The organism is Pontibacillus litoralis JSM 072002 (genome assembly GCF_000775615.1).
Classification (GTDB): domain Bacteria; phylum Bacillota; class Bacilli; order Bacillales; family BH030062; genus Pontibacillus; species Pontibacillus litoralis.
On sequence record NZ_AVPG01000026.1, the window covers coordinates 1 to 40,966 of the forward strand.

At 37.9% G+C, this 40,966-nt stretch carries 35 protein-coding genes, 2 pseudogenes and 1 riboswitch; of the genes and pseudogenes, 7 read left to right on the top strand and 30 right to left on the bottom strand.

Annotation, left to right across the window (positions count from 1 at the left end; all coding sequences use genetic code 11):
• Nucleotides 1–65: 65 nt before the first annotated feature.
• The 4 genes and pseudogenes from N784_RS17255 to N784_RS13530 all read right to left on the bottom strand — a co-directional run.
• A pseudogene (locus N784_RS17255) lies at nt 66–286 on the bottom strand (transposase); the annotation flags it as partial.
• Nucleotides 287–469: 183 nt separating this feature from the next.
• Nucleotides 470–646 (bottom strand): annotated as a pseudogene (locus N784_RS17260) (hypothetical protein); the annotation flags it as partial.
• Between the two features lie 92 nt (nt 647–738).
• Nucleotides 739–1,503, bottom strand: coding sequence for a TatD family hydrolase (locus N784_RS13525; RefSeq protein WP_232306025.1), 765 nt, complete (start codon nt 1,501–1,503; stop codon nt 739–741).
• A 62-nt stretch (nt 1,504–1,565) separates the two neighbouring features.
• Complete coding sequence (locus N784_RS13530; protein ID WP_036835732.1) at nt 1,566–1,889, bottom strand: DUF4870 domain-containing protein; 324 nt, start codon at nt 1,887–1,889, stop codon at nt 1,566–1,568.
• 210 nt (nt 1,890–2,099) lie between these two features.
• Between N784_RS13530 and N784_RS13535 the strand changes: the two genes are divergently transcribed.
• The gene (locus N784_RS13535) at nt 2,100–3,005 is read left to right on the top strand and encodes an EamA family transporter (RefSeq protein ID WP_036835733.1); all 906 of its coding nucleotides are present in this window, start codon (nt 2,100–2,102) and stop codon (nt 3,003–3,005) included.
• A gap of 77 nt (nt 3,006–3,082) precedes the next feature.
• Here the strand turns inward: N784_RS13535 and N784_RS13540 are convergent, their stop codons facing one another.
• Nucleotides 3,083–3,607, bottom strand: coding sequence for a GNAT family N-acetyltransferase (locus tag N784_RS13540; RefSeq protein ID WP_036835734.1), 525 nt, complete (start codon nt 3,605–3,607; stop codon nt 3,083–3,085).
• A gap of 181 nt (nt 3,608–3,788) precedes the next feature.
• On the opposite strand from N784_RS13540, the gene N784_RS13545 reads away from it, so the two are divergent.
• On the top strand, nt 3,789–4,556 hold the full coding sequence (locus N784_RS13545; RefSeq protein WP_036835735.1) for a MerR family transcriptional regulator: 768 nt from the start codon (nt 3,789–3,791) through the stop codon (nt 4,554–4,556).
• Between the two features lie 20 nt (nt 4,557–4,576).
• Here the strand turns inward: N784_RS13545 and N784_RS13550 are convergent, their stop codons facing one another.
• The 11 genes from N784_RS13550 to N784_RS13595 form a co-directional block, all read right to left on the bottom strand.
• Nucleotides 4,577–5,056 (bottom strand): DUF1641 domain-containing protein, encoded by a 480-nt coding sequence (locus N784_RS13550; protein ID WP_036835736.1) that lies wholly within the window; start codon nt 5,054–5,056, stop codon nt 4,577–4,579.
• 1 nt (nt 5,057) lies between these two features.
• Nucleotides 5,058–8,000, bottom strand: coding sequence for a formate dehydrogenase subunit alpha (gene fdhF / locus N784_RS13555; RefSeq protein ID WP_036835737.1), 2,943 nt, complete (start codon nt 7,998–8,000; stop codon nt 5,058–5,060).
• 14 nt (nt 8,001–8,014) lie between these two features.
• Complete coding sequence (fdhD, locus tag N784_RS13560; RefSeq protein ID WP_036835739.1) at nt 8,015–8,812, bottom strand: formate dehydrogenase accessory sulfurtransferase FdhD; 798 nt, start codon at nt 8,810–8,812, stop codon at nt 8,015–8,017.
• Between the two features lie 69 nt (nt 8,813–8,881).
• Entirely contained in the window at nt 8,882–9,826 is a 945-nt protein-coding gene (locus N784_RS13565; RefSeq protein ID WP_036835740.1) for an alpha/beta hydrolase, read from the bottom strand.
• Between the two features lie 110 nt (nt 9,827–9,936).
• The gene (locus N784_RS13570) at nt 9,937–10,926 is read right to left on the bottom strand and encodes a metal ABC transporter solute-binding protein, Zn/Mn family (protein ID WP_232306026.1); all 990 of its coding nucleotides are present in this window, start codon (nt 10,924–10,926) and stop codon (nt 9,937–9,939) included.
• Between the two features lie 127 nt (nt 10,927–11,053).
• Nucleotides 11,054–11,464 (bottom strand): Fur family transcriptional regulator, encoded by a 411-nt coding sequence (locus tag N784_RS13575; RefSeq protein ID WP_036835741.1) that lies wholly within the window; start codon nt 11,462–11,464, stop codon nt 11,054–11,056.
• A gap of 249 nt (nt 11,465–11,713) precedes the next feature.
• Nucleotides 11,714–11,866, bottom strand: coding sequence for a hypothetical protein (locus N784_RS16690; RefSeq protein ID WP_156965261.1), 153 nt, complete (start codon nt 11,864–11,866; stop codon nt 11,714–11,716).
• A gap of 315 nt (nt 11,867–12,181) precedes the next feature.
• Nucleotides 12,182–12,649 (bottom strand): hypothetical protein, encoded by a 468-nt coding sequence (locus N784_RS13580; protein WP_036835742.1) that lies wholly within the window; start codon nt 12,647–12,649, stop codon nt 12,182–12,184.
• 85 nt (nt 12,650–12,734) lie between these two features.
• Nucleotides 12,735–13,403, bottom strand: a complete 669-nt coding sequence (modB, locus tag N784_RS13585) for a molybdate ABC transporter permease subunit (RefSeq protein ID WP_036835743.1) — start codon at nt 13,401–13,403, stop codon at nt 12,735–12,737.
• Nucleotides 13,400–14,194, bottom strand: a complete 795-nt coding sequence (gene modA / locus N784_RS13590; RefSeq protein WP_198134433.1) for a molybdate ABC transporter substrate-binding protein — start codon at nt 14,192–14,194, stop codon at nt 13,400–13,402. The genes modB and modA overlap by 4 nt, the downstream gene beginning before the upstream one ends.
• 267 nt (nt 14,195–14,461) lie before the next feature.
• The gene (locus N784_RS13595; protein WP_036835746.1) at nt 14,462–14,680 is read right to left on the bottom strand and encodes a hypothetical protein; all 219 of its coding nucleotides are present in this window, start codon (nt 14,678–14,680) and stop codon (nt 14,462–14,464) included.
• Nucleotides 14,681–14,862: 182 nt separating this feature from the next.
• Between N784_RS13595 and N784_RS13600 the strand changes: the two genes are divergently transcribed.
• Complete coding sequence (locus N784_RS13600; RefSeq protein ID WP_036835747.1) at nt 14,863–15,963, top strand: GerAB/ArcD/ProY family transporter; 1,101 nt, start codon at nt 14,863–14,865, stop codon at nt 15,961–15,963.
• Between the two features lie 23 nt (nt 15,964–15,986).
• On the opposite strand, the gene N784_RS13605 is transcribed toward N784_RS13600, so the two are convergent.
• The 8 genes from N784_RS13605 to N784_RS13640 form a co-directional block, all read right to left on the bottom strand.
• Nucleotides 15,987–16,220 carry a hypothetical protein gene (locus N784_RS13605; RefSeq protein ID WP_036835749.1) on the bottom strand — a complete coding sequence of 78 codons (234 nt, stop codon included), beginning with the start codon at nt 16,218–16,220 and terminating at the stop codon, nt 15,987–15,989.
• 1 nt (nt 16,221) lies between these two features.
• Nucleotides 16,222–17,457, bottom strand: coding sequence for a Ger(x)C family spore germination protein (locus tag N784_RS13610; protein WP_036835750.1), 1,236 nt, complete (start codon nt 17,455–17,457; stop codon nt 16,222–16,224).
• On the bottom strand, nt 17,454–19,103 hold the full coding sequence (locus N784_RS13615) for a spore germination protein (RefSeq protein ID WP_036835765.1): 1,650 nt from the start codon (nt 19,101–19,103) through the stop codon (nt 17,454–17,456). The genes N784_RS13610 and N784_RS13615 overlap by 4 nt, the downstream gene beginning before the upstream one ends.
• A gap of 146 nt (nt 19,104–19,249) precedes the next feature.
• On the bottom strand, nt 19,250–20,011 hold the full coding sequence (locus N784_RS13620) for a sporulation protein (RefSeq protein ID WP_052127330.1): 762 nt from the start codon (nt 20,009–20,011) through the stop codon (nt 19,250–19,252).
• 531 nt (nt 20,012–20,542) lie between these two features.
• Entirely contained in the window at nt 20,543–21,280 is a 738-nt protein-coding gene (locus N784_RS13625; RefSeq protein ID WP_036835751.1) for a LytR/AlgR family response regulator transcription factor, read from the bottom strand.
• A gap of 75 nt (nt 21,281–21,355) precedes the next feature.
• Entirely contained in the window at nt 21,356–24,304 is a 2,949-nt protein-coding gene (locus tag N784_RS13630; RefSeq protein ID WP_036835752.1) for an ATP-binding protein, read from the bottom strand.
• 163 nt (nt 24,305–24,467) lie between these two features.
• Nucleotides 24,468–25,058 carry an energy-coupled thiamine transporter ThiT gene (gene thiT, locus N784_RS13635; RefSeq protein WP_036835753.1) on the bottom strand — a complete coding sequence of 197 codons (591 nt, stop codon included), beginning with the start codon at nt 25,056–25,058 and terminating at the stop codon, nt 24,468–24,470.
• 101 nt (nt 25,059–25,159) lie between these two features.
• Nucleotides 25,160–25,262, bottom strand: a riboswitch (TPP riboswitch).
• Between the two features lie 59 nt (nt 25,263–25,321).
• On the bottom strand, nt 25,322–26,254 hold the full coding sequence (locus tag N784_RS13640) for a ketopantoate reductase family protein (RefSeq protein WP_036835755.1): 933 nt from the start codon (nt 26,252–26,254) through the stop codon (nt 25,322–25,324).
• A 204-nt stretch (nt 26,255–26,458) separates the two neighbouring features.
• On the opposite strand from N784_RS13640, the gene N784_RS13645 reads away from it, so the two are divergent.
• Nucleotides 26,459–28,138: a methyl-accepting chemotaxis protein gene (locus tag N784_RS13645; RefSeq protein ID WP_036835756.1), complete on the top strand. Its 1,680-nt coding sequence runs from the start codon at nt 26,459–26,461 to the stop codon at nt 28,136–28,138.
• Between the two features lie 155 nt (nt 28,139–28,293).
• Here N784_RS13645 and nhaC read toward each other — a convergent pair whose 3' ends face one another.
• A complete protein-coding gene (nhaC, locus tag N784_RS13650; protein WP_036835757.1) occupies nt 28,294–29,721 on the bottom strand; it encodes a Na+/H+ antiporter NhaC in 1,428 nt (475 codons plus the stop codon).
• A gap of 216 nt (nt 29,722–29,937) precedes the next feature.
• On the opposite strand from nhaC, the gene N784_RS13655 reads away from it, so the two are divergent.
• Nucleotides 29,938–31,221 carry a Na+/H+ antiporter NhaC family protein gene (locus tag N784_RS13655; protein WP_036835767.1) on the top strand — a complete coding sequence of 428 codons (1,284 nt, stop codon included), beginning with the start codon at nt 29,938–29,940 and terminating at the stop codon, nt 31,219–31,221.
• Nucleotides 31,222–31,445: 224 nt separating this feature from the next.
• Here N784_RS13655 and N784_RS13660 read toward each other — a convergent pair whose 3' ends face one another.
• The 3 genes from N784_RS13660 to N784_RS13670 all read right to left on the bottom strand — a co-directional run bounded on the left by N784_RS13660 (nt 31,446) and on the right by N784_RS13670 (nt 34,725).
• On the bottom strand, nt 31,446–32,039 hold the full coding sequence (locus tag N784_RS13660) for a nitroreductase family protein (RefSeq protein ID WP_036835758.1): 594 nt from the start codon (nt 32,037–32,039) through the stop codon (nt 31,446–31,448).
• Nucleotides 32,040–32,195: 156 nt separating this feature from the next.
• Nucleotides 32,196–33,293, bottom strand: coding sequence for a M24 family metallopeptidase (locus tag N784_RS13665; RefSeq protein ID WP_084600265.1), 1,098 nt, complete (start codon nt 33,291–33,293; stop codon nt 32,196–32,198).
• 34 nt (nt 33,294–33,327) lie between these two features.
• Complete coding sequence (locus N784_RS13670) at nt 33,328–34,725, bottom strand: sodium:solute symporter family protein (protein WP_036835759.1); 1,398 nt, start codon at nt 34,723–34,725, stop codon at nt 33,328–33,330.
• A gap of 490 nt (nt 34,726–35,215) precedes the next feature.
• Here N784_RS13670 and N784_RS16395 point away from each other — a divergent pair, with 490 nt between their 5' ends.
• Entirely contained in the window at nt 35,216–35,734 is a 519-nt protein-coding gene (locus tag N784_RS16395; protein ID WP_084600266.1) for a 3D domain-containing protein, read from the top strand.
• A 182-nt stretch (nt 35,735–35,916) separates the two neighbouring features.
• Nucleotides 35,917–37,419 carry a histidine ammonia-lyase gene (hutH, locus tag N784_RS13680; RefSeq protein ID WP_036835760.1) on the top strand — a complete coding sequence of 501 codons (1,503 nt, stop codon included), beginning with the start codon at nt 35,917–35,919 and terminating at the stop codon, nt 37,417–37,419.
• A 52-nt stretch (nt 37,420–37,471) separates the two neighbouring features.
• Here the strand turns inward: hutH and N784_RS13685 are convergent, their stop codons facing one another.
• Together N784_RS13685 and N784_RS13690 are read right to left on the bottom strand one after the other, a co-directional pair.
• Nucleotides 37,472–38,977, bottom strand: coding sequence for an SLC13 family permease (locus tag N784_RS13685; protein ID WP_084600267.1), 1,506 nt, complete (start codon nt 38,975–38,977; stop codon nt 37,472–37,474).
• Between the two features lie 244 nt (nt 38,978–39,221).
• Nucleotides 39,222–40,727: a DUF11 domain-containing protein gene (locus N784_RS13690; RefSeq protein WP_036835761.1), complete on the bottom strand. Its 1,506-nt coding sequence runs from the start codon at nt 40,725–40,727 to the stop codon at nt 39,222–39,224.
• Nucleotides 40,728–40,966 lie beyond the last annotated feature (239 nt).

Here is a 40,966-nt window from a genome sequence, read left to right on the forward strand (position 1 = left end):
ACTTTTTTGTGTCCTAAATATTGACGTAGATTCATTATTCTAAATAACTTACACACCTTGGTTATTTGGAGTTGGTTAATTTTCCACTTACTTTTATGCTCTTTTATTCGTAAATATAATACTTTTAAAAAGAGTGTTCTCGTTAGGGAATGCTCTTTTTTTTAAAACTAGAATGTATACTTTCAACAGTATTTGTCGTGTACATGATCTTGCGTATGGCGTTTCCATAATCAAATAGTCTGAAGTTTCGTTTCTAAACATCAATTGTTTCGGGATAGGCAGACCATTAGTTGTGAAAGCTTTCAAACGGATTATATTACACTCTCAATATAGATCAAATTTGTTTTTTAAGAGTACCTATTTTTAATTATCTTAACTGCTAAAGAAATAATAAATGCTATAACGACAAAGCTAATTGAAGCCATTACAATATAAGTTGTGCCCATTTGATCACCTCATAATTATTCATTTATTTAATAGAATAAACTAGTTTATTCTTACTGTTAATTTTTGCTCTTAGCCAACCATTCCAACCACCAAAGTCCCAAATTGGTGTACCAAAATCAAAATAATATGTAGCTTGTTTTGAAGAATCTACTTTTAATTTAGTAGATTTAACACTAGCTCCGATAAAACTATACCATCCATTATATGCACTTTAAAAAGGGGGTTGCTATTCTTTGAATCATTTCATTTTGGGTCAATGCATTTCTACCAACATCTAATCCATCCGCTGTTCTATAGTTGATAAAAAACTTTCGTATTATGTTCGAGAATTCGGTCTGCTTCATCTACTTGCATCCCTTTTATTGCTGCAATTTGTTCAATAGACGCTTGCATCATCTTCGGGTGCGTTAATTGATTAGCAAACGGACCTTTAAATGGCCACGGACCATCTGTTTCTACCATCATAAGTTCAATTGGATAATAGTGAACAATAGCTTGGATTTCTTGTTCATAAACACAGTCAGGAGTAATAGATATCATGTAATGACGAGCAATCATCCGTTTCATTGTCTGAACATCTCCTTTGAACCAGTGAAAATGAGCTTTCTGAATATCGTATTGCTCTAATAAATCCATAATATAAACAGCATCTTCATATATACCATGCAAAACAATCGGTAAATCGTATCGCTTTGCTAATACTAAGAACCGTCGTAAAATCTCTTCGTATGGTTCAATATGTAACGATGGATTCTCTTTTTTCGTGTAATATGGTAATCCGACTTCTCCAATAGCTACAATTTGTTGATGATGTTTCTTTATCATCGATTCAATGCGTTGGATTTCTTCTGGATGGGGTATAGGTTGTTCAGGGTGCCAACCGAAAGCAGGTAGGATATCTTTATACGTTTGATGTAAATTCCATACGCTTTGGCAACTTGCTAAACAACTTGAAACAGCAATAAGCCCTTTTACATGATATGTCGGTAACGAATGAAGCATACTTTGTAACTCCTCCTCCCGATACCAATCCACATGAATGTGAGCATCAATCACACTTATCCTCCCCTTATAAAAAGAGTGCATGCGAGTTGCATACACTACAATTTTGAACATCTTTATTTTATAAAATGAATCACTGTCGGAATCTTATATTTTTCACCGTTGTAAGCTTTCACTGCTGCCATAATTGTAAAAATAATACCAACGATCCAAATGATAAATAAGAAAACAAACCCAATTAAGACAATGACTAATATGCTGCTGATGACACCATATATCGCGTACGAAAGAAAAAAATTGAAATACTCTTTTCCATGGTAATCAATAAATTCAGAATCATCTTTCTTCAAAATCCAAATAATTAATGGACCTATAATAGCAGTAAATAAACTAACGACATAAATAAGCATTGCTAACATTCGTTCATCACTAGATGGCACCTTTTACACCCCCTTCCTTTGTTTCATTGTACCATAACCCCCTTACGAGACGTTTCCCTTTTTAAAAAATAGCATAATATTAACGGAAAATATTCAATTGTTCAACTATTTATTTACTTATATGTTTTTATTCAAATAGGGTATGATTTATGTTCCTGACCATTTATGATAGACAAGGGATTACAGCTTAGAAGAGAGGGTAACATTTTTATGGTGAAACAAAATAGAAAAATAGGGTTAATTCTCGTAATTGCGGGAGCATTATTTTGGGGAATAGGGGGAACCGTTGCTCAGAAGCTATTTCAAATTAGTAACATATCGGTTGAATGGCTTGTTACGGTGCGGTTACTTTTATCAGGTATCATTTTATTATTCATTCATTTTATAACAAAAGGATATAAACAAATTATCACCATTTGGACACGAAAAGATAACGTGATGCGCTTGCTCATATTTACTATATTCGGCATGTTAGCTGTTCAATATACTTATTTAGCTGCCATTGATGCAGGCAATGCTGCAGTAGCAACCTTATTACAATATTTAGCACCTGTATTTATTATTATTTACTTGGTGCTACGAAAACAATCAGTCTTGACCCAAAGTGATATTGTCACGGTGCTGCTAGCATTAATTGGTTGTTTCTTCTTATTAACAAATGGATCACTATCTGAACTTTCTGTACCTATACCAGCAATTATATGGGGGATACTAGCCGGAATATCACTGGCTTTTTACACATTGTATGCAGTTCCATTATTAAAACAATTTAATACGTTAGTTGTCGTTGGTTGGGCTATGCTAATTGGCGGATTGTTATTTAGTTTCGTAAGTCCTCCTTGGCAAGTTGATTTATCAAGTTTCACTTTAGAAAGTTTCTATTATTTAATTTTTGCTATTGTATTTGGTTCATTGCTAGCTTATTGGTTTTATATAGAGAGCTTACAATATCTTGATCCAAAAGAGGCGAGTCTTCTTAGTAGTTTAGAACCGTTAGCAGCAGTTTTTACTACCGTTATTTGGCTTAAGGAACCTTTTGGCATTTATCAGTGGGTTGGAACCGCATGCATTATCATTATGATTTTACTTATTACCGTTGGAAAGAAATCACGCTAAGCAACTGCTGAATAGAAGCTAACTATAACGTCCTAACAAAAGATCGCCATCAGCAATTTTTGATGGCGATCTTCATTTTAGTTAGCTAAGGAACTATTTTTGTACATAAATAACCATTTTGATCCATTTTCAATTTCCTTTATTTTTTCAAAGCCACATTTTTCGTAACATCTCATCGCACGAAGGTTATCTACTTGCGGGGTTAATACGACTCCGTCTGGTTGCTTTTTTGTAATTAATTCTACGACAAATCGCCGTATCATCTGGGTACCAATTCCTTTGCCCCACAACATTGGATCGGCAATAAATTGGTCGAAAGCAATATACGTTTTATCAAGCGGTAATCCCCATATAGCAGCTTCTTCCTCTGATACAAAATGCTCTTCCATTAACCCAATTGGATCCGTATCCTTTTCCACTATGAAAGTTGTTGTTTGAATCAGTCCATTTAAACGCGCTGCATACGTTTCCAAAATTGTATCATATGTATAAGGTTTCGTTGGATCTCCGTAATAGTGTATTATTTCTTCTGATTGGAACCATTTCGTCATCAACAAAAAATCAGTTGGCGACAATGGGCGTATAGAAAGATCATGAACCATGTCACTCCTCCTTCTCTCACTGAACGTAATTTCCAGCTACTCATCTGATGATAAGACGCTTAACTAATTTTAACACAGTGGAATGACGAACTGGAATATTTTTATGAACAAATACTGAATAATTGTTGACTCTAACGTAACGTTATACTTTATGTTAGTAAATAGGAGGTGATAAAACGTCATGTACAAAGTAAAGGAATTAGCTGAGATAGCAGGGGTTAGTGTACGAACGCTGCATCATTACGACCAGATGGATGTAGTGAAGCCTGATTCGATTACGCCGACTGGGTATCGACTATATGGTGTCAACAGCTTGGAACGCTTGCAACATGTATTATTTTTTAGAGAAATGGGCTTTACATTAAAACAAATTAAGGAAATGGTAGAAGATCGACAGTTTGATCAATTAGAAGCGTTGTATATGCATCAACAAATGCTACAAAAAAAGCGCGAACGATTGGATAAAATGCTATCAACTGTTTCATTATCTATTCACTCCTTAGAAAATGGAAAAGAATTGGAGGTAAAAACTATGTTTGACGGATTTGATCGAAGTGAGATAGAACAATACCAACAAAAGTATGCAGAAGAAGTGCGACGAAAATACCCGAAAGAAGTCGTTGAAACGTCTGAACGAAGAACTTCCTCGTATGATAAAGAAGATTGGAAAAATATTGAGGGTGACATGGGTGCTATATATTCTGCCATTGCAAATCGGATGACACATGGAGTGCATGACGAACAAGTGCAGCATCAAGTGGAACATTGGCGACACTTTATAACAGAGCATTTTTATGATTGTACGTTAGAAATTTTTCGAGGACTTGCAGATTTGTATGTTACAGATGAACGTTTCACGAAAAATATTAATCAATATAAAGAAGGATTAGCACCCTTTTTAAGTAAAGCAATCATTGTATATTGTGAAAACGAAAAGGCAGACGAGTAAATAGTCTGCCTTTTCGTTTATTACTTCTCTGGTTGCTTTCCTAGCCCTTTCAACATATGAAGCATCATCGTTATGCCTCGATTAATCTCTGGGTCTTTCAACGCTTTCGCTAAATCCAATACAGAGGTTCGCTCTTCCGTTTCGCTACCTTGAATAGCCCCTTCCATCCCTTTATTGATGCGACCTGTTAATGTTGTTACTTTTTCCACATCCAGTTCACCTAATAAAAACAGGAACCCACTCAAGTTTTCAAGAACTTTGGCATAGCGTTCTTTGTTGGCTTCTTTCGTTATGTTCTCCAAGGCGTCATCTCTATGGCGAACAAGTGATACGAGTATATCTAATGCCCCTGCGTCGTCTAACACCTTCATGAGTTCTACTACTTTTTCTAATGACTCACTATTTTCTGCTAGTTTGTTCTCTAACCGTTCTTGCTTTTGCAGTTTCATTTCTTCCTTGGACATTGTCACGCGTTTAATCATTGTAATCGGTTTAGCCATCTTATTTCACCTTCTCCCCTGGAAAAACATAATCCTTCCGCTCCCATTTATCTTGGACACGTACCCCTATTTGCGGGTTTGGAACACCATGACGATGATTATTACGTGGTAATGGTGATTTTCCTTTTTTACGAAGGACTTCCATCCGCACAGCAGTTTCTTTATACGCTGGTGTATTAGTATCTTTATCTACATTACTGTTTGTTAGCAAGTTAATGCGGCCTTGATCATTATCATTCAGCGGTAAGTACAGTTCTTTTCCTTTCACTCGATCGGTAATATGCACTTCCACCGTCGCTTCTCCTGTATGTGAAATTAGCTTAACACGTGCTCCTTCTTCGAGGTCTCGCTCTTTGGCAAGTTCTGGAGAAACCTCAAGGAATACTTGCGGTGTCTTTCTCGTAATGCCTATTGATTTATACGTCATATTCCCTTCATGAAAATGTTCTAATATGCGGCCGTTGTTGACGTGTAAATCATACGTCTCATTCGTATCATACATTTTGTTATACGTTAAAGGATAGAACCTTGCCTTGCCATCATCAAAGCCAAAACCCTCTTCATAAAGTAAAGGCGTATCCGTCCCATCCGCTGCTACAGGCCATTGCAAACTATCATATCCTTGTAACCGTTCATACGACACACCTGCAAAAAGCGGAGATAATGAAGCCGCTTCCTCCATAATTTGTTCTGGTGATTCATATCCCCACGCAAATCCTAGTTTACTAGCTAAGAGGGTGATAATCTCCCAGTCTGCCTTTGTATGTGCTAAAGGCTCCATTGCTTGATAAAGACGTTGAATTCTTCTTTCGGTGTTAGTAAACGTTCCTTCTTTCTCTAAGCTGCTACACGCTGGTAATACAACATCGGCGTACTGCGCAGTTCTCGTCAAAAATAAATCTTGTACGACGAGTAAATCTAGTTTTTCAAAGGCTGCATTCACATGATTTAAATTTGCATCCACAACACCTGTATCTTCTCCGTATATAAACATACCTTTAATTGTTCCTTCATGGATAGCTTCAATCATTTCATGGTTATCTTTGCCGATTTCTTTCGGTAAAGATACGTTCCACTTTTGCTCATATCGATTCCTTACCGCTTCATCAGTCACAAGCTCATAGCCTGGAAAGAAGTTCGGTATGCTACCGAAATCACTACAACCTTGCACGTTATTGTGTCCTCTGAGAGGGTATGCTCCTGCTCCTGGCTTGCGGTAGTTACCAGTAGCTAACAGCAAATTAGAAATGGCGGTACTCGTATCACTTCCTAGCTGGTGCTGCGTAACCCCCATAGCCCAACAAATGGACACTGTTTTCGCATCGGCGATCATTTTTGCTATATCCTTTAACGACTGTTCGGGAATGCCTGATTCTTGCTCCGCATATGCAAGTGTAAATGTTGATAAGCTATCATAATAATTTTCAAAATGGTGAACCCATGCTGCAATAAATGCTTTATCATGCCAGCCTTGATCAATAATATATTTTGTCACAGCGGATAATACTACTATGTCTGTTCCTGGTTTTGGGCGATAAAAGGCATCTGCACGACGCGCCATCTCATGTTCACGAAGATCAAATACGAGTAGTTTTTGATTAAATAATTTTTGCGAACGTTTAATGCGAGAAGCAATGACAGGATGGGCTTCTGCTGTATTCGTTCCAATAAGTACAACGAGCTGCGCACTAGCAATATCTTCAATAGAACCAGCATCCCCACCAAGGCCAACAGTACGAAACAATCCTTGTGTAGCAGGTGTTTGACAATACCTAGAGCAATTATCCACGTTATTCGTTCCTATCACTTGTCTGGCAAACTTCTGCATGACGAACGATTCCTCATTCGTTCCCTTGGAAGATGCGATAAACGATAAAGCGTCAGGTCCATGCTGATCTTTAATCTGTTTCATAGAATCGGCAATTTTCTGCAAAGCGGTATCCCAATTCGCCTCTATAAATGCATCTCCTTCTCTAATGAGGGGCTTTGTTAGTCTTTCTCCGCTATTAACATAATCCCAGCCGAATTTCCCTTTCACACAGGTAGAAATTTGATTAGCAGGTGCTCCAGGCTGTGGTTCTATTTTTAATAGCTGACGGTCCTTCGTCCACACATCGAAAGAACAACCAACCCCACAATACGTACAAACGGTTTTTGTCTTCTTGATTCGATCTTCACGCATGGCTGCTTCGGTATCCGATACAGCAAATAACGGACCATAACCAGACTCTGCTTTCTTCGTTAGTTCAATCATGGAACGAAGAATACTAGGCTTTTGGTTTGTCATAAACCCAGCTTCTCCTTCTATCCCTTTTTCCATCATGGCATTACAAGGACATACAGTAGAACATTGACCACAATTAACACAAGAGGATTCGTCAATTGGAACATCGTTATCCCAAATCACGCGTGGCTGTTGACGACTCCAATCAATCGATAACGTTTCATTCACTTGCACATCTTGACACACTTCTACACAACGACCGCATAAAATGCATTGGTCAGGGTCATATCGATAAAAGGAACCAGAACGATCCACCTCATATTTCTTTGAAGAAAAAGGGATTCCCTGATGCTCGATTCCGAACATAGCTACTGCATTATGTACTTCACAAGAACCATTGTTATAGTCACACACGGTGCAATACAATTCGTGATTCGCCATAATACGGTCTAACGCCTCTTTTTGGGCAGAGCGAACAGGTTTGGACGTTGTTTCAATATGCATTCCTTTCGATACACGTGTGCTACAACTCCGCTTCATTTCGCCGTCTACCCGTACGATACACGTGTCACACGTTTCAATAGCACCTAAAGTTTCATGGTAACAAACGGAAGGTACTTTAGAATCTATTTCCGTCAAAAACTGAAGTACCGTTTGTCCCTCATTCCCATCCCACTCATAATCTACACCATCGACCTTCACTGTTGCTTGTTTTTCCATCCTAATTCCCTCCTCTAATCGAGTAGCACATATTGAGATTTGGTGTATACATTCATACGTTCATGACGAACAAAACCGATGACCGTAATATTTAAATCTTCCGCAAGCTTTAAAGCTAAATGGGTTGGTGCTGAAGGAGATATAATGAACCCTATCCCCATTTTAGATACTTTCAATAGCACTTCTGACGACACGCGACCACTAAAAACAATTTGCTTGTTCCGACTTGTTATTCTATCACGCATCATGTAACCGCTTACTTTATCAAGTGCATTGTGTCTGCCAATATCAACAGCTTGATACATCAACCCACTCCCATCTGCTAATGCCGCCTCATGAACTCCACCAGTCCGCTTATAATCATCGGAACATCGTTGAAACGCTTTCATTAGTCCGAATATTGCATCGACACTAATTGTTTCCTTGTTTATTATCGTTCTAGCTGTACGCATATCTTGTTGAAAATAAAATTCCCGACTCTTTCCACAACAAGAGCCTATGAATCGCTTCGTTCTGGTTTGTGCTTCAGGAGGTAATTGTTTCGTTAACTCGACATAAGCAAAACCTCTCTCATCATCTACTTGTAGGTTGACTATTTCTCCATACGTTCGAATAAATCCTTCTGAAGCTAGAAATCCTATAACCAATTGTTCTAATTGACAAGGCGAGCAAACCATGGTTGCATATTCTTCCCCATTTACTACAATCGTCATAGCCATTTCTACCGCAATTTCATCATCCATTTCCGTAAACTGATCAGCTTCATACCGCTTTATGCGCCATTGTTGATTTGTCGTCTTCAGGTTCGACATTGGCAATCTCCTCTATTCTAAATATATTCCTGTAAAACTGCATCCAAAAGCCTTTAAGTGGAACTATCCTTAATTTTTTTCTTCTAAATAATTTGTAATATGCTGTAAGACTATTTCTTTCAATGAGTCTTCCTCGTTCCATAATTGATGTTGTCCTTGATCAATAAGAATTGACTTGCTATTCGGGAATTTGGTATGAAGAAAATTTAAATTAAAACGCCAATCAACCGTTTTATCGTCTGTACCTTGAAGGATAAGTAACTTATCAGAAGAGATTTGTGCTTGTCTTATTCTCTTATACCACACTTGTAGAGCATCAAACCATTGAAAAGAAACACGGTCGTACTGTAATGGATCTGCCTTAACAAATGATAAATAGTTAACATCAGCTGAATTCGCTCGATACTTTCTGCGAACGTTTTGTATAAATGGAGAAATTAGTTTATGACCGACAACGGAAGCGTGCCATTTACTCGAACGAATCAACGGTGCAACAGCTATAACGTTAGTGAAAGGTGGGGTGTTCGCATGAAGAAGGTAATCTAACATGATAGCTGCTCCGGTACTATGGGCAATAACACTAAAGGAAGCTGTTACATGTTGCTGTATTTGTGTAATCACTGCTTCTAATGTATCTTGATAATGCGTAAAGCTTTCCACAGACGCAAGAGCACCAGCTGATAACCCATGTCCTTCTAAATCGTACACAATAACTCTTTTATTATGCACAAGTAAATGCTCTATAACGTTTCGCAAATGCCCGATATGATCAAAGTATCCATGCAACAACAACACCGTTCCATTAGGATGCTTCGGTATATGCATCTGCACCATGACTTTTTTTGCATTTACATTTATAACGCCCAAATGAAAATCAACTTCCGCAAAGTCAAGCTGATAATATTGCAAATAGCTATGTATCTCCTTCGTCCTCTTCGTCGGATGATAGAAATTAATCGGATGATCCAGACGTTTTAATTGATCGATGATGGTTGAAGTAAATTGCTCTTTCAAATCAACACCCCCATACGAGTTGTATTATTTCCCATCAACTTTATTGTAACGCTCCACGCAATTGTTTACAAAAAAATAAGCTGCCCAAATGACGGACAACTTATTCTATCTTATTTGGTCAGCGCTAGTTCTAACACTTCTAAATTATGCTCCATTAAAGAAAAATAATCTTCCTCATTCTCGATATCCTCATCTGTACGAACAGATACGTTATGGATGTGCAACGCTTCCGCACCAATTTCATCTTGGATAACTGTTGCTACTTTAGGTGTAACGTTTTGTTCAAATAAAATATAGTGTAAATCATGTTGTTTCGCTGTTTCGATAATGGACTCTAACTCTTTTTGGGAAGGTTCACTAGATGGCGACAGTCCAGATATGGCAATTTGTTCAATCCCATAAGCTTCTTCCCAATATCCATATGCCGCATGGGAAACAATGATTTCTCTGTGATCGACTTGTTCTAACGTTTCGTGAAAATTTGTATCTAGTTGCTGTAAATCTTTTTTTAGCTCTTCGAAGTTAGCTTCAAATGCTCCTTCTGCTTCAGGATTTAACGCCACTAATTCTTCTTTTATATTTTCTGCTAACACTATCGCTCGAAGCGGGTCCAACCAAATGTGAGGATCCATATCGCCGTGATGATGTTCATCATGCTTCTCTTTATGTTCCTCTTCCTCATGAGCATGTTCTTCTCCATCATCATCGTGGTGATGCCCATGGTCCAATAATTGTACACCTTCAGAAGCTTCTACAATGCTCACCTTTTCGTTCTGTAAAGTTTGAGAAATGGAATCGGCAAAAGGTTCTGCTCCTGCACCATTGTAGATAAAGGCATCCCCTTCCGCCATATCTACCATTTGTTTTTGCGTCGGCTCAAATGTATGAGCGTCTGCTCCTGGAGGAATAATTGATTCTACTTGCACGTACCCCTTACCTATTTTTTCTGTGAAATCTTCTATTGGATAAATCGTTGTGTAAATCGTTAATACTTCTTTATTTTTTTCTGAATTGGATGATAGCTCACTACTCGCACAACCAGCCAAAACAGTTGACAGTATGATGAATAACATGATTACAGTTTTATTTTGAAATGACACAGTTATCCCTCCTTTTCGTATGTACATTCATATCTTATCGTAACAATTACGATTTGTAAATAGTAATTGTTACGTTTTATATCATCAAAAAAACCAACGCCTCCTGTTAAGCGCTGGTTTAGCCATCTTAGTGACACCTTGGACATTTACCATATACTTCGAATGTATGATTTTCTATTTGATGCTCTGGTAGCATGCCTCGTACGTCGTCCATTGGGCATATATCAATCGGACTCGTTTTTCCACAATCTGTACAAATAAAATGATGGTGATGTCCGTGTGTATCGCAATGAAAACGAAAGTGCTTTTCCCCGTTTAATTGCGTAGATTCAATAATACCTAACTCAGATAGTGTATATAAATTCCGATAAACCGTATCATAACTTGCTCCTGGGAAATCTTCTTGAAAATCTGTCCATATTTGTTTCACGGATAAATATTGATCGTACAATTGCAGCAAGTGCAATAGCTTTTTCCTCTGCTTTGTATGTTTATAGCCATTGTCTTTGAGAATGTGTAAAGCCTTCGTCGTGTTCATGCCAATCCATCCCTTTAAGTAATCCGTATATCTATCATTATATGTAAAAAAGGTATGATTGTACAACGAAAACGTAGTAAATGTTAGAGGTTATATTATCAGTAGGGATGTGTGAGGGTTAAAGAAGAACTCAAACAAAATAATGGAAAGTACCTGTATTGCTTAAAAATGAATCGTTGGATAATGAATCGCTTTTTTATGGCAGGTACTTTCCCATTACATGTCATAACAGATAAACTCGTGCCCCTTTTATTTTTTAAATGGATTTCTTCTTAAGCTAGGCGTTAGCTTCGTTGTCTTCCCTTTCGTCATTCCTTGAGAAGATGCGTTGTAATGCTTCACTTCTTGGCTCATTTGGTAGTCTTTCTCGAATAGTTCACGTGCTTTGATGAAGATGTTCATCGTAATCCCTCCTAATTATGCGTATATTAATGTTAACCCGAGTATTTAGGAGATATACTAAGATATACCGCTTTGTTGATTCATAATCAATAATATCGGGTCTATTTGGAAATATATCATACTTTATAACGTTTTTGCACTACTTTTTTAAAAAATTTTAAAGAAAATTTTTTCCTGGATAATTTTCAGATAGAAAACGCTAACAAAATGGCTCTATACCGCTATTTTTCCCGACTTTGTCTTATTCTATACTCTGCCGATGCGTTCATTTTTTAGACAAATAAAAACGAAGCTTACATCATGTACGAAGCTTCGCTATCTAGTGTTTGGTTTTTCCGTTATTCGTATCATGTCTTCCCCGTTTGGATCTACAATATAATACAAACCTTCACTAGAATCTTCATATATGTACACATTGTTTTGAGCTAATCCAACCCATTCCCCTTGAATCGTTCGTTCCGCAATGGTTTCACTTTTTAAAGAAGAAGATAGCTGATAATGCTGCTGTAATATATTTGCACCTGCATCATACGTTAAATCAGGCAGTGAAAGCCAGAAAAAAACCGGCATCACTATTAACAAACCAATGTTAGGCAAATATAATCGAAGTTTTCCACCTGCAAGCAAGGAATGGAAAGCAAAGATGGTTTGAAACATAAAGATACCACTAAATATGCTCAAATCAACAACCATCGCATAGGTTGTATAATTAATATAAAGAAAGAGAAGAAATTCTGCTATCGCTATCGCAAACAGGAATAGAACGGCAATTTTCTTTTTCACGTACACCAGCACCTAACATTTTTCGGTATATCATATCAAAACCAGTACATTAAGTGGGCGTATTTACACAAAATTAACAGGATCTTTACGAATGCTCAGGACGTTGAAACACGTAAGTAAGAGCTAACATAATGACTGAACAACCAATACTAACTCCGACGTAAAGCCAAGCTAGACTCATATCCCCCGAATCCATTGCAACATAAATAGCAGTTGGTATCGTCTGTGTTTTTCCTGGAATGTTCCCTGCAAACATTAACGTCGCACCAAACTCTCCAAATGCACGCGCAAGACTTAATATCCCCCCTGTGAATAAAGCATGTTTCGCCAGCGGTAACGTTACATAGAGAAAAACACGCTTCTCCGTAGCACCGTCCACTCGAGCAGCTTCTTCAACTTGTTGATCGACTTGTTGAAACCCTAGCTTAGCACTGTTATACATTAGTGGAAAAGCAACCACACCAGCCGCTATTACAGCTGCCCACCATGTAAATAAGATAGATTGTCCAAAGACAAATGTAATTAACTGCCCTATGCTACTATTCGTACCAAACAGAACAATAAGCATAAACCCTATCACAGAAGGAGGCAATACGATAGGAAGCATGACGATGGTTTCTATAATCATCTTCCCTTTAAATGTCACGCGACTTAAGACTAACGCTAGCATTGTACCTAATATAAACACGGCTACCGTTGCTACGAAGGAAACCGTTAACGATAAATAAATAGGGGACCAAAATGACGTGTTCATTGCGTCACCTGCTTCATATCCATTGAAGTAAATCCAGCCTCCTGTAAAACGGAAACGCCCTCCTCTGACTGGAGAAACTCCATAAAGGACAAGGCTGCTTGTTTGTTATTGCTCGATTGTGGCACTCCAATCATATACTCAATGGATTCATGTAACGAAGGATCAATCGTTTCTACAATTGTTACGTGATCCGATGATAAAGCATCGGACTGATATACGACTCCAGCCATTACGGATTGTTGCTCCACTAATGAAAGAACATGTCTGACATCCTTTGTAAACACAATGCGGTTTTTTACGGCACTCCACATTTCAGCTGATTCCAAAGCCTGTTTAGCATACATACCTGCGGGAACCGTTGCCGGTGTTCCTATCGCAATTGGTTGATTCCCCTGAATAATATTAGCGAAAACCGCTTCTTTGTCTTGATGCGTAATCCAAACGAGAGAATTACGAATGAAAGGAATGGCATGTTCTTCTTTCATGATTTCTTTTTCTATTAGCTCCTTTATATGTATAGGAGCAGCAGATATAAACACGTCCACCGGTGCACCGTGAACAATTTGGTTTTTTAAAGCACCTGATCCGCCAAAGTTATAGTGCAATTGAATAGTATCGTGTTCTTGTTCAAAGCGTTCCCCAATTTGTAATAACGGCTCCTTCATACTTGCAGCTGCAGATATCGTAAGTTCTGTAAATGTTGATGAAGTACTCTCTTCACTATTTGTACAACTAGTTAACGATAATACGACTACAATATGCAGTAAAATCAGTAACAATCTTCTTTTCACAAACATCCCTCTCACCTAATTATACAATGATATTTTGTAAATCAATGGATGGCTAGTTTTAACCGCTTTAGCATGCCACATAGACAAATATCCAACCGTTTTGGATTCTCTCCTAAAGGATAGACTTGAATCATATCACCATCGACAATTGTAATGCTACTCCCCTTTGCTTTTATTACGTTAATTGTACCACCTGTAAATCATTAACGATAAAATAAACAGTACAAAAAATGGTGAGGGGAATTTCCTTATCACTAATCGGATGATTTACATGAGCTCTTCTTCATATGGCTCTATATATGGGATGTGAACACCTTGAACCCTGACAATTTCAAATTGATATCGTTGGTAAGTAGGTTGATTTAAAAGAGACTGAACAAAACCATTTGCTGCATCATAATCACTAAAAACGACTTGTTCCCGATCCGACCATTCAAACGTTATTTCTGTCACACCATTGTACAACGCAACAACCTTGAAAGTCATAGAAAGCCGCCTCCTTATAAGATATCCCTATCATTTCATACTATTATCCTTTAATTTATTAGAATTTTCAATGTTTTTGTCGAAAAATGTTTATATGATGCGCTCGTATATTTCATCCCCCAGTAACAAATACTAAGACGAGGAAGGTCTACTATTTTCATTATGTGAAAGGTGTACGTATCATGAAAAAAGAAAAAATCAGTTCCGTGCAATTCATGATCATCGTCTGTATTTTTTCCATTGGAACAACGATTGTACAAATTCCAAGAGGGTTAGCAGCAAGTGCTAAACAAGATGCTTGGATTGCTATTATTATCGCTGTATTTATCGGCTTTTTCGTTATTTTATTACTTACCAACGTATCTCAAAGCAACTCACAAATGACATTTATTGATATAATGAAACAACAATTTGGCAAACCAATTGGCTTTATCGCTTCTTTGTCGTTTATATTTTTCGCATTACATTCTTCCGCTGCTCTATTAAGTTACATGGGTGATTTTTTGTCAACGCAAATTTTAACAGAAACGCCTACATCTATTATTCAATTCATAATCATTATTGTCATCTCCTTTGCAATGAAACTAGGGATTGAGAGCATTGCCCGTTCTACAGAAATCTTTTTCTTTTGGATTTTATTGTTTCTATTGTTCATCTTTCTTTTCACATCCCCATTACTCCAATTTGAAAATATGTTACCACTAATGGAAAGTAGTCCGAAACAAATTGGAAAAGGGGCATTATTATACTTAAGTGTTACTCCCTTCACACTCGTAATTTTAATGATGGTTTTCCCAGCAATAAATAACTCACAGCAAGGGAAGAAAGGGATGTTAATTGGCTATGCACTTGCTGGTTTGATCATTATTACATTCACATTTTACACCATTCTTATTTTAGGACCAGATGCAACCGCAAGAAATAATGTACCTACCTATTTAATTGCCAAAAAAATAAATCTAGGCCCTATGTTCGGCAGAGTGGAAGCTATTCTAGCATTCGTCTGGATTATTTGTATTTTTTACAAATTACTTTTTTATTTTTATGCATCTTCTTTAGGGGTTACACAATTATTTCAATTAAAGGATGGGAACTCACTGATCCTTCCTTTAGCGATGTATTGTTATCTTCTTTCTATCATTGTTTACCCAAGCACTACTTACCGAAATGATTGGGATGAGAACATTTTTGTTGCATATTCTCTTACTCACGGCTTTATTCTACCAATCGTGTTGTTGCTTACTACTTTCATCCGCCAAAAATGGAAAAACAAGCAGTCGTAATTACTTCATCGCTGCTTGTTTTTTTATTGAAATAATCTATATAAAGTATCACTAATTGGTTTATACATATAGGTTAGATAGTCAGAAGGGTTTGGTAGCGTCACCCCAATGCTATGAACAATCAAGAGCGAACTTGCCGAAAGCAACAATACGAAAAAAATAACGAGTTCTTTCGTTTGTTTCGCTTTTATTAAAGGTGGAACTTCGTATAACGCGACGACGATCGTAATGAAAATGATTAACAGCACAACCCACAACTTACTCTCCTCCTTTTAAAGGCTTCGTAATGGTACCAGTGCGATGAATGTTAACCTTTACATCGATACTTATAGCTAAATCCTGAAAATATTCTTCATCCCAATTCTTCTTCCATTTCTCCCATTGCTTTGGGTTACTCCGGTATATGGCTTCGCCGAATCCAAAAATATCTGACTCTAATTCTTTAGCACGTTGTATCGATTGCTCCATTGCATCTTTTATGTCCGCCGCTAGTAAATCTTCTACTTGCTTAAGCGTCTCGATTTTAGATAAATCAATAGTACACTCAACATCACCTATATTCGCTTTTGTTTCCACAGAAATATTTATCTTTGGTTTGTTTCCTACAACACTTCCTTTAACCTTAGTTTTTGAGCTTGTTATCTCTTCAGAAATAAACTGTTCTGCATCAGACTCTTTTTCTCGTACAAACTCTTTAATGGATCCTCCTTCTGTAGAACAAACTTGGGTAGCAATGGTATTGGACACATTGTCCTTAATGTAGTTGTATCCTTTGCTTTCTGTTTCCGATAATTTCCCCTTCATTTTATCCCCTTTGAAGACGACTAGGTTTTTAAGTTCAATCTTAGCTTTAGGATCTATTTGCTCCACATTTTCAAGGTTATCCCCTTGTTCTTTATCTCCTTTTATTTCAATTCCTGATAATACTGGATTACTACCGTCACTCTCCATTTCTGTTACAAATTCATCAATGGACACCGCTTTCGTAGGTGCCCATGATTGGGAAGCCGTTTCAAGTGAACTAAACATTTTATTCGCTCCGATATATTCAACAGGTGTTACAATATTTAATAATTCATATGCCTTACTACCCTCAGCAACAACCATAAAGAAATCTGTTCTCAATTCATGATCCCGTATGAAGAAATCCAATGAGCGATGAATTCCTTCAGCTGCTATTTCTTGTCCAAAAATAATCATGCGTATGTGTGATAAATATAACTTTCTTGGCGCTTCAGTGGTCATTCTACGTAATGCTTCGAAAATCGTTTTCCCAGTTGCCGAGTAGGTAAATACAGCTAATTGTGTTGTACGGCTTTGGGAAGCAACTTCACTAGGGTTTATTAACTGGACTGTTACTTGATAACCATCGTCTACTTTATCAATTCCAACAGCAGAAGCAATCCCTAATTCATTTAGCTCCCTTGAACTCCAACAACCGGTGAGCAAAGCAATAGACAACAATAGATGAAAGAGAAGTATGCATCGCTTCAACTTTTACTTCCTCCCTCTTCTCTATTTTTAGTTGGAGGTTTAGGTTTCCCTTTTTTAACTGTTTGTTCCCGAACGACATTCTTTTGGCTAATTAAATGTGGTCGAGTTAATAGACTCCAGTGCGGAAGACGTAGGATAGCGTCTTTCTGATTGCTTGCATTTAATGGGGCTAAAGGGGACATGTATGGAATACCAAAGGATCGTAGACTGCACAAATGGAGAACCATTACAATCAACCCTAATATAATGCCAAACAAACCGAAAATCGATGCTAAAATCATTAAAAAGACTCGGATCAGTCTCACCGATATACCCATATTAAACGAAGGGGATACGAAGGAGGAAATAGCCGTTAATGCTACTACTATGACCATTACCGCTGATACTAACCCTGCTTGGACAGCCGCTTCTCCGAGCACTAACGCACCGACAATCGATATAGCAGAACCAACCGCACGAGGCATACGGATACCAGCTTCATGCAAAATTTCAAAAGCGCCTACCATTAATAAAGCTTCTATAAACGCTGGAAAAGGAACCCCTTCTCGCTGTGCTGCCAAACTAATTAACAATGGAGTCGGTAGCATTTCATGATGAAATGTCGTTACTGCAATATAGATGGAAGGAGTTAACAATGATAGAAAAAAAGCAAAATATCTTAATAGTCGAACTGCAATTACAATATCTGTACGATGGTAATAATCTTCACTTGATTGAAAAAATTGTACAAATAAAGCCGGGACTAACAATACAAATGGGGTTCCATCTACTAAAATAGCTACCCTGCCTTCCAAAATCCCTGCAGCTATTGTATCAGGACGCTCAGAATTATAAACAGTTGGAAATGGGGTATATGCTTCATCTTGAATAAACTCTTCAATGTAGCCACTTTCTAATATCGCATCTGTATCAATTCGCTTTAAACGCTCTCTCACTTCTTTTACAACGCCATCATTCACAATGCCTTCCAAGTACATCATTGTGACGTCTGTTTTCGTCACCTTTCCAATTGAGTGCGATTCAAGTCGCAAGTTTTTGTCTTTTATCCTTCTTCGAATAAGCATCGTATTCGTTCTTAATGTTTCTGTAAATCCATCACGTGGTCCTCTCACTACCATTTGTGAGCTCGGCTCCATGACAGCTCGTTGTTTCCACTCTCTCGTTCCTATAATTAAGCCTGAAGGACTTTCATCAAGTAATAAAATTGTATCACCAGAAAAAACATGATCATATAACGTTTGCAGATCCGCAAGTTCTTCAACCTCCGAAACTGGCAATAACTGTTGTTTTAATTGTTCAATCATGTTAGATGAAGAAAAATCTTGTTGTTGGATGGATTTTTTCTCTTTATCCTTTTCCTCCTCAGTATAATCCACCATCATCGATTCTAATATAAATTCCTGAATGGACGTTTTATCAACGAGGCCATCAATAAAGACTAGCGCACATTTTTTTTCTTTCGATTTCCCAATATAAAACTGCTTAATGACAACATCATTGCTTGCTCCAATGGATTGTTTCAGCTCATCAACATTTTGTTCGAGCTTATGATGCAACGGTGTCGTTTTAGATTTATCCACGCTAGCAGAAGAGTCTTTGTTTTTTTTACGGCGTTTTTTCAAGTCTTCGATTTTTTTAACTTTCATTTTTTTCATGATGAATAACCCTTTCCTCCATATCTGTTATTCATTTTTTCCTAAACGAGGATTTCTATGCTTTCTCGTAAAAAAAACAGCCATGACACATCTTTGATAACGCAAGATATGTCATAGCTGTTTAATCTATAAACGTATTATTTTTTAAAGTGATCAATGACTTGTTGTAACTTGTTCGCAACTACAGACTGCCCTTGGGCTAATTCCTCATTTGATAAATGAACACGAACGTGACTCTCATCCATATCTAGCGCTTCAGCAAAGAGACCACTTAATCCTTTAGCACGACGGTCCACTTCCATTACTAATTCTAATCCGTTCTCTTGCGGAAAGAATAATACTTCTAGCTCATCAAGATCCTTTCGATAAAGACTACCTGGAGTAAATTCATATTCCTGGACGATATAACGTTTCTTATACATTTCCATGTCCACTTTACGCAACGTGAAAGAGAGTTCATGCTGTAATGCTGTTAATACGGTTTGAACCTCCTCTGAAGGATCAACATGAATGTAATCACGGTCTTGTGGATCTACCGCCATTGGTATATCTAATCCTGTTTGGAACCAAATGGGCAGTCTTCCAAAGCTTGCAGGTGTATGATCAGGAAGATTAAACGCAAACTCTAATTCCTTTCGCTCTTCTGCTTGAAGCGTAAATGATTCTGTAATAGTAAAACGATGGATTACTTCTTCTTCCCTTACTTTACGATCATCGACCTCTTTCAACACTTCCGTCATAAGAAAAAGGGTAATACCATCAATTTGTTGTTCTACGTTACCACCTTGAATCATTATTCTACCATTTACCGTTTCACCTGCCATGTAGCGGTCTTTCTCCAATTGTGTATCCACATTTGCAGAACCGATGCCAAGACTAGCCATGATTTTCTTAAACAACACTCATCATCCTTTACTTAGTTTATATCTTAACTGTGTTTACGGCATTAATAATGAAAAAGTTTCACTATTTTCATAGAATAGTTTCCCTTCTTCTATGATACAAAAAAAGCGCATCTTTTTCTATGATAGAAAAAGGCGCTTTTTTTGTGACTTGATATATATTTAGTCGTCTCTCATGAAATGTCTCTATCTTTATAATAGAGGTCAATTGGCATATAAACAAGTTGCATTTATACTGACTTAATTAAAAAGAAAGGGAGAAAAATTAAGAGCTTAGTATAAATAAGTTGCTTCCATCTATTTAGCAGCGGATGAAACATACATGGTAAGCAAAGTTGTTTAAAGCATGTACTGACCTCAAGACTTAGATTACCAAGAAATGCACCTCATGGTCAAAAGCAAATGAGCGGTTTCAAACAATAAAACAGCCAGTTCAAACAAAAAAATAACCTATTCACACTAGAAAATTACCTTTTTAACGCAAAACAGGAATCCTTTCGTTAAATTAGGATTCCTGTTCACTCTAGATTAGCTTGATTCACTCATTAAATGTTGAATGCGTTGTATATTCTGTTTCGATATTTGAGCTGGCGTCTCATATCCATCAAAGAATACTACGTAGCTTTTTCCTGATGCTTGAATTCGATTCACTCTCGCTAAATTAATAATAAATGAGCGATGGGATTGAACGAAATGCTCGTCTAAAAAATCTAAGTAATACTCTAGTGTTTCCGATGATGAGTATTGTGCTGTCGGCGTGTGAATAATCGATTTGCGATCACTTTTTTCTATAAACAAGATGTCCTCTACTTGCACATAATACAAAGAACGATTAAATCGAATAGGCAATCGTTGCATATTGGCACCTGTCTGTTGCCCTTTTGATTGCTTCTTACCTAATACATCCTTTGCTCTCTCTAAAGCTAACATCAATCGACTCATTTCAATCGGTTTTAATATATAGTCTACTGCATTTAAATCAAATGCTTGTACAGCAAAACTCTCATATGCAGTCGTAAATATATATTTTAATGAAGGTCGTGTCTTTTGTAATTCAGTTACAGCTTCTATCCCTTTTCTTTTTGGCATTTCAATATCGCACATGACGAGATCTGGTTGGTACTTGAACACCTTCTCTATCATTTCTTCTCCATCTTCCGCTTCACCTACTACTTCAAACGAATCTGCTGCCATTTTTTCAATCATTTGTCGCAAAAGTTTACGGGAAGGACCTTGATCATCTGCGATTAAAAGACGATAAGTCATCTACATCATCCTACTGCTAAATAATTTTTCTTAATTATAAGTATATAGTAAAATGTATAATTTGTTTAGCTTTTTTCACTCAGAATTATTATTACACAGATGCTTTTGAATTACGTCAATGAACTTCGTCACTTGTAATGGTTTCGTGACATAATCATCAAAACCGGCCGTCAACCCTTTCTCAATATCACGTGGCATAGCGTTTGCACTAATAGCAATTACTGTCGTCTTAGACGTTTCTGGGGTTTGCCTTAATCTTTCTAATACTTCATAGCCATCCGAACCTGGCAAGTTTAAATCTAATAGTATCATATTTGGCTCATGTGCTTGCGCTAAATCGACTCCCATTTCTCCATTAGTAGCAGCTAACAATTCAATTTCAGGATACTGTTCTAATATCTTCTGCACAAGGTGAAGGTTAGCAGGATTATCTTCTACATACAATAATTTCTTCCTACTTTTATATCGTCCATGCTTCATTGCTCGTTGTCGCTCAGAGGATTTGACGTGCAAAGTTTGCTGATCTACTAGCGGCAAAGCAACAGTAAACGTACTCCCTTGGCCTTCCACACTTTGTACCGTTATCGCCCCATCCATCATAGCTACTAATTGCTTCGTTAATGTTAAGCCAATACCAGTCCCTTCAATCACTACGTCATCGCGAATACGTGTAAATGGTTCAAATATATTAGCAATATGTTTATTATCAATGCCAAAACCAGTATCCTCCACAACAAAATGCAAGTACTCTTGTTTTACGAAGCAAGAAAAATGAATCGACCCTTTCTCGTAATTATATTTAACAGCATTTGAAAGCAAATTTAACAATACTTGTTTAAGCCTTGTCCGGTCCGCATAAACGTACAGTTGTTCACATTTATCTATCGCTGTCGTCAACGTAATATCCCGTTTATTTGCAAGCGGTTGTATGATACTAAACACTTCTTCCATCACTGGGGAAGCTTCGACTGGCTCAATGGAAACAGATAACTTGCCTGAATCAATTTTAGCTAAATCTAATATTTCATTGATGATCGCTAACAAATGATTACCCGCTCGAATAATTTCTTCTACATTCTCCAATTGTGACTCAGTTAAACGATCTTCTCCATCAAATTCTAATAATTGAGCAAATCCTAATATCGCATTCATCGGTGTCCTTAATTCATGACTCATACTAGATAAAAATTCAGACTTAGCCTCGGAAGCACGCTCCGCTTCTTCTTTTGCTTGTTTTAACGATTGTTGCAATTCTTTCAAGTCTGTAATATCTCGGACTGTTAACACGTATTGATTGTGACCTATATAGGAGTCAGTAATCGGTGACAATCTACCTTGGAACCACCTTTTTCCACCTATCGTTTCGATATAATACTCGATATTTTTCACTTGTTGCGTTTGTTTCACTTCTTTAATGGAATCCATAAATAGTTGTGCATCTTTTGGAGAGAATACTTCATCAATCGTTGTGTTCATTAATTCCTCTTTCGGCATAGATAGCTGTTGTTCATCTCTCGTCCAAATCGTTAAATAATGACCATACTCATCTAAGCGCATAATAATATCGTCGATGGAAGAAATAACAGCTTTCAAATCAGACTCCCGTATGACAATCTCCTGTTGAGCGTTATGTAACGCAATATTAGCTTTGCCTAGCGTTTCACCCATTACTTGAATACTAGAAGAAATGTCGTCTAGTTCTTGAATGTCGTATATTTTTCTTTGCTGAAAATAATCTCCTTCACCGATTTCATGGACCATATCGTTCATCTCCATAAGTGGCGCTGAGAACTGGTAACTCATTTTACGAGCATACTTGGACAAATACAGCATATAAACGACGTATAAAAGGAATAATCCCGCAATCATAAACGCCCCGATACGTAATAATTTCTCATTGACTGTCGTTATATTATTATAAATGTTCTCCCCTTGCACAATCACCATCAATTTCCACCCTGTGCTTGGTACAGTTGACCAGGCCACAACTTGCTCTTCTCCTTGTAGCGTAACTGTGGACATCCCTTTATGCTGCCCTTCCATTTCAGCAGCAAGTTTTTTAGTTTCTTCTCGATTATACATATTAAAATCTTTTGGTTTAATCGTACTTTCTAAAACCGCTCGATGGTATGTTTGATTTTTAAGTTCAACCCCTAGCAATTGCTCCCCTTTCTTCGGCAAGGCAAGAATCGCTCCATCATCTTCTACCAACACGCCAAATCCATCCCAAGGTATATTTAAATCTAATACATCATTTGCGATAGTCGATACTTTCACATCAATGCCAACGACACCTTCAAGAAAATTACCATGATATACAGGTGCGATAGCGGAAGAAATCCATCCTCGACCAGCTTGATCTAAATAAGCATCTGTCCACTTCACTTTCCGATATGGATTATGCTCTTCGTTTGCTTCATAATAAAAATCGTATTGAGCAAAGTTCAAATATGGTGCATATTCATGCATAACCTTAAAATACGGATAGATGACATTTAATGAGTCATATGTATTAAAGTAAACGGACGAAATCAAGGGCTCTGACTCATAAATATGTTTCATAAATGATTGTGTTGATAAAACCTGGGCGACTTTATTCATGTCATGCTCATCTCGAGGTTGAAGCGCGCTATAATAAACCGCCGCTCCGTCTTCTGCGCGATTTTTCGTAGTATGAAGAACGCCCTCTTCCGTATAGCCTAATCGCTGACGATCAACTTCTTCTAGACTGACTTCTTGCTGTAAAGCTAACTCCATCTCTTTTCGAAACAAATCTGTCATTCTAGAAATCGATTTCACCTCATTGGAGATTACTTGACCTTCTCGTATCGCAACTTGCTCTATATCTTCAAAGGCTTCGTCCTCTAGCCCATTAACCGTTACCTTTTTGGACCATTCGTATGTAACGAAATAAAGCAAGCCAAAAATCATCCCTACAATAAATAAAGGAAGTAACGTTTTCCTTCTAAACGAATGCCATAGCCACATTTTTAGCGGCCATTTCTTTTGCACGTCTTCGCTCATTGAACCATCACCTTCTACGTAGCTTCACCAATTTCATTCCTTCATCCATCTCTTTCAACAAAAAAAGACTTTGACATCATGATACTATATCCGAACAAATAGGTGTAGGCATTATGAAAAAACACCCTCTCCAATTACGGAGAAGGTGCTTCATTTAGATTTACTAAGCAGCATGTCTCTCATTCTGTTTAGTTGAACGAATAAGCTGTGGCCTAGAATATAGTATAAAACTTAACACGATGGCACTAATTACAAAAGAAGGAATAATATATCCCGCATTATACGTTAAGGAGTAGTACCATACAGCCATCCCTTCAGGAGCGAATGATCCAAAGAATACGACACCACCTATAAAATGGCTTATTAAACGTCCCATACTACCAATAAATGTACCAAGTGTTACATAAAAGATGAACTTCTTTCTATTCTCTGAACGCAAAGCACGTTGAACGTGGATGGAAAATATCCCCGCTAATCCAACGACACTATACGCTAATGGATAGTCTAAAATGTACTGAACAGGATGAACGATATACGGATTAATGAATGAATTAATGATTCCTACCATCAACCCTGTTACTAAACCGCCTTTAAGCCCCCAACGAAAAGCCATGAATAATATAGGAAGCATCGCCAGTGATATCGATCCTCCTTGAAGCCACAATGGAATGGATAAGTATGGTAGGCTAAATACAATTCCCAGCGCCGCAAATAATGAAACCTCTACAATAAATAATACACGTTGATTCCTCATCATATCTCTCCCTTATTCTTATTAAAAAAGCGCACAAAAAAAGCCATGCAAAGGGAGAGCCTTCGATGGATTTTACCTTTTATAACGTGGCATCACATTGTACCATCCAAAAGCCACATCCCTACGTAAGTATGAACTAACAGGTTCATAGGGTCAGAACAACTTGTTCACTCTCAGCCAGTTCAGGCTCCCCTTGTGGACTCTCTTTTATTCACTTTACATCCATTATAAGGAATACGGAAATTTATTGCAACTATTGGTTTTTATGTTGTTGTAATCTTCTTGTTGTTTTCATATGCTTTTAAAATGCCATACATCATATAAATGTGTGGCATTTCCATTCTTACGCTATCTGCAAGTCTTAATGCTCCCCCTTGCAGATGATCAACTTCAAGCATGAGACCTTTTCGTTTATCTTGATGCATAGAAGAGGTAGCATCATCTGAAAAGGACAACATTTTCGACATATTGGCTTGGACCGTTTCCTCTGTAATAGGTATGTTATAAGCGTTCGCAAGCATTTTCATTTCTTCTAATACACGTTTGGTTGCCATTAACGTGGCAGGTACTTTCTTAACCGTTTCAATTGGAAAGTCGCCAACCGTAGTAATACCCGAAAAAGCCGTGATAAACATATATTTTTCCCACATGTCATACCGTATATTATCTCTATACAAAGCATCCATATTGCTATCTTTCCACACTTTAGATAAAGCTGTACAAAGAGGTTCTTGTGATGGGTGAAGTGCCCCAAAGTATAGATTGTGCTCTTGACTAGAATGAACGACATGTCCACGATCATCTAGTGTCGCTATTATAAATGCAAGACCGCCAAGCACATTTTCTTTTCCTAGTTCTTCTTGCAGCGTGTAGATGTGTTCGATTCCATTTAATAATGGTAATACTTTAGCACCTTTATTGACCAACCATTTCAACTGTGGCATTACGTCCGTTAAGTGGTACCCTTTCACAGTGAGCAATACGAGATCTACCTTTTGAATTTCCTTTACATGTTGTACAACGTGCGGTAGGTCAATCGTGTAATTACCATGTGGACTGTAAACCGTCAACCCACACTCTTCCAACTGCTTCGCTCGACGTGGCCGGACATAGAATTGGACGTGGTGTCCTGCCTGATCTAGCCTTGCTCCGAAATAACCACCTAATGCACCAGCACCAATAATCGTAATTTTCATATTCATCACCTCTCCTTGAAATTGTAACAGAATTTTCTAATAATTTGTACGCTATTTTCGTTTTAAGTGTTCGACAATCTCCTCTATGCTCTATTGTGATTTTTTATATAGATAGGTCTAATAGACTGGTAAAACGTTTTCACATAAGATACAATAATAACCATGTGTGTACTAAAGAAGCATTTAATATAGGAGGAATTTAATGTGAGATGGAGCATTCGCACGAAATTATTCAGTGCTTTCGTAATCATGCTAGCCTTTTTAACCTTATTAGGGGCTATCGGCATTACGCATATGATAAAAACAAATCAAATACTGGATGATATAAAGCAAAATCAACAAAGAATGACTATATATAATAATATTGCCTTTCATACCGTACGTTCAAATGCTGCTATTCGAGGATTTATGAACTATGAAGAGGATTTTATGATGGAGAACCATTTTTCCATCCGAGAAGAGGTGCACGCATCCATTGATCAATTAAAACAGCTAGGGGAAACAAGCGAAGATTTCACACAGTTTGAAGCTGACTTCCATGCATGGGAGCAAGCTATTGATGAACAAGTAATTCCACTATTGGAAGAAGATCATTTAGAGGAAGCGCTCACTGCATCTAAACCTATTCTTGGAAAAGGATCGAAAAATCTAGTCGAATTCTCTAAAGAAAATGCTATAGCAATTGATCAACACATTAGGAATGAAATAACACAAATGAACAAGAATGGATCATTCGTATTTTCGTTCACGATTATAATGGTTATTATAAGTGTAATTATAGGAGCTACCATTGCTTTTGTTTTTGGGAATCGTATTTCGAAAGCATTGCAACATTTTATTGCTCAAACAAAGAAATTTACAACTGGAGATTTCACCATCACCTACGATACAAATCTTCCATCTGAATTTGGTACTTTAGCCATCTCCATGAATAATATGACCGATACGTTAGGAGAAACATTACAACAAATTAGCACGTCTGCAGAGCAAGTAGCAACAACAGCACAGCAATTAACCGCTAATGGACAAGAAGTAAGTCGAGCTACTATTGAGATCGGCGAATCCATTCAAAACATTTCCGTCGGCATCGATCAGCAAAATGATAAAACGAAGCATACTGGACACAAAATTAACAATGTATCACAAGAAACAGATCAAATATCTTTAAACATTCTCTCTGTAAACGAACAAGTGAAACTAGCAACAGAGAAAGCTAATCAAGGTTTCGATTTTGCCGCTACAGTTACGGATCAAATGGAAACGATTTTAACAAACACGAATCAAATCACAACAAGTTTACATGAGCTAGAACACCAATCAGTCATGATAACAAAGATTGTTTCCATTATTTCCAACATTGCTGAACAAACAAATCTATTAGCTCTCAATGCTTCGATTGAAGCCGCACGAGCTGGCGAACATGGGAAAGGTTTCGCCGTTGTCGCTACACAAGTGCGACATTTAGCAGAACAATCCGGCAAAGCTGCTAATGAAATACATACATTAGTAGAAACAATTACAAGTCATACAGACCAAGTCGTACAGGCGATGGAAAGCAATAATCAATCTGTTCAAAAAGGAAAAGAAATGGTGGATGTTACAGCTGAAACCTTTTCCGCTATTTCTGAGGCGGTAAATCTAGTACAAACGGAAACACAAAACGTAACAACTGCCGTTCACAACGTACATGATCATATACAATCAATCGTACAAGACACCGATTCGATTGTGCAAATCTCATCAACATTTACTGATGAATCACAAACAGTTGCGGCCGCCATTGAACAAGAATCGGCGATGATGGAAGAGGTTGCAGCTTCAGCAAACGAACTTTCCAACCTAGCAACCCAGCTCCAAGATTCCACTAAGCAATTTAACTATTAACAGAGTGTGTCTAAAAAGGAGTAAGCCACCTCTTTTTTAGACACCAGAATGTGCACATACATTTCACTTTTCATAAAAGAGGCTGGGATATAACCTAGTAAAAATCAAAAATGCGCATGAAATCAAATTTAAAGCCTTGATTTCATGCGCTTTCATCATGCTGATTGAGAAGATTCACTTGGGTCAGGTGATACTGGTTGTACATTTTGTTTCTTTGCAATTGTATATCCTGTTATAGCGAAAATGATGGATAGGATAGGGACGATAATGTTTAAAATAGCGTAAGGTGCGTACACGAAAGGATGAACACCAAGTGTTGCAATGATAAACACGCCACACGTATTCCAAGGTATAAACACTGAAGTCAATGTGCCCCCATCTTCGACAGCACGAGATAAATTTTTCGGGTGTAGATTCATTTTATCATATGCTTCTGTGTACATTCTTGCAGGTAATATGACTGACATATATTGCTCTGAAGCCGTTAAATTTGTAAAGAACGCGGAACCAATTGTAGTAACGACTAGACTTCGACTGGTTTTGGCAAAGGAAATGATTTTCATTACGATTGCACGTAGCATACCAGTCTCTTCTAACACGCCACCAAACGTCATGGCGACAATCGTTAAAGAAACGGTGTACATCATGCTTTCTATTCCACCACGATTTAATAGCTCATTCAGCATCACTATATGCGACTCAAAAGCATAACCATCATGGAGAACAACGACCGCTTCCCCAATAGTACCAGGTTGAATAAATACATGAGAAAGAAAACCAAGCATCACGCCAACACATAAAGCTGGCAATGCAGGGACACGAAAAATAACTAACACAATAACTGTAAGCGGTATCAAAAGTAACCAAGGTGAAATAACGAAGTGTTGTTCTAACCCTTTTAGAACAGCAGCTACTTGTTCTGATTCAATGGAATCCGTTGAGAAAGAACTCCCCATCCATGCGTAAACAATTAATGTAATGATAAATGCAGGAATCGTTGTATGTAACATATGCTTAATATGTTCAAATAGATCTGCACCTGCAATACCTGAAGCAAGGTTCGTTGTATCGGATAATGGGGACATCTTATCTCCGAAGTAAGAACCGGAAATAATGGCTCCCGCAATCATCCCTTCTGGAATCCCTAAACTAATACCTACGCCCATTCCAGCTACCCCCATCGTCGCCATCGTCGACCATGAGCTCCCAATGGAAATAGCTACGATAGCACACAAAACAGATATAGATACGAGGAACCAAGACGGTGAAATCAATTGTAAGCCATAATAAATTAACGATGGTACAACTCCACCACCGATCCATGCCCCGATAATTAACCCTACGAGTATAATAATGACAATCGCTGGTAGCGCGTGTCTGATTCCTTTATAAATACTTTCTTCGATTTCTACTGCTGTAAACCCTTTCAACCAAGCAATTACTCCGGCAACCATAGTACCGAGAATAAGAGGTATGTGAGGACTCCCTTCAAATTGAATAATAGTAAATCCCATAGCTACAATCATGACAACTAATGGTATAAGAGATAGCGTAAAGGAAATTTCTTTTTTCTTTTGCGACATGTTCTTTCCACCCCTTTTTTCTACATAATTCACATTTTAAAGTAAAATGATAATCTTATCAATTTTCTTTTAATTTATTTTTTATTTTTTAAGATAATTATTACTCTTCGGAATAGATGTAGAACATTGACATTATCACGTTAACCATATAAAGTGTAATGAGTTAAAATCGAGATGGACTGTTTTGAAATTGTGAACTGGAGTGACATCATGAGTATGAATTCAAAGAACAATCCTTTTGCTTTATTACCTTTTATTATTTTTCTAGGAACCTTTTTACTTGCAGGCATCTTAACAGGTGATTTTTATCAAATCTCTATGCTTATTCCTGCTTTGTTAGCGTCCTTCGTTTCATTCATACTACCTAATAAAGATCGTTTATCTGAACGGGTGGAACAATTCGCCAAAGGTGCTGGGCACCCGGATATTATGATTATGGTAATGATTTTCATTTTAGCTGGGGCTTTTTCATCTGTGGCAAGTAGTATTGGTGCTGTAAACTCTACCGTACAGTTTGCCCTTACGTATTTACCGGAGAATATGATTATTGTGGGAATCTTTATTATCGCTTGTTTTATATCGCTTGCAATGGGAACTTCTGTTGGAACCATTGCCGCTCTTGCACCCATTGCAGTGGGAATAAGTTCAGAAACTGGTTTGCCAAGCGAAATGACAGTAGCTACCGTAGTCGGCGGTGCTATGTTCGGTGATAACTTATCCATTATATCTGATACAACCATTGCCGCTGTACGTACTCAAAAAACGGAAATGAAGGATAAATTTAAAACAAACTTCTTCATCGTATTACCAGCAGCTATCGCGACAATTGCTTTGCTGTTCTTTTTATCTTATGGGAGTTCAACTGGTGTGTCCGCTACTTCTTTCGAGTGGATAACAATCTTACCTTATATAGGTGTATTAGCTGGAGCACTAGCAGGAGTAAATGTGTTAATTGTGCTGTTCGGGGGCATTTTATTAGCTGGACTTATTGGTGTTTCTTCTCCTTCTTATACGTTTATTGACTTGTTTAATCATATATCGGATGGAATTACAGGCATGTCCGAGCTTATATTGTTAACGATCATTATCGGAGGCATTGTGTCGATGATTCAATACAATGGAGGCATCGATTTCATTCGACATGTTTTAACGAAACGTGTACGCTCGAAAAGGGGCGCAGAAGCAAGTATTGCAGGACTTGTAGCCTCTACCAATTTAGCTACAGCGAATAACACAATTGCCATTATTACATCTGGACAACTAGCAAAACAAATTGCAGATGATTACAACATCGATAGGCGAAAATCAGCAAGTTTACTTGATATATTTTCTTGTACGGTACAAGGATTAATTCCATATGGTGCACAATTGCTAGCAGCCTCGCAATTTAGCGGACTATCACCAGTTGTCATGCTTCCTTATTCATTTTATCCAATCTTCATTGCAGTTATGGGGATTATCTCAATTCAGTTTGATTTTCCAAAACTGAAGAAAAAATAAACTTTTCAAATCTAAAAGGCTGGGACAAGAGTTAAGATACCAACGAAATCTCTTATTTTACCAAAATCGAAAGCGCATGAAATCAAAGTTTTTAAATTTGATTTCATACGCTTTTTTGATTTTCAATAGGTTATGTCCCAGCCTCTTTTTCACAAAAAAAAGCCATCTTCCTTTAACAAAGACAGCTTAAGAGAGAGGTATATTATTATCAGCAGTAAATCCTGTTAATACGCATTTCGAATGACTAGTTTATCCACTACTGGTGTACGATCTTTTGCTTTCGGAATTTTGGCTGGACGCCCAATATGTAGGACACCTACAATTTTTTTCGTCGGATCTATCCCCATCGCTTTGTAAAACTCTTTATCTTGAATATAAGGATTCGTTTTCCACACCATGCCAATATTGCGTTCCCAACCAAGTAGTTGAAGATTTTGCATCATGGCACAAGTCGCAGCAAAGTCTTCTTCCCAAACCTTTCTTTCGTCGGCCTGATCCATTGTAACAATCAAATGAATGGGACATTGGTGCATCATATCATACAACTTCTCTTTCTTCTTGTTCACTGTTTCTTGCGCATACCCTTCAAAAATATGCTGCCGTTCATAACTGTTCACAATCTCATCATACATCTTCGTTCTTGCATTGGACGTAATGGCCATGAAAGACCATGGTTCACGTGTTTTATGATTCGGAGCATAAACAGCAACGTCTAATAAGTCAACCATTTCTTGTATATCAATAGGCTCATTTGTAAAATTCCGTATAGTTCTTCTTTCTTTAATTACTTGTTGTATCGTCGTTTGTGTGGAAAGCATCTAATCCCCCATTTTTATAACGCTCAGCTATACTAAGCGAATACTATCAATATCTACATGTTAATTGAGAATGGTTCTCTTTGTCAATGAAATTTATTCTCAATTTAAAAAAGAACACCCTTAGCCTTTATAGACTAACAGAGCGCTCCTTCTCATTTACTTAATAATTTGTAATTCTTTGGGGTATTTCGTTAATGTTTCAAATCCATCTGATGTAACAAGGACATCATCTTCAATACGGACGCCACCAATAACGGAATCATAAATGCCTGGCTCAATCGTGTAAGTCATTCCTTCTTCAAGCAGTTCATCATTCAAATGGCTCATGGATGGGTATTCATGTACATTAATGCCTAATCCGTGACCTATGCGATGAGGGAACAATTCACCATAGCCCGCCTCTGTTATTACGTTTCGAGCTACCATGTCTAAATCACCAATTCTTGCACCTGGTTTACTCGCTTGTAAGGCAGCTAGTTGGGCCTGTAACACCGTATGATACATCGCTTTTTGCGCATCTGTTCCTTCTTTAAAAAGGACAGTTCTAGTTATATCAGAAGTATAACCGTCTAACACGACACCTAAATCAAATAGAACAAAGTCTCCTGACTGCAATACGCGCTCCCCTGGGTTTCCATGGGGCTGACCAGACTTCTCACCAAATAGCACCATTGTTGAAAAAGACATTTCCCTTACACCTTTTTTCTTCAACTCATACTCAATAGTTGCTAATACTTCCATTTCTGTGATGCCTTCCCGTATGGTTTGAACACCTACTTCTACTCCATAATCAGCAAGTTGGGCCGCTTTTTTCATTATAGCGATTTCTTTATCGTCCTTCACAACTCTCATACGGTTCAACGTTTCATCAACGGAACGAATGCTCGCTTCTGGGAACATAGCTAAGAAAGCTTGACTACGACGATAAGAAACGACTTCCTGTTCAAATGCTACTACGCTAGCAGAAACGGTCCGCTTTATCAATGCTGTATGAATCATATCCCAAGGATTCTCATGATCATAATAGCCAATTATTTCATGCTTCCAACCTGCCGCTTTCGCTTGTTCTTTCTCCATACCTGGCACGACAAATAACGGCTCTTCTTCTTGAAAGACAAATAGGCCCATCAATCGTTCGTGTGGATCTGTATGAAACTGTGTAAAATAAAATACATTTTCCGTTGAATTTAAAAACACAACATCGACTTTCTCTCTTTTCATCCAATCGGTTAACTTATGTAAACGATGGTCCACTCCAATCACTCCTCTATATTTATTCCATTTTCTATTAAGTTAATGCGTGGCTATTACGATGACTTATGAGCGTTACGATCATTAAGACAAGTGTCGCAATCGGTACTGCAACAACAACACTATTAATCTCATAAGGTTTGCTAAGGATTACTTCCCAAATTAACGTTGAAGATACACCAGCCACCATAGAGTATATACCTGCTTTGGCGGTCACTCGCTTCGAGAAAAACACTGCCAATACAGCCGGCGTAACACCTGCTCCATACACAGTATAGGCATACATTTGCACACTTAATACCGTTGGAAAATAGCTAATCAGTATAAATGACATTATACCTAATATAACAATAAAAGCTTTCGTTATGTTCAACTTTTCCTTATCTGATGCTTGAGGTTTTACATAGCTCGCGTATAAATCAAACGTTACATTGGTCGCGGCAGAAAGTAAAAATGAATTTCCTGTTGTAATAATAAAGGACGCAGCCGCTGCTAACAATATTCCTCCAATTGCAATAGGCATTACCGTTGTCGTTGCCATTAGAGCCATGCCCGGATCAATATCGGGAAAAATGGAGCGCGAAGCAAAGGCAATAAACGTAATGGAAGGAGATATAACAAGCATGGCTATTAACCATCCAATTTGCGCTTTTTTCGATGATGCGTCATTCTTCGATGAGGCGATACGTTGATACATGTTCTGATCTCCTAATAATAGAAACAACGACGGCAGCAAATACCCCAATAATTGGATTGGCGTTAAACCACCTGTGAATGTCATATGTGAAGCGGGTACATTGGATACTATTTCCCCCCATCCTCCTGCAATGACCCACATCGTTGGTACGGTGATGATTAAGCCGCCTACCATGAGGAAACCACTTATCGCGTCTGTCTGCGAAACAGAACGTAATCCACCAATCATCGCTAAGAATATAATTAGAATCGCACCGATGAAAGTTCCCGTTTGCACAGACATGCCCGTTGTAATGTTCAGGATAAATCCGAATCCTTTCATTTGATAGGATACAATCCCTACATAAGCAAGAATAATGATGATGCTAGCTACATTCCGTGCCGCTTTCCCGTATTTCTCTTCCAAAATTCCAGAAACCGTATACTTTCCAAACGCTCGTATTTTAGGTGCTATAATATATAATACAATGATTCCAACTAATGTCGGTAACATTAATAAAAGAGCTGGTATCACACCGTATTGAAACGCCATTGACGTTTCTCCTCCAGAAATACTACCACTACCAGTCCAAGTTGCTAATAACGTCCCCATCAAAACAAAAGGACCTAAGCTTTTACCAGCTAGAACAAAGTCTTCGCTATTGGATACTTTCTTAGACATAACCATTCCAATGATGACCATTATGATGGCATAAATCGCTATAAACCATAATAATGTAGGTTCTTGTTGCAATTCCATTTGTTACTTGACCCCCATAATTGTATGAACTACTTCTTTGATGCTTTTATGTAACATAAGTTTCTAGTGAACTCTCACACAATATCTTAATACATTATTACCATTCTAACTTATTCCACCGAAAAGTGTAGTAAAAATTTTGATGTTTCATGAATTTTCCCCAAAACCCCTCCCCCTAATCCAAGTTCATTAAGTCGTAACCTTACGTTCCAATCAAACGGTATGAGTGTCTTGCGTTATAAACATGCTAACAATATTTAATACATTCGTTCACATACTTTATTAAAATAGTCAATTATGAAATGTTATCAGTATCAATTTCCACGACAACCATTATTAGGAGGTAATATTACAAATAAGCTACAATGACGGGCAACTCTTTTACATATGTAACATTTGTATCGTGTTTGACTTACAATTGTCATGCCTCGTTAATAGGAATACATACCTACTCTTGATATAATGTTGCCTTAGTCAGGAGGAATTACTTATGAAAAAAGGCGTCATTTATATATTATTTGCTATTCTATTAAGTATCAGTATCGGAGCACAAATTAACACAATTTATGCGGACACGAATGTAAAAGAAGCAATGAATATGAAAAAAAAGCAAACAGTGCTCGCTGTCAAAAAAGAAACACCTAAACTTACAAAGAATCAAGCTCGAGAAGTTCATACAAACGCTCAAGCGATTGATTATAAACAACAACCAACTTCTACAAAGACGATGGTAATGGAAGCAACCGCTTATACTGCGAATTGCACCGGATGCAGTGGTATAACACGAACTGGTCAAAACTTAAAAGCAAATCCAAATCAAAAAGTAATTGCTGTCGATCCAACCATTATCCCACTTGGTTCGAAGGTTCACGTAGAAGGGTACGGGACTGCCATTGCTGGAGACACAGGCGGAGATATAAAAGGAAATCGTATTGATTTATTTATCCCAAACCGTCAAAATGCGCTTAAATACGGACGACAACAAGTAACAATAGAAATCATAGAATAACATAAAAGGGCGAAAAGGGTACTCTTCACATGGCAGTACCCTTTTTTCTTTAACTCTTTAGCCGCTTAATTCATTATTGGCTTATCACAGTTCATTGCAAAGTATCGAACCTCATTTTACAATATTCACAAAGGTCTAAATATTCTTACCTATATTATGAAATGAGTAAAGGGGGTTAAAAAATGGTGACATTAACAGGGGAGCACCTTACTATCCATAAAATCAAACAAATTTGTTACGATAATCAACCTGTTGAAATAAGTGACTATGTACGAGAACGCATCCAAAATAGTCGCCAGGCAGTAGAGTCTATCGTTAGAAATGGAAGAACCATATATGGTATTAATACCGGGTTCGGTAAATTTGGTGATGTAAAAATTGCCGAAGAAGACGTCAACACGTTACAACTGCACTTAATACGCTCACATGCTTGCGGTGTAGGGGATGCCTTTGATCCTGTCGTTGTGAAAGCAATGATGGTATTACGTCTGAACGCATTAATAAAAGGATACTCTGGCATTCGTGTAAACATAGCTGAACAACTAGTGACATTGATTAATCGAAACATTATTCCAATCATTCCTCAACAAGGGTCATTAGGCGCTTCAGGCGATTTAGCACCTCTATCCCATCTCGCTTTAGTGCTCATCGGTGAAGGAAACGTGTATTACCATAACAAACCGCACCCTACTGAAGAAATATTTCATTTAGAGAAGATAAAGCCAGTCCAATTACAAGCTAAAGAAGGTTTAGCGCTTATTAATGGTACGCAAGCGATGACAGCACAAGGGATCATCAACTATATAGAAGCGGAACAGTTAAGCTATCAAGCAGAATGGATGGCAGCGCTGTCGATAGAAGGTTTACAAGGGATTATAGACGCATTCCACCCAGCCATTCACGAAGTAAGAGGTTATGTGCAGCAATGCAATGTTGCTGCTCGCGTGAAGCACCTTTTACAAGATAGTCAATTAACAACACACCAAGGAGAAAAGCGCGTCCAAGATGCTTATTCCATTCGATGCATTCCGCAAGTTCACGGTGCAACATGGCAGACTCTTGACTATGTGAAAGAAAAACTAGAAATTGAAGCGAATGCTGCAACAGATAACCCGTTAATTTTTGATGAGGGAAAGACTATCATTTCAGGCGGAAACTTTCACGGACAACCGATTGCGTTGGCGATGGACTTTATGAAAATAGCTGTTGCAGAGTTAGCTAACATATCAGAACGAAGAATTGAACGACTCGTCAACCCACAACTTAACGACCTTCCACCATTCTTAAGTGCGAAACCTGGATTACAATCTGGAGCAATGATCATGCAATACACAGCCGCTTCTCTAGTTTCAGAAAACAAATCACTCGCCCACCCAGCTAGCATTGATTCCATTCCTTCCTCAGCAAATCAGGAAGACCATGTCAGCATGGGTACGATTGGCGCAAGAGTTGCTTATACAATTATTCAAAATGTTCGACGCGTTCTTGCTATTGAACTTATTTGTGCCATGCAAGCTACAGAATACCGTGGTACGAATAAAATGAGCACGAAAACAAAAAAATTATATGAACAAGGAAGAGCAATTGTTCCTTCAATTATGGAGGATCGCATTTTTTCCAATGATATAGAAAAGCTAACCGATTGGTTGGAGGGCGGAAATTTTAATTGGGATAGCTGTTCCTAGTATTTAAGTCAGAAAGAAAGGCACGGAAATAAACGTTCCATGCCTTTCTCCTTTATTGAAATATAGGTGGGAACGAATGTAAATTTATGTCCCACGCAATTGGCAAGTAGACGTAAATCGCAATTGATATCATTAGAATGGCTAGTATATTAAGCCAGACGCCTGCTTTTGCCATGTCTGATATTCGTAAGTATCCTGAACTAAATACGACAGCATTTGGTGGTGTTGCAACCGGTAACATAAAGGCACATGACGCAGCGACACCAGCTCCTATCATAAGGCTGTAGGGATGTATATCCATTGCTAAAGCGAGGGCAGCCATAATAGGAAACATCATTGATGCAGTAGCAGTATTAGATGTAATTTCCGTTAAAAAAATCACTAACGTAATAACAGCGATTAGTATGATAAAGAAATGCACTCCTTCTAACACAGTTAACTGATTTCCTATCCAATCGGTTAAACCTGATTGTTTAAACCCTGATGCAATAGCAAGTCCACCTCCAAACAATAGCAATATTCCCCAAGGCAACGTCTTAGCTGTTTCCCAATTCATTAAATACTCTCCCTTATGGTTTTTAGAAGGGATCATAAACAGTACTACGGAAGCTACTATCGCAATCATAGCATCACCGATTTGCATTTGTGGGAATAACCGCTCTAACACAAATGGACGACTAATCCATGTAATCGCTGTCATAACAAAGATAATGAATACCGTTTTCTCTTCCATAGACATTGTACCTAATTGCTTACGTTGTTGACGAATGACTTCTTTTCCACCGGGGAAACGCTTTCTTTCCATTGGATAAGCAAACTTCACTAAGTATAACCATGCAATACCTAACATAATGATTGCAAAGGGAATACCGAATACCATCCATTTAGCAAAGGAAATTTCCACCCCATAGATTTCTTTTACAGCGCCAGCGAAAAACGTATTGGGTGGCGTTCCGATTAATGTTCCAATCCCACCAATTGAGGCTGAATAGGCAATACCTAGCATTAACGCTTTTCCAAAAGAGGAGTTCCCATATGTAATATTATGCTCACTTCCCTCTTTTAACGCACTTTGCATTTGATAAATAATAGCTAACCCAATTGGAACCATCATCATAGCCGTAGCCGTGTTGGAGATCCACATCGAAAGAAAACCAGTCGCAACCATAAACCCTAAAATAATTTTCTCTGTGCTCGTTCCAATCATACTAATCGTCACTAACGCAATCCGCTTATGTAAATTCCAACGTTCTAATGATAACGCAATAATAAAACCGCCAAGAAATAAGAAAATCGTGTCGCTACCGTAGGATGCAGTCGTTTCTTCTAATGCTAGTCCACCAGTTAGCGGAAATAACACGATAGGTAAAAGCGATGTCGCTGCAATTGGGATAGCCTCTGTTATCCACCAAGTAGCTATCCATAATGTAGAAGCAAGCACCGCCCTTCCCTGAAAAGCTAAAGACTCTGGTTGAAAGAATAACAAGGTCAACATAAATAAAACTGGCCCTAAAACTAGACCAATTCGACCTTTCTTATTTATCTCTTTCTCTATCATTTGTAAATCCCACCCCTTAATTAAAAATACACAAAGCAATCCACTATATACCAATTATACATGATGATTATATGATTATCTATATCAGAATACAAGGTTATAAAATTTTGAATATGCTGACTAAGAAATTACAACTCCCCTATGTACCCCTCGCGCGCGCTCAGTCTCGCGAGGATCATGATCACGTTAGTATTATGCCTACCTCTGATGAATAAATGTTTCACTTTAAGTTTCAAGAATCATTTCAACAATCTTTCGGACGGCAATCATTACAATTCTTACAAATATTCGTAATAACCTTATTGCTCGTCGTCACTTTTCCTGGGCAACCCTCATATTCGATTTCTGCTTCATCTGTTACAAAGCACGGTGGTTGTTTCGCCCTGACCAGCACCGAAAAGCTAATCGTTCTCGTCTGCCCAATTGCTAAAGTACCTATATTAATACCAGCAGCTGGATTGGATCCTGGAAGCTGAATCCCATCCACAATGACACTATTATCGATAAAGTCTACACCGCTCGGAATAACGTCCGTAAAGATAACATTATCCGCATCAGATAAACCTGTATTCGTTACTGTAATCGTATACGTTAATACATCTCCAGGACAAGCAAGTAACGGATTGACACTTTTCAACACTTCAAATACTGGATCCCCTTCATCGATTTGTATGCCAAGTGCGTTCGGCATATAAGCATCCCCAATGGAAGTAAAACGAAATACAGCAGACATTTGATTGTTTACTAGATTAGCTGATGCATCGACATTAGTAATATCCCACCCTTGACGTCCAGCAACGATGTTCGTTCCGGGAGCCCCATTAATTTGATTTCTTGATCCATAAGTACCTGACGTGTCCAGATTGCCGGTATCATCATTAATTTGTGATGCAAAGAAATTCGTACTGAAATTGTTAGGGCCTGATAAATTAAAAGCTGGATTGGCAACATCCGCTGCAGTAGGAGCAAAGCGAGCCTGGTCTCCAGTAATAGCAGCATCTCCTTCACCAGCACTAAGTAGCACTCTCCCATTTACAGGTCCTGCTGCCGGTGTTGAGAATCCACTTACAGGAACGTCAACAATTGAATTTCCTGTACTAACTATGCCATTGGCACCAACGAATAACGTCATATTACGAAGTGGTAAGGCAATATTTCGATACACTACCGCTAACGTCCAACCAGCATGATTTGTTGCAAACATCGAAGCATTCAATGGATCAACAAGCCCAGGCACTCCGCCAGTTGAATATTGACCAGCCCCTTCTCCTATAACAATGTTTGTCACATCAGCCGAGCGCATATAAAAACTAATATCATTACCAGATACAACTATTGTACCAGTGTTAGCTGTAACTGGATCTGGTGCTACGATACGAGGTGCTCCACTAGGACCTGTAAATGTTACAGAATTATTAATGCTTCCAATAATATTTTGGTCTCGTGATTCATAATTTCCTCCCCATATTAACTCTGCATAAAGAACCGTGCTACCAGCCGGAATATTGAGAAGTGCTGCCGAGCTATTTTGATTAAAATTTAATGTTGTCGTTGCTCCTGGTGTTAAGGGACCTGGGTCAATAGGAAAGGCATCAACAGGTGGTAGCGCTGCATTTAAGGTAGTAAAAGCACCAATTGCACCATTAGTTCCTGCATTATTTGTATTCGTTTCTTTACTAAGTCCTAAAGTGTTTCCTGTAAAAGTCATGGCACCACATGTAACAGTATTAAAACGATTAATAAAGGGCACTTCATTAAACCTCCTTTCTCTTACAAAAGAATGGCTTTATCATTCAATTCCAAGACTTAGATAGTAGAATAACTAACCAATATACTTTTTCACTTTCTATATAATCATATGGTGACTTATATGATTTAGTGTTGGTTGTACGCCCTATTTAGCCATATCTAAATGAAAGAGGTAGAATTTCAGTAAACCCCCAATGAGATTTTAATCACATTCACAACATACAATAGTTATGACTTGAT

What these genes read in the sequence shown, in the direction of transcription:
- hutH (WP_036835760.1), top strand. Translation starts at nt 35,917, where the DNA reads ATGGTGACATTAACAGGGGAGCACCTTACTATCCATAAAATCAAACAA.
- nhaC (WP_036835757.1), bottom strand. Translation starts at nt 29,721, where the DNA reads ATGTCGCAAAAGAAAAAAGAAATTTCCTTTACGCTATCTCTTATACCA.
- N784_RS13670 (WP_036835759.1), bottom strand. Translation starts at nt 34,725, where the DNA reads ATGGAATTGCAACAAGAACCTACATTATTATGGTTTATAGCGATTTAT.
- thiT (WP_036835753.1), bottom strand. Translation starts at nt 25,058, where the DNA reads ATGAGGAATCAACGTGTATTATTTATTGTAGAGGTTTCATTATTTGCG.
- N784_RS13595 (WP_036835746.1), bottom strand. Translation starts at nt 14,680, where the DNA reads ATGACTTTCAAGGTTGTTGCGTTGTACAATGGTGTGACAGAAATAACG.
- N784_RS13660 (WP_036835758.1), bottom strand. Translation starts at nt 32,039, where the DNA reads ATGCTTTCCACACAAACGACGATACAACAAGTAATTAAAGAAAGAAGA.
- N784_RS13545 (WP_036835735.1), top strand. Translation starts at nt 3,789, where the DNA reads ATGTACAAAGTAAAGGAATTAGCTGAGATAGCAGGGGTTAGTGTACGA.
- fdhF (WP_036835737.1), bottom strand. Translation starts at nt 8,000, where the DNA reads ATGGAAAAACAAGCAACAGTGAAGGTCGATGGTGTAGATTATGAGTGG.
- N784_RS13615 (WP_036835765.1), bottom strand. Translation starts at nt 19,103, where the DNA reads ATGAAAGTTAAAAAAATCGAAGACTTGAAAAAACGCCGTAAAAAAAAC.
- N784_RS13575 (WP_036835741.1), bottom strand. Translation starts at nt 11,464, where the DNA reads ATGAACACGACGAAGGCTTTACACATTCTCAAAGACAATGGCTATAAA.
- modB (WP_036835743.1), bottom strand. Translation starts at nt 13,403, where the DNA reads ATGAACACGTCATTTTGGTCCCCTATTTATTTATCGTTAACGGTTTCC.
- N784_RS13535 (WP_036835733.1), top strand. Translation starts at nt 2,100, where the DNA reads ATGGTGAAACAAAATAGAAAAATAGGGTTAATTCTCGTAATTGCGGGA.
- N784_RS13640 (WP_036835755.1), bottom strand. Translation starts at nt 26,254, where the DNA reads ATGAAAATTACGATTATTGGTGCTGGTGCATTAGGTGGTTATTTCGGA.
- N784_RS13655 (WP_036835767.1), top strand. Translation starts at nt 29,938, where the DNA reads ATGAATTCAAAGAACAATCCTTTTGCTTTATTACCTTTTATTATTTTT.
- N784_RS13685 (WP_084600267.1), bottom strand. Translation starts at nt 38,977, where the DNA reads ATGATAGAGAAAGAGATAAATAAGAAAGGTCGAATTGGTCTAGTTTTA.
- N784_RS13550 (WP_036835736.1), bottom strand. Translation starts at nt 5,056, where the DNA reads ATGGCTAAACCGATTACAATGATTAAACGCGTGACAATGTCCAAGGAA.
- N784_RS13625 (WP_036835751.1), bottom strand. Translation starts at nt 21,280, where the DNA reads ATGACTTATCGTCTTTTAATCGCAGATGATCAAGGTCCTTCCCGTAAA.
- fdhD (WP_036835739.1), bottom strand. Translation starts at nt 8,812, where the DNA reads ATGTCGAACCTGAAGACGACAAATCAACAATGGCGCATAAAGCGGTAT.
- N784_RS13540 (WP_036835734.1), bottom strand. Translation starts at nt 3,607, where the DNA reads ATGGTTCATGATCTTTCTATACGCCCATTGTCGCCAACTGATTTTTTG.
- N784_RS13630 (WP_036835752.1), bottom strand. Translation starts at nt 24,304, where the DNA reads ATGAGCGAAGACGTGCAAAAGAAATGGCCGCTAAAAATGTGGCTATGG.
- N784_RS16690 (WP_156965261.1), bottom strand. Translation starts at nt 11,866, where the DNA reads ATGAACATCTTCATCAAAGCACGTGAACTATTCGAGAAAGACTACCAA.
- N784_RS16395 (WP_084600266.1), top strand. Translation starts at nt 35,216, where the DNA reads ATGAAAAAAGGCGTCATTTATATATTATTTGCTATTCTATTAAGTATC.
- N784_RS13600 (WP_036835747.1), top strand. Translation starts at nt 14,863, where the DNA reads ATGAAAAAAGAAAAAATCAGTTCCGTGCAATTCATGATCATCGTCTGT.